Annotated in this window: 51 protein-coding genes and 2 tRNA genes; 32 read left to right on the plus strand and 21 right to left on the minus strand. The window is 64.0% G+C overall.

Annotated elements, in window-relative coordinates; translation table 11 throughout:
• Positions 1–4 precede the first annotated feature (4 nt).
• The 6 genes from ACFX5Q_RS20470 to ACFX5Q_RS20495 all read left to right on the plus strand — a co-directional run bounded on the left by ACFX5Q_RS20470 (position 5) and on the right by ACFX5Q_RS20495 (position 7,080).
• Positions 5–2,125 (plus strand): molybdopterin-dependent oxidoreductase, encoded by a 2,121-nt coding sequence (locus ACFX5Q_RS20470; protein ID WP_404280947.1) that lies wholly within the window; start codon positions 5–7, stop codon positions 2,123–2,125.
• 204 nt (positions 2,126–2,329) lie between these two features.
• Positions 2,330–3,139, plus strand: coding sequence for an agmatinase family protein (locus ACFX5Q_RS20475; RefSeq protein WP_404280949.1), 810 nt, complete (start codon positions 2,330–2,332; stop codon positions 3,137–3,139).
• 62 nt (positions 3,140–3,201) lie between these two features.
• A complete protein-coding gene (gene dapB, locus ACFX5Q_RS20480; protein ID WP_404280951.1) occupies positions 3,202–3,975 on the plus strand; it encodes a 4-hydroxy-tetrahydrodipicolinate reductase in 774 nt (257 codons plus the stop codon).
• 186 nt (positions 3,976–4,161) lie between these two features.
• On the plus strand, positions 4,162–5,175 hold the full coding sequence (locus ACFX5Q_RS20485) for an ABC transporter substrate-binding protein (RefSeq protein ID WP_404280954.1): 1,014 nt from the start codon (positions 4,162–4,164) through the stop codon (positions 5,173–5,175).
• Positions 5,176–5,332: 157 nt separating this feature from the next.
• Positions 5,333–6,187 carry an ABC transporter ATP-binding protein gene (locus tag ACFX5Q_RS20490; RefSeq protein WP_404280957.1) on the plus strand — a complete coding sequence of 285 codons (855 nt, stop codon included), beginning with the start codon at positions 5,333–5,335 and terminating at the stop codon, positions 6,185–6,187.
• A gap of 14 nt (positions 6,188–6,201) precedes the next feature.
• A complete protein-coding gene (locus tag ACFX5Q_RS20495) occupies positions 6,202–7,080 on the plus strand; it encodes an ABC transporter permease (protein WP_404280960.1) in 879 nt (292 codons plus the stop codon).
• Here the strand turns inward: ACFX5Q_RS20495 and ACFX5Q_RS20500 are convergent, their stop codons facing one another.
• Both ACFX5Q_RS20500 and ACFX5Q_RS20505 read right to left on the minus strand, forming a co-directional pair.
• A complete protein-coding gene (locus tag ACFX5Q_RS20500) occupies positions 7,081–8,433 on the minus strand; it encodes a sensor histidine kinase (protein ID WP_404280963.1) in 1,353 nt (450 codons plus the stop codon).
• The gene (locus ACFX5Q_RS20505) at positions 8,423–9,091 is read right to left on the minus strand and encodes a response regulator (RefSeq protein WP_404280966.1); all 669 of its coding nucleotides are present in this window, start codon (positions 9,089–9,091) and stop codon (positions 8,423–8,425) included. Before ACFX5Q_RS20505 ends, ACFX5Q_RS20500 begins: the two co-directional genes overlap by 11 nt.
• 485 nt (positions 9,092–9,576) lie before the next feature.
• Between ACFX5Q_RS20505 and ACFX5Q_RS20510 the strand changes: the two genes are divergently transcribed.
• On the plus strand, positions 9,577–9,810 hold the full coding sequence (locus tag ACFX5Q_RS20510; RefSeq protein ID WP_404280968.1) for a DUF680 domain-containing protein: 234 nt from the start codon (positions 9,577–9,579) through the stop codon (positions 9,808–9,810).
• 248 nt (positions 9,811–10,058) lie between these two features.
• Positions 10,059–10,268: a DUF680 domain-containing protein gene (locus ACFX5Q_RS20515; RefSeq protein WP_404280971.1), complete on the plus strand. Its 210-nt coding sequence runs from the start codon at positions 10,059–10,061 to the stop codon at positions 10,266–10,268.
• Between the two features lie 77 nt (positions 10,269–10,345).
• On the opposite strand, the gene ACFX5Q_RS20520 is transcribed toward ACFX5Q_RS20515, so the two are convergent.
• Genes ACFX5Q_RS20520 through purM form a run of 3 tightly spaced genes read right to left on the minus strand, consistent with a single transcriptional unit; the run spans position 10,346 to position 12,665 of the window.
• Positions 10,346–10,870, minus strand: a complete 525-nt coding sequence (locus ACFX5Q_RS20520) for a SixA phosphatase family protein (protein WP_404280973.1) — start codon at positions 10,868–10,870, stop codon at positions 10,346–10,348.
• Between the two features lie 11 nt (positions 10,871–10,881).
• Positions 10,882–11,589, minus strand: coding sequence for a phosphoribosylglycinamide formyltransferase (gene purN / locus ACFX5Q_RS20525; RefSeq protein ID WP_404280976.1), 708 nt, complete (start codon positions 11,587–11,589; stop codon positions 10,882–10,884).
• Positions 11,586–12,665 carry a phosphoribosylformylglycinamidine cyclo-ligase gene (gene purM, locus ACFX5Q_RS20530; protein ID WP_404280978.1) on the minus strand — a complete coding sequence of 360 codons (1,080 nt, stop codon included), beginning with the start codon at positions 12,663–12,665 and terminating at the stop codon, positions 11,586–11,588. Before purM ends, purN begins: the two co-directional genes overlap by 4 nt.
• Before the next feature lie 214 nt (positions 12,666–12,879).
• On the opposite strand from purM, the gene ACFX5Q_RS20535 reads away from it, so the two are divergent.
• From ACFX5Q_RS20535 to hdaA, 3 genes are read left to right on the plus strand one after another with little or no spacing between them, the layout of a single operon-like run.
• Positions 12,880–13,437 (plus strand): CDP-alcohol phosphatidyltransferase family protein, encoded by a 558-nt coding sequence (locus ACFX5Q_RS20535; RefSeq protein ID WP_404280980.1) that lies wholly within the window; start codon positions 12,880–12,882, stop codon positions 13,435–13,437.
• A complete protein-coding gene (locus ACFX5Q_RS20540) occupies positions 13,409–14,611 on the plus strand; it encodes an AI-2E family transporter (protein WP_404280983.1) in 1,203 nt (400 codons plus the stop codon). The genes ACFX5Q_RS20535 and ACFX5Q_RS20540 overlap by 29 nt, the downstream gene beginning before the upstream one ends.
• A complete protein-coding gene (gene hdaA, locus ACFX5Q_RS20545; RefSeq protein WP_404280985.1) occupies positions 14,611–15,315 on the plus strand; it encodes a DnaA regulatory inactivator HdaA in 705 nt (234 codons plus the stop codon). The genes ACFX5Q_RS20540 and hdaA overlap by 1 nt, the downstream gene beginning before the upstream one ends.
• Before the next feature lie 276 nt (positions 15,316–15,591).
• Here hdaA and ACFX5Q_RS20550 read toward each other — a convergent pair whose 3' ends face one another.
• Positions 15,592–16,602: a GlxA family transcriptional regulator gene (locus ACFX5Q_RS20550; protein ID WP_404280988.1), complete on the minus strand. Its 1,011-nt coding sequence runs from the start codon at positions 16,600–16,602 to the stop codon at positions 15,592–15,594.
• Between the two features lie 118 nt (positions 16,603–16,720).
• Between ACFX5Q_RS20550 and ACFX5Q_RS20555 the strand changes: the two genes are divergently transcribed.
• Entirely contained in the window at positions 16,721–17,545 is an 825-nt protein-coding gene (locus ACFX5Q_RS20555) for an alpha/beta fold hydrolase (RefSeq protein WP_404280991.1), read from the plus strand.
• A 123-nt stretch (positions 17,546–17,668) separates the two neighbouring features.
• Here the strand turns inward: ACFX5Q_RS20555 and ACFX5Q_RS20560 are convergent, their stop codons facing one another.
• The 3 genes from ACFX5Q_RS20560 to ACFX5Q_RS20570 all read right to left on the minus strand — a co-directional run bounded on the left by ACFX5Q_RS20560 (position 17,669) and on the right by ACFX5Q_RS20570 (position 19,455).
• Complete coding sequence (locus ACFX5Q_RS20560; protein ID WP_192181409.1) at positions 17,669–17,866, minus strand: hypothetical protein; 198 nt, start codon at positions 17,864–17,866, stop codon at positions 17,669–17,671.
• Positions 17,867–18,102: 236 nt separating this feature from the next.
• Positions 18,103–18,179, minus strand: a tRNA-Pro gene (locus tag ACFX5Q_RS20565).
• 109 nt (positions 18,180–18,288) lie between these two features.
• Entirely contained in the window at positions 18,289–19,455 is a 1,167-nt protein-coding gene (locus ACFX5Q_RS20570; protein ID WP_404281066.1) for a flavin-containing monooxygenase, read from the minus strand.
• A gap of 321 nt (positions 19,456–19,776) precedes the next feature.
• Here ACFX5Q_RS20570 and ACFX5Q_RS20575 point away from each other — a divergent pair, with 321 nt between their 5' ends.
• On the plus strand, positions 19,777–20,082 hold the full coding sequence (locus ACFX5Q_RS20575) for an ETC complex I subunit (RefSeq protein WP_006201534.1): 306 nt from the start codon (positions 19,777–19,779) through the stop codon (positions 20,080–20,082).
• Positions 20,083–20,138: 56 nt separating this feature from the next.
• Positions 20,139–20,215: transfer RNA gene (locus ACFX5Q_RS20580), tRNA-Arg, on the plus strand.
• 331 nt (positions 20,216–20,546) lie between these two features.
• On the opposite strand, the gene ACFX5Q_RS20585 is transcribed toward ACFX5Q_RS20580, so the two are convergent.
• Entirely contained in the window at positions 20,547–20,864 is a 318-nt protein-coding gene (locus ACFX5Q_RS20585; RefSeq protein WP_404280995.1) for a PilZ domain-containing protein, read from the minus strand.
• Positions 20,865–21,034: 170 nt separating this feature from the next.
• Positions 21,035–21,280, minus strand: coding sequence for a DUF982 domain-containing protein (locus ACFX5Q_RS20590; RefSeq protein ID WP_404280998.1), 246 nt, complete (start codon positions 21,278–21,280; stop codon positions 21,035–21,037).
• Positions 21,281–21,713: 433 nt separating this feature from the next.
• Here ACFX5Q_RS20590 and ACFX5Q_RS20595 point away from each other — a divergent pair, with 433 nt between their 5' ends.
• Positions 21,714–22,073 carry a helix-turn-helix transcriptional regulator gene (locus tag ACFX5Q_RS20595; protein WP_006201529.1) on the plus strand — a complete coding sequence of 120 codons (360 nt, stop codon included), beginning with the start codon at positions 21,714–21,716 and terminating at the stop codon, positions 22,071–22,073.
• 222 nt (positions 22,074–22,295) lie between these two features.
• Here the strand turns inward: ACFX5Q_RS20595 and ACFX5Q_RS20600 are convergent, their stop codons facing one another.
• The 5 genes from ACFX5Q_RS20600 to ACFX5Q_RS20620 form a co-directional block, all read right to left on the minus strand.
• The gene (locus ACFX5Q_RS20600; RefSeq protein ID WP_404281001.1) at positions 22,296–23,102 is read right to left on the minus strand and encodes an ABC transporter permease; all 807 of its coding nucleotides are present in this window, start codon (positions 23,100–23,102) and stop codon (positions 22,296–22,298) included.
• Between the two features lie 2 nt (positions 23,103–23,104).
• Positions 23,105–23,938: an ABC transporter permease gene (locus tag ACFX5Q_RS20605; RefSeq protein WP_404281004.1), complete on the minus strand. Its 834-nt coding sequence runs from the start codon at positions 23,936–23,938 to the stop codon at positions 23,105–23,107.
• Positions 23,939–23,962: 24 nt separating this feature from the next.
• Positions 23,963–25,078 carry an ABC transporter substrate-binding protein gene (locus ACFX5Q_RS20610; protein ID WP_404281006.1) on the minus strand — a complete coding sequence of 372 codons (1,116 nt, stop codon included), beginning with the start codon at positions 25,076–25,078 and terminating at the stop codon, positions 23,963–23,965.
• Between the two features lie 97 nt (positions 25,079–25,175).
• Complete coding sequence (locus ACFX5Q_RS20615; RefSeq protein WP_404281009.1) at positions 25,176–26,270, minus strand: ABC transporter ATP-binding protein; 1,095 nt, start codon at positions 26,268–26,270, stop codon at positions 25,176–25,178.
• A 104-nt stretch (positions 26,271–26,374) separates the two neighbouring features.
• A complete protein-coding gene (locus tag ACFX5Q_RS20620) occupies positions 26,375–27,262 on the minus strand; it encodes a LysR substrate-binding domain-containing protein (protein WP_404281012.1) in 888 nt (295 codons plus the stop codon).
• A gap of 82 nt (positions 27,263–27,344) precedes the next feature.
• Between ACFX5Q_RS20620 and ACFX5Q_RS20625 the strand changes: the two genes are divergently transcribed.
• The 12 genes from ACFX5Q_RS20625 (at position 27,345) to ACFX5Q_RS20680 (ending at position 40,272) form a co-directional block, all read left to right on the plus strand.
• Positions 27,345–28,949 carry an amidohydrolase gene (locus ACFX5Q_RS20625; protein ID WP_404281014.1) on the plus strand — a complete coding sequence of 535 codons (1,605 nt, stop codon included), beginning with the start codon at positions 27,345–27,347 and terminating at the stop codon, positions 28,947–28,949.
• A gap of 21 nt (positions 28,950–28,970) precedes the next feature.
• Complete coding sequence (locus tag ACFX5Q_RS20630; RefSeq protein ID WP_192181417.1) at positions 28,971–29,903, plus strand: dimethylarginine dimethylaminohydrolase family protein; 933 nt, start codon at positions 28,971–28,973, stop codon at positions 29,901–29,903.
• Positions 29,904–30,038: 135 nt separating this feature from the next.
• Complete coding sequence (locus ACFX5Q_RS20635) at positions 30,039–30,653, plus strand: cupin domain-containing protein (RefSeq protein ID WP_404281016.1); 615 nt, start codon at positions 30,039–30,041, stop codon at positions 30,651–30,653.
• 155 nt (positions 30,654–30,808) lie between these two features.
• Entirely contained in the window at positions 30,809–31,750 is a 942-nt protein-coding gene (locus tag ACFX5Q_RS20640) for a substrate-binding domain-containing protein (protein WP_404281019.1), read from the plus strand.
• Between the two features lie 93 nt (positions 31,751–31,843).
• A complete protein-coding gene (locus ACFX5Q_RS20645) occupies positions 31,844–32,644 on the plus strand; it encodes an ATP-binding cassette domain-containing protein (RefSeq protein ID WP_404281022.1) in 801 nt (266 codons plus the stop codon).
• Complete coding sequence (locus tag ACFX5Q_RS20650; RefSeq protein ID WP_404281024.1) at positions 32,641–33,660, plus strand: ABC transporter permease; 1,020 nt, start codon at positions 32,641–32,643, stop codon at positions 33,658–33,660. The genes ACFX5Q_RS20645 and ACFX5Q_RS20650 overlap by 4 nt, the downstream gene beginning before the upstream one ends.
• A 1-nt stretch (position 33,661) precedes the next feature.
• The gene (locus ACFX5Q_RS20655) at positions 33,662–34,750 is read left to right on the plus strand and encodes a phosphotriesterase (RefSeq protein ID WP_404281027.1); all 1,089 of its coding nucleotides are present in this window, start codon (positions 33,662–33,664) and stop codon (positions 34,748–34,750) included.
• A 31-nt stretch (positions 34,751–34,781) separates the two neighbouring features.
• A complete protein-coding gene (locus ACFX5Q_RS20660; protein WP_404281029.1) occupies positions 34,782–35,552 on the plus strand; it encodes a glutamine amidotransferase in 771 nt (256 codons plus the stop codon).
• Positions 35,553–35,554: 2 nt separating this feature from the next.
• Positions 35,555–36,466, plus strand: a complete 912-nt coding sequence (locus ACFX5Q_RS20665) for a ribokinase (RefSeq protein ID WP_404281031.1) — start codon at positions 35,555–35,557, stop codon at positions 36,464–36,466.
• Positions 36,463–37,335, plus strand: a complete 873-nt coding sequence (locus ACFX5Q_RS20670) for a BtpA/SgcQ family protein (RefSeq protein ID WP_404281033.1) — start codon at positions 36,463–36,465, stop codon at positions 37,333–37,335. The genes ACFX5Q_RS20665 and ACFX5Q_RS20670 overlap by 4 nt, the downstream gene beginning before the upstream one ends.
• On the plus strand, positions 37,332–38,606 hold the full coding sequence (locus ACFX5Q_RS20675) for a Zn-dependent hydrolase (protein ID WP_404281036.1): 1,275 nt from the start codon (positions 37,332–37,334) through the stop codon (positions 38,604–38,606). The genes ACFX5Q_RS20670 and ACFX5Q_RS20675 overlap by 4 nt, the downstream gene beginning before the upstream one ends.
• Positions 38,607–38,832: 226 nt before the next feature.
• Positions 38,833–40,272, plus strand: a complete 1,440-nt coding sequence (locus tag ACFX5Q_RS20680) for an FAD-binding oxidoreductase (RefSeq protein WP_404281038.1) — start codon at positions 38,833–38,835, stop codon at positions 40,270–40,272.
• Positions 40,273–40,349: 77 nt separating this feature from the next.
• Here the strand turns inward: ACFX5Q_RS20680 and ACFX5Q_RS20685 are convergent, their stop codons facing one another.
• Complete coding sequence (locus tag ACFX5Q_RS20685) at positions 40,350–40,559, minus strand: hypothetical protein (RefSeq protein WP_006201519.1); 210 nt, start codon at positions 40,557–40,559, stop codon at positions 40,350–40,352.
• The gene (locus tag ACFX5Q_RS20690; RefSeq protein ID WP_404281040.1) at positions 40,556–40,732 is read right to left on the minus strand and encodes a hypothetical protein; all 177 of its coding nucleotides are present in this window, start codon (positions 40,730–40,732) and stop codon (positions 40,556–40,558) included. The genes ACFX5Q_RS20685 and ACFX5Q_RS20690 overlap by 4 nt, the downstream gene beginning before the upstream one ends.
• On the opposite strand from ACFX5Q_RS20690, the gene ACFX5Q_RS20695 reads away from it, so the two are divergent.
• On the plus strand, positions 40,731–41,153 hold the full coding sequence (locus ACFX5Q_RS20695) for a hypothetical protein (RefSeq protein WP_404281043.1): 423 nt from the start codon (positions 40,731–40,733) through the stop codon (positions 41,151–41,153). The two genes, ACFX5Q_RS20690 and ACFX5Q_RS20695, sit on opposite strands and share 2 nt — an antisense overlap.
• Before the next feature lie 55 nt (positions 41,154–41,208).
• Here the strand turns inward: ACFX5Q_RS20695 and ACFX5Q_RS20700 are convergent, their stop codons facing one another.
• On the minus strand, positions 41,209–41,526 hold the full coding sequence (locus ACFX5Q_RS20700) for a hypothetical protein (RefSeq protein WP_404281046.1): 318 nt from the start codon (positions 41,524–41,526) through the stop codon (positions 41,209–41,211).
• A gap of 115 nt (positions 41,527–41,641) precedes the next feature.
• On the opposite strand from ACFX5Q_RS20700, the gene ACFX5Q_RS20705 reads away from it, so the two are divergent.
• Positions 41,642–42,073, plus strand: a complete 432-nt coding sequence (locus ACFX5Q_RS20705; protein WP_404281048.1) for a hypothetical protein — start codon at positions 41,642–41,644, stop codon at positions 42,071–42,073.
• 94 nt (positions 42,074–42,167) lie between these two features.
• Here the strand turns inward: ACFX5Q_RS20705 and ACFX5Q_RS20710 are convergent, their stop codons facing one another.
• Positions 42,168–42,755 (minus strand): TetR/AcrR family transcriptional regulator, encoded by a 588-nt coding sequence (locus ACFX5Q_RS20710; protein ID WP_404281050.1) that lies wholly within the window; start codon positions 42,753–42,755, stop codon positions 42,168–42,170.
• A 107-nt stretch (positions 42,756–42,862) separates the two neighbouring features.
• Here ACFX5Q_RS20710 and ACFX5Q_RS20715 point away from each other — a divergent pair, with 107 nt between their 5' ends.
• Together ACFX5Q_RS20715 and ACFX5Q_RS20720 are read left to right on the plus strand one after the other, a co-directional pair.
• Positions 42,863–43,678, plus strand: coding sequence for an oxidoreductase (locus ACFX5Q_RS20715; protein ID WP_404281052.1), 816 nt, complete (start codon positions 42,863–42,865; stop codon positions 43,676–43,678).
• Positions 43,679–43,830: 152 nt separating this feature from the next.
• Positions 43,831–44,832, plus strand: coding sequence for an NADP-dependent oxidoreductase (locus ACFX5Q_RS20720; RefSeq protein ID WP_404281067.1), 1,002 nt, complete (start codon positions 43,831–43,833; stop codon positions 44,830–44,832).
• Positions 44,833–44,854: 22 nt separating this feature from the next.
• Here ACFX5Q_RS20720 and ACFX5Q_RS20725 read toward each other — a convergent pair whose 3' ends face one another.
• Positions 44,855–45,559, minus strand: a complete 705-nt coding sequence (locus ACFX5Q_RS20725) for an SOS response-associated peptidase (RefSeq protein ID WP_404281055.1) — start codon at positions 45,557–45,559, stop codon at positions 44,855–44,857.
• Positions 45,560–45,912: 353 nt separating this feature from the next.
• On the opposite strand from ACFX5Q_RS20725, the gene ACFX5Q_RS20730 reads away from it, so the two are divergent.
• The gene (locus ACFX5Q_RS20730; RefSeq protein ID WP_404281058.1) at positions 45,913–46,851 is read left to right on the plus strand and encodes an ankyrin repeat domain-containing protein; all 939 of its coding nucleotides are present in this window, start codon (positions 45,913–45,915) and stop codon (positions 46,849–46,851) included.
• Positions 46,852–47,171 lie beyond the last annotated feature (320 nt).

Here is a 47,171-nt window from a genome sequence, read left to right on the forward strand (position 1 = left end):
CCCCATGAACCAGCACGCCAAGCTCCGCATCGGCCATTCGGCCTGCCCACATGATTGCCCGTCGACCTGCGCGCTCGAGGTCGAACTGCTCGACGACAAGCGCATCGGCCGCGTCCATGGCGCTAAGGCCAACAGCTATACGGCTGGCGTCATCTGCGCCAAGGTCGCCCGCTATGCCGACCGCGTCCATCACCCCGACCGCCTGCTGAAACCGCTGGTGCGGGCCGGCGCCAAGGGAGAAGGCGCCTGGAAGGAATCCAGCTGGGAAGCAGCCCTCGATCTCGTCGCCGAGAAGTTCATCGCGGCCGAGGAAAAACACGGCTCGGAGACGGTCTGGCCCTACTACTATGCCGGCACGATGGGGCTGGTGCAGCGCGACGGCATCCACCGGCTACGCTACGCGAAAAAGTATTCCGGCTTCTTCGGCTCGATCTGCACCAACCTGGCCTGGACCGGCTGGATGATGGGGGCGGGCGCGCTGCGCGGGCCTGACCCGCGCGAGATGGCGAAGTCCGACTGCGTGGTGATCTGGGGCACCAATGCCGTGGTCACGCAGGTCAACGTCATGACCCACGCCATCAAGGCGCGCAAGGAGCGTGGCGCCAAGATCGTCGTCATCGACGTCTACGAGAACGCGACGATGAAGCAGGCCGATCTCGGCCTGGTGCTGAAGCCCGGCACCGATGGCGCGCTGGCCTGCGCGGTCATGCATGTGCTGTTCCGGGATGGCATGGCCGACCGCGCCTATCTGGAAAAATACACCGACGATCCGCGTGGGCTGGAAGAGCATCTAAAGGAGCGCACGCCGGAATGGGCGGCTTCGATCACCGGGCTCGACGTGGCCGAGATCGAGACCTTCGCCCACCTCGTCGGCACGACCAAGAAAACCTATTTTCGCCTTGGCTACGGCTTTGCGCGCCAGCGCAACGGCGCGGTCAACATGCATGCGGCGTCCTGCATCGCCGCCGTCACCGGCTGCTGGCAGTATGAAGGCGGCGGCGCCTTCCACTCAAATTCCGGCATCTTCAAGCTGAACCAGGATGTGCTCGAAGGCGCCGCGATGCGCGACCCCAGCGTCCGCCATCTCGACCATTCGCGCATCGGCCCTGTGCTGACCGGAGCGGCGGACGCGCTCTATGGCGGCCCGCCGGTGACGGCGCTGCTGATCCAGAACACGAATCCGGTGAATGTCGCGCCCGAGCAGCGGCTGGTGAAGCAAGGCTTCCTGCGCGACGACCTCTTCTCTTGCGTGCACGAGCAGTTCATGACCGATACGGCAATACTTGCCGATGTCGTGCTGCCGGCGACGATGTTTCTGGAGCATGACGACGTCTACAAGGGCGGCGGCAACCAGCACATCACGCTCGGCCCGAAGCTGATCGACCCGCCGGCAGGGCCTCGCAGCAACCACTTCGTCATCGAGGAACTTGGCAAGCGGCTCGGCGTCGCCGACCGGCCGGGCTTCGGCCTCACCGAAAGGCAGCACATCGACATCATTCTCGGCAAGCGCGGGCTGGGCAGCTTCGACAGCCTGAAAGAGCAAAAATGGGTCGACCTGCAGCCGGACTTCGAGGCCGCGCATTTCGTCAATGGTTTTGGCCATCCGGATGGAAAATTCCGCTTCCACGCCGACTGGACCGGGCAGGCGGCGCCCAACCGGCCGCCGAAAAGTATGGGCCTGTTCGGCCCGGTGGAGCGGCTGCCGGAATTCCCCGATCATGTCGACTTGATCGAGGTGGCGGATGAAGCGCACCCGTTCCGGCTGACGACCTCGCCGGCGCGCAACTTCCTCAACTCGACCTTCGCCGAGACGCCGGTGTCGAAGGCCAAGGAGGGCAGGCCCGAATTACTTTTGCATCCCGACGACGCGGCCGCTCTCGGGCTCGCCGATGGCGCCCGCGTCGAGGTCGGCAACCAGCGCGGCGAAGTGGTGCTGCATGCCAAACTATTCGACGGCATCAAGCGCGGCGTCGTGATCGCCGAAGGCATCTGGCCGAACAGCGCGCATGAGCGCGGCGAAGGCATCAACGTGCTGACCGGCGCCGATGCGCCGGCGCCCTATGGCGGCGCCGCGCTGCACGACAACAAGGTGTGGCTGCGCAAGGCGGAAGAGCTGGGCGCCTAGAAGCAATTCCAGGAAAAGTGCGTAGCGGTTTTCCGTCCGGAATTGCGTCAAAACAAAGAGATAGAGCGGTTCGGCGTTTCCGTGAAACGATGAACCGCATAGCGGTGGCTTCCAGATTTGGCATCTGGCCCAAATGCCTGCCGTCGCGGCTGCCAGCTCCCGCGTCTATAGAGGCTCCCCTCAGCTGAGACGAGGAAGGATGCCATGGCCGGGATTTCGCTTCTGGGAATACCGCATGACGAGAACTCGTCCTATCTGCGCGGCGCGGCGGCAGCGCCGGCACTGATCAGGCGCGAACTGCACAGCGACGCCCACAGCTCGTGGAGCGAAACCGGCTTCGATCTGACGGATCGCTTCGTCGACCATGGCGACATCGACTTCGCAGGCGCCGGCGACCCGTGGGATCAGATCGAAAATGAGGTCGGCCGCGCGTTGGATGCCGGCCATCCGCTGATCAGCCTCGGCGGCGACCATGCCATCGCCTGGCCGGTTCTGCGCGCCGTGCGTCGCCGCCACCCCAGCCTGACGATCGTCCAGATCGACGCCCACCCCGACATCTATCCTGCCTATCAGGGCAATCTGCGCTCGCACACCTCGTCCTTCGCCCGCATCATGGAGGAGCGGTTGGCCGACCGGCTGATCCAGATCGGCCTGCGCACCCTCAATGACGACCTTCGCGACCAGATCAGGCGGTTCGGCGTCGAGGTGGTCGAGGCGCGCCATTTCAGCGAGGGCTTGCGGCTCGACCTCAAGACGCCCGTCTACCTCTCGGTGGATCTCGACGGTCTCGATCCGGCCTTTGCGCCTGGCGTCTCCCATCGCGAGCCCGGTGGGCTGTCGACCCGGCAGGTGATCAGCCTCATCCACGGCATCGACCAACGAATCGTCGCCGCCGATGTCGTCGAATACAATTCAAACCAGGATGTCTCGAACCTGACGGCACTGGTTGCCGCCAAGCTGGTGAAGGAGATCGCCGGCATGATGCTGAAGACCAACGGCGCGACTGCCGCCTGAATCAATTTGGCAAGGCGGCGTGCTAGACGATTGTTCCGACTCGCCTTTCAATAGGACACGCCATGCCACCCCTCAGGATAGCCATCGCCGGCGCGCTTGGCCGCATGGGTCGCCAGATGGTGGAAGCCATCGAGGCTGATCCGCGGCTGGCGCTGGCCGCCCGTTTCCATCGGCCCGGCGTCACCGGCGAAGGGCTGGTCAGTCGAGATGATGCACTGGCCGCTGTCGACGTGGTCATCGACTTCACCACGCCGGCCGCATCCGCTGAACTCGCAGAAGCCTGCGCGGCGCGTGGCGGGCCGGCACTGGTGATCGGCTCGACCGGTTTCAACGACGGGGAACTTGCCGCGATTGCCGCTGCGGCCAAAACCATCGCCATCGTGCGCTCCGGCAGCTACTCGCTCGGGCTCAACTTGCTGGTTGGACTGGTCGAGCAGGCGGCCAGCGCACTCGGTCCCGAGGATTGGGATGTCGAGATATTCGAGGCGCATCATCGCTCCAAAGTCGACGCGCCGTCGGGCACGGCGCTGATGCTGGGCGAGGCCGCTTCCAGGGGACGCGGCATCGAACTCGACGTCGTGGCGCGGCGCGTTCGCGACGGCATCATCGGCCCGCGCCCGCAAGGCGAAATCGGCTTCGCGGTAGTGCGCGGTGGCAGCATCGTCGGCGAGCACAGCGTCAGCTTCTGCACCGAGGGCGAGGTGGTCACCCTGTCGCATTCGGTCGGCGACCGTATCATGTTCGCGCGCGGCGCCATCGCCGCCGCCCTTTGGGTGGCTGGACGCCCGCCCGGCGAATACGACATGCGCGATGTGCTTGGGTTCAACGCCTCGTGATGAGCAATCCCGGCTGATTTCGGTTACTCCCGGCCATCGAACGGCTGAAAGCCAGCTGAAAGCCAGCTGAAAGCTTGGCTATGCCATGACGGTGCCGCGGTGTTCTCCGCGTGACCGGTCCTGGTGGCCGGTGAGGAGGAAATGCGGCGCGGCCTTTTGGTGCGCCGCCCAGGTGGAGGAAGTTTCGTGACAGGTATCATCTCGAAGTGCGCCTTGCGTTCAGCGGCGCTGGCGTTGGCCATCGCCGCAACGGGTGCCTCGGCGGCATCTGCGGCCGACAAGATCACCATCATCGTTGGCGGCATGGAAAAGCAGATCTATCTGCCGGCCGTGCTCGCCCAGCAGCTCGGCTACTTCAAGGACCAGGGGCTCGACGTCGAACTCGTCAATTCGCGCGCCGGCGTCGAGGCCGAGAATGAACTGCTGGCCGGCGCCGTGCAGGGCGTCGTCGGCTTCTACGACCACACCGTCGACCTGCAGTCGAAGGGCAAATACATCCAGTCGATCGTCCAGTTCAGCCAGGCGCCGGGCGAGGTCGAACTGGTCTCCGCCAAGCACCCCGAGATCAAGTCGCCGGCCGACTTCAAGGGCGCCACGCTCGGCGTCACCGGCCTTGGCTCCTCGACCGATTTCCTCAGTCAGTATCTTGCCGTTCGCAACGGGCTGAAGCCCGGCGACTACACGCTGCTGCCGGTCGGTGCCGGCAACACCTTCATCGCCGCAGTCAAGCAGGATCAGATCCAGGCCGGCATGACCACCGAACCGACCATCGCCCAGTTGCTGAAGACCGGCGAGGCCAGCGTCCTCGTCGACATGCGTACCCCTGAAAAGACCAAGGAAGCGCTCGGCGGGCCCTATCCGGCGGCGTCCTTCTACGTCCAATCCGCCTGGCTCGATGACCACAAGGACGAGGCACAGAAGCTCGCCAATGCCTTCGTCAAGACGATGAAATTCATCGCCACCCATTCGGCCGAGGAGATCGCCGACAAGATGCCGAAGGACTATTATGCCGGCAACAGGGATCTCTACGTGCGGGGGCTGGCCGGCGGCAAGGCGATGTTCACGCCCGACGGCCGCATGCCGGCCGACGGCCCGCCGACCGTGCTCAAGGTCCTCTCGACATTCTCCAAGAGCCTGCAGGGCAAGCAGATCGACCTGTCGAAGACCTACACGACTGCGTTCGTCGACGCCGCCAAGTAGCGTCGCACCCACGGGCATCGGTTTCTGTATCGCCCGTTGAAGAACAAGGGTTTGCGCCGTTCGCTTGAACAAACAGGCAGCGCGGCCCTTGCCAGACCACCAGGAGACCCGCGGCTGCGCTGCGGGCTCCCTTGCCCCATTGCGACAGGAGTGTGCCATGCAACTGCAACCCATGGCGGCCGAGAGGCTGTCTCAGGCCGCGCCACCGGCCGATGCGGCGATCGCCATTGACGACGTGACGCTGCGCTTCGTCACGCCCGACGGCCACATGATGACGGCGATCCGCGATTTCACCATGACGGTGGCGCGTGGCGAGTTCGCCTGCGTCGTCGGGCCGACCGGCTGCGGCAAGTCGACGACACTCAACCTCGTCACCGGCCTGCTCAGACCGACCACCGGCAATGTCCGTGTCATGGGCAACCCGGTCACCGACATCAGTCGCGACATCGGCTTCGTCTTCCAGGCCGATGCGCTGTTTCCGTGGCGCAGCGTCATCGACAATGTCGCCGCCGGCCCGCTCTATCGCGGCACGCCGAAGGCGCAGGCCTATGAGCGGGCGCGTGACTGGATCGGCCGCGTCGGCCTCGGCCGCTTTGAAAAGCATTATCCCCACCAGCTCTCCGGCGGCATGCGCAAGCGCGTCGCGCTCGCCCAGACCTTCATCAACCAGCCCAAGATCCTGCTGATGGACGAGCCGTTCAGCGCACTCGACATGCAGACCCGCACGGCCATGCAGGACGAGTTGCTGGGTCTGTGGTCGGAGCAGAAATCCTCCGTCGTCTTCGTCACCCACGACCTCGAGGAGGCGGTGGCGCTGGCCGACAAGGTCTATGTGCTGACGGCGGGGCCGGGCACGGTCAAGAGCGTCTACCGCATCGACCTGCCGCGCCCGCGCGTCATGGCCGACATCCGCTACGACCCGAAATTCGTCGAGATCGCCAAGGTGATCTGGAACGATCTGCGCGAGGAAGTGCAGCTCGGCCAGAGCCGCACTTTGCAGACCGGCCATTGAGAGGAGACACCGCCATGACCGCCATCTCTCCCACCGCCGACCATGCTGCCGTCCGCGACGCCTCGATCGCCGTTGCCGAAAGCATGGCGAAGGCGCGGCTGCGCCTTCGCCATGCGCTGGTCATCGGCTTGCGCCTGGCTATCCTCGTCGTCTTCCTCGGCCTGTGGGAACTCGGTGCCGATTACAATTTCATCGACCCGTTCTTCTTCGCCAGCCCCTCCGGCATCTGGCAGCAGATCTGGTCGTGGATCACCGAAGGCACTTCGCAAGGCCCGCTCTGGCTGCAGATCTATGTGACGCTGGAGGAAACCTTCCTCGGCTTCGTCATCGGCGCCCTTGGCGGCATCGCCGCCGGCATCATCCTTGGCCGCAACCGGCTGCTCGCCGACGTGTTTTCGATCTACATCAAGATCGCCAATTCCGTGCCGCGCGTCGTGCTTGGCTCGGTGTTCATCATCGCGCTTGGCCTCGGCATGGCTTCCAAGGTGGCGCTGGCGGTGGTGATGGTGTTCTTCGTCGTCTTCGCCAATGCCTTCCAGGGCGTGCGTGAAGCCGACCGGGCGATGATCGCCAACGCCCAGATTCTTGGCGCCTCGCCGTTCCAGATCACCCGCTCCGTCATCATCCCGTCGGCGATGAGCTGGATCCTGGCGAGTCTCCATGTCAGTTTCGGCTTCGCGCTGGTCGGCGCCGTGGTCGGCGAATTCCTCGGCGCCAAGCAAGGCATGGGCCTGCTGATCTCGACGGCGCAGGGCGCCTTCAATGCCAACGGCGTCTTCGCCGCCATGGTCATCCTGGCGGTGATGGCGCTTGTGGTGGAATTCATCATCACCCGCTTCGAGAACTATGTCGTCAAATGGCGCCCGGCTCCGTTCAACGAGCAGGGGGCCTGATCAGGCCAAAGGCAGCCGCACCTCGACCACCAGGCCGCCGGCCGCGCCATCCGCAAGGGTGACGCGGCCGCCGGCATTTTCGACCACCTCGCGCACGATTGCCAAGCCAAGCCCGCTGCCTTCCTCGGTCGCGCCGGCCAGGCGGTAGAAGCGCTCGAAGACATGCTCGCGCTCGTCCGCCGGGATGCCCGGCCCGTCGTCGGCGACCGTCAGGACCGCTTCGCCATTGATGGCGGCCAGCTTGACGGTGACGGTGCCGCCGGCCGGCGTGTAGCGCAACGCATTGTCGACAAGGTTGACGATTAGCTCGCGCAGCATGGTGCCGTCACCGACCACCGCCACCGGCCCGGTTTCGTCAAGACCGAGATCGATGTTGCGCGCGAGAGCCGCAGGCGCCTGCGTCTCCAGCACATGGCGGGCGGCCTCGGTCAGGTCGACACGGTCGGCGCGCGGCCGCCGGCTGCCGGGCTCGGCCCGCGACAGGGTGAGCAGCTGTTCAGCCAGCCGCGCCAGCCGGCCGGAACTGGCCTGCAGCGCCACCAGCGCCTCCTGGCGCGCCTCGGCGGCACCTTCGCGCAGCGCGTAGCTCGCCTGCGTCGACAGCAGCGCCAGCGGCGTGCGCAACTGATGCGCGGCATTGGCGATGAAGCGGCGCTGCGCCGCCATCTGCGCTCGCACGCGTTCCATATAGACGTTGAGCGCATCGATTAGCGGCCGGATCTCGCTCTGCGCGCCGGTGACTTCGATCGGATCGAGGTCGCTGCGGCTTGGCGAGCGCACGGCGTCGCGCAGCCGGATCAGCGGCGCCAGGCCGCGGCGCAGGCCGAGCAGCACGAAGATGCCGGCAATCGCCACCAACGCCAGTTGCTGGGCAAAGGCGCTGAACCACAAATGCCGCACCATGGCGTCATGTCCGGCCAGCGTGACGCCGACGGTGACGGAGATCGGCGAGTCCACGCCGGCGCCGACCACGGCGTGGCTGTATGTCAGCAGCCGCAGTTCGTGGTCGCGATAGACATTTTTCATGGTTGGGCGCCCCGGCGCCACCGGCAGGTCGGGATAGCCGGTCAGCAGCCGCCCGCCGGCGGTCTCGACACGATAGTAGACGCTGTCGCGGTCGCCGGTGTCGAACATCTCGATCGCCGCCGGCGGCACCGTGGCGTCGAGCACGCCGTCGACGATGGCGACCTGCTCGGCGATCGCGCGCGCCGACCCCACCAGCATGCGATCCGTGACCAGGTCCGCAGTCGCCAGCGCGCTGCGGTGGCTGGTCCACAGATTGATTGTGGCGAGCCCGGCGAGTGGCAGCACCACCCAGGCCAGCAGCTGCAGGCGGAGGCTTCTAACTTGCATCGCGCAGGAGATAGCCGAGGCCACGCAAGGTGGCGATCTGGACCCGCGATCCCTCGAGCTTCTTGCGCAGCCGGTGGACATAGATCTCGATGGCGCTGGGGTCGGCGTCTGTCTCGAAATCGAAGATCGCCGACGACAGCGCCGCCTTGCTCACCGTGCGCCCCGCCTTGACCATCAATTGCTCCAGCACCGCATGCTCACGCGGCGTCAGCGCCAGCGCGTCACCGGCCACCGAAAACAGCCGCGTGTTGGTGTCGAAGACGAGATCGCCGCAGGCGACGACGGGCGCGGTCCGGTCGTTAACGCGCCGCAGTTGGACGCGGATTCGCGCCTCCAGTTCCTCGATCTGGAACGGCTTGGCCAGATAGTCGTCGGCGCCTTCGTTGAGGCCCTTGACGCGACCGTCGAGGCTCGCGTTGGCGGTCAGTACGATGACCGGCACCCGGTTGCCACGCGCCCTGAGCATGCGCAACACCTCCATCCCGCCCATGCGTGGCAGCGCCAGGTCGAGGATAACCAGCGCATGGTCGCCGGCGGCCAAGGCATGCTCGACATCCTCGCCGTCATGCACGACGTCGACGACATAGTTCGCCTGGCGCAAGGTCTTGCCCAGCCAATCGGCCAGTTCGCGATTGTCTTCGACAAGCAGCAGCCGCATTTTCTATCGCTGTTCAGGAATGCTGCCTGCCGGGTCTCATCGGTGTTTCCGACGAACGCGGCCAGCAGCGTCCGATTGGATGCCCGTGACAACGGATAATATCGATCCGCGCGCAAGGCAAACTCCAAGCTGGCGAACATTATCGCTGGCCTTTGGATGGCGAAACTCCCGTCAATCGCATAAAACCGAACCGTTCGGTTCGATTTCCGTTGACGAACCGTGCACGACGGCGTGAACGCCGGCTCGGAAAATCTTGTCGCCGGAACGAGGTGTATTCACCTAACCACATGAAATCGCTCGGAAAGATTATGGCGCAGGAAACCACCAGCCGGATTTCAAGCGCCATTTCAGAGGTTTTCGGGCACATCTTCGTGACTGGAAATGGCAGTACCACAGACCCATCTCGGGGTGGTCCGAGCGACGCGAATTCCTCCCAAGGGCACGCCACTTGACGGACAGAACAGTGAACTACTGGAGTACCTGAAATGACCAAGATCGCTCTTACCGCCGCCGCCATTCTCGTTGCCACGGGCAGCGCTTTCGCTGGCAGCGACCACTATGGTTCGAACAACGTCAACCAGCCGGCCGTTCCCGCGCCTGCCGAAAATTTGGACCACAGCTTCACGGCTTCGATCCGCAAGCCGGTCGAGCACAACGGCTTCAAGTTGACGCCCGATTCGGTCCAGCCGGAATCCGGCCAGGGCATCTGGGGCCGCTAATCTGTTCGGCAATCGCTGATCGGTTCGGTCCTCGAAAGACCTCAAAGCGGCGGGCTAGTCCCGCCGCTCTGTTTTTGTGCCGCCGGCTATCGAGTCCATCTTCGGCTGGGGAAGGTCGGATCAACTGGCCATTACGAAGCGGTGATGGCTGTAACGACGCTCCAGGTGGCGGCGAAAGGGAAGCACAAGGGCCGATGACCGGTACTTGAGCCTAATTACCCCACAACCCGAAACCAGGAGTATTTGACATGAAAAAGATCGCTCTTACCGCCGCCGCCATCCTCGTTGCCACCGGCGCCGCTTTCGCTGGCAGCGAAAACTACGGCTCGAACAACGCCAACCAGCCGACGACTGCTGTGGTAGACAGCACCATGACGGCTTCGATCAGGACGACGGACGCGCCAGTCCAGAAGCCGCTGGTCCAGGGCGCCGACCGCAACCTGTTCGGCAATCGCTGATCGGCTCGATCCGAGAAGGCCTCAAGGCGGCGGGCTCGTCCCGCCGCTCTCTGCCGCTCTTCTGCAACGAAGGGCGGCTAGCTCAATTCCTTCGGCCTGATGCAATGCGTCAGCAGGCCACTGCCGAAGGTGAGGTCAGTCCAGTCGCCGTCGACGTCAAAACGGGCCAGCGCCGCGGTCGGGAATTTCTCTCCGAGCTTCTTCAGCGCCCCGGCATCCGATCCGTCGCCGGCAAGCCGGCGTGCGAACTCTTCCAGCCCCGGATTGTGGCCAAGCACCAGCAGGCTGCCCGCCTTCGCCTTTGCCTGCCGCACCTTCGCCAGAATGTCCGCCGCGGTGGCTTCGTAGAGCGCCAAGGCAAAATCCGCAGGCACTTTTTTTTGCAGTTCCGCCGAGACCAGCCGCCAGGTGTCGCGGGTGCGCAGCGCCGACGAGACCAGCGCCAGATCCGGCAACCAGCCGCGCCTCGCCAGCTCGCGCCCCATCAGCGGCGCCGTCTTCAACCCGCGGGGGCCGAGTGGCCGGTCGAAATCGACGAGCTTCGGGTCGTCCCAGCTCGACTTGGCGTGGCGTAGTACAAGCAGTTGCCTGGTTGTCGCCATGCCAGCCTCTCTTACGGCGTGATCCGCGCCAGTTGCTCGAGATCGCGCTCCTCGCGCAGCGGGTCCGGCGCCATCACCACCGAGGTGCCGTTCTCCGCATCGTCGGCGAAATGCGCGAGCACGGTGTGGCCCTTCTCCATGCGCGCCTTGCCTTCGGCGACCAGTCCGAGCGCCAGCGGATAGAGCCGGTGCTCGGCCTTGAGCACCCGCGCGGCCAGCGTATCCTCATTGTCGCCGACCATCACCGGCACCGCCGCCTGGGCGATGATCGGGCCGTCATCCATATCCAGCGTGACGAAATGCACCGTGCAGCCATGGATGCGCATGCCGGCACGGAGCGCCCGGGCATGGGTGTCCAGCCCCTTGAAGGCGGGCAGCAGGGCAGGGTGGATGTTGACCATCCGCCCCAGCCACTGCTCGACAAAGCGCGCACCGAGGATGCGCATATAGCCGGCGAGCGCCACGATCTCGGCGCCGAATCCGATAAGCGCGGCGTCGATCGCCCCGTCATGGGCTTCCTTGCTGGCATAGTCGGCGCGCACGATGACCTTCGTCGGGATGCCCCGCGCCTGCGCGATGGCAAGGCCGGCGGCATTGGCCCGGTCGGAGATGACGCCGACGATCTCGGCCGGATAGGCCGGGTCGCTGGCCGCGGCAATCAGCGCCGTCATGTTGGAGCCGCGTCCCGAAATCAGCACCACGGTGCGTTTCTTGCTCATAAGCCGATCGAGCCCCGATAGATCACGCCGGCGTCGCGACGCGGCACGATGCGGCCGATCGGCGTCACCGTCTCGCCGGCCTCCTGAAGCACGGCCGCGACCTGCGCCGCCTGACCGGAGGCGACGGCCAGGATCATGCCGATGCCGCAATTGAAGGTGCGCATCATCTCTTCCGGCGCGACGCCGCCGGTCTTGGCCAGCCACGAGAACACCGCCGGCACCTCGATGGCCTCGAGGTCGAGTTCGGCGGAGAAATCCTTCGGCAGCACGCGCGGAATGTTTTCCGGGAAGCCGCCGCCGGTGATGTGCGCCAGCGCCTTGATGCCATGCGTGTTGCGGATCGCCTTGAGGATCGACTTGACGTAGATGCGCGTCGGCTCGAGCAGCGCCTCGGCCAGCGTCGACTCGTCGTTGAACGGCGCCGGGTCGCTCCAGGCAAGGCCGCTGACGCCGACGATGCGCCGCACCAGCGAAAAGCCGTTGGAGTGGAGCCCCGAGGAGGCGAGGCCCAGCAGCACATCGCCCTCGACGATGTCGTCGGTCGGCAAGAGCTGGCCGCGTTCGGCGGCACCCACGGCAAAGCCGGCAAGGTCATAGTCGTTGCCGTGATACATGCCGGGCATCTCGGCCGTCTCGCCGCCGATCAGCGCGCAGCCGGCCTGGCGGCAGCCCTCGGCGATGCCGCCGACGATCGCCGCCCCCTGGTCGGGGTCGAGCTTGCCGGTGGCGAAATAATCGAGGAAGAACAGCGGTTCCGCGCCCTGCACGACGATGTCGTTGACGCACATGGCGACAAGGTCGATGCCGATCGTGTCGCGTTTTCCCGCATCGATGGCGATCTTCAGCTTGGTGCCGACGCCGTCATTGGCGGCGACCAGCACCGGATCGGTGAAGCCGGCGGCCTTGAGGTCGAACAGGCCGCCAAAGCCGCCGATCTCGCCATCGGCGCCCGGCCGGCGCGTCGCCCGCACCAGCGGCTTGATCTTCTCGACCATGAGATTGCCGGCATCGATGTCGACGCCCGCCTCGGCATAGGTGAGCCCGTTCTTGCGCTTGGATGTATCGCGCTTCGTCATATCTGGCTCGTCGCTGTTTCCACTCTGCTTGCGGGCTCTTCGCATGAACGGTTTCGGTCCGCAAGGATAACGCGCCGGCGCGGGAGTTTTGCCCCCGACAAAAGCGGCGTTCGGGTGAGCCGATCGCCAAAGTCGGAGAATGAGGAGCTTAGTTCTTGCACCCACTCCACATCTCCATCATCTATCAACAAAACAAAAGCGACGGGGTACACTGTTGACCATCCCCAACATGATCACGATCATGCGCTTCGTGCTGGTGCCCGCCGTGGTGTTGGCCATGTTGCAAGCGCACTGGGGCTGGGCTTTTGCCGGCTTCCTTGTCGCCGGCATTTCCGACGGCGTCGACGGTTTCATCGCCCGCCGCTACAACCAGCATTCCGAGCTCGGCGCCTATCTCGACCCGATGGCCGACAAGGTGCTGCTGGTTTCGGTGTTCGTGGTCATGGGCTTCATCGGCGAGCTGCCGCTATGGCTGGTCGTCACCATGGTGTCGCGCGACGCGCTGATCATCTGCGCCGTGCTGCTGTCGACCGTGATGGCGCATCCGGTCGAGATGAAGCCGCTCTTCGTGTCGAAGGCCAACACCGCCATCCAGATCGTGCTGGCGGCGGTGGTGCTGGGCGAGCTTGCCTTCGACATCCATCTCGACCCGCTGCGGCCAGCGCTCATATTGCTGTCCGGGGTCTTGACCGTGGCTTCGGCCGCGGCCTATCTCGTGGGCTGGCTGAGGCATATGAGCGGCTATGGCGAAGGCTCCAAACCGGGCACCTGATCGAGGATCCATCGAAGCGGCCGCCGAGGCGGCGGCGGCCGGCGAAGTTGCGTCGCTGGCGTTCCGCCGCCAGATCTTCTTCTGGCTGGCCACCGCCGTGCTGCTGGCGCTGTTCCTCTATGTCTTCTCCAGCATACTTTTGCCGTTCGTCGCCGGCATGGTGCTTGCCTATTTCCTCGATCCGGTCGCCGACCGGCTGCAGCGGCTCGGCCTCTCCCGGCTGATGGCGACGGTGGTCATCCTGATTGCCTTCATCGTCACTCTGGTGCTGGCCTTCGTCATCCTAGTTCCGGTTCTGGCCACGCAGATGGCCGATTTCGCGGGCAAGCTGCCGGAGTATCTGACCCGGCTGCAGAGCCTGATCACCAGCTACGATCCGAAATGGCTGGAGCAGAAATTCGGCGTCAACGCCAATAGCCTGCGCGACGGGCTGAACTCGCTGCTGACCTCCGGCTTCGGCCTGTTGACCACGGTGTTCACCTCGATCTGGAGCTCGGGCGTGGCGCTGGTCTCGGTGGTCAGCCTGTTCGTGGTCACGCCGGTCGTCGCCTTCTACATGCTGCTCGACTGGGACCGCATGGTGGCGATCGTCGACAGCTGGGTGCCGCGCGACTATGTCCAGACGGTCAGGGCGATCGCCAGGGACATCAACACCGCCACCGCCGGCTTCGTGCGCGGGCAGGGCACGCTCTGCCTGGTGCTGGGCGCCATGTACGCGACCGGCCTGACGCTGACCGGGCTCAATTTCGGCATCCTGATCGGCCTGTTTTCCGGGCTGATCTCCTTCATCCCCTATGTCGGCTCGCTGACCGGTCTGGTGCTGGCCGTCGGAGTTGCCTTCGTTCAGTTCTGGCCCGACTGGATCATGGTTGTGGCGGTGGCCGCCGTGTTCTTCGTCGGCCAGTTCATCGAGGGCAACATCCTGCAGCCGCGGCTGGTCGGCAAAAGTGTCGGCCTGCATCCTGTGTGGCTGATGTTCGCCCTGTTTGCCTTCGGCGCGCTGTTCGGCTTCGTCGGCCTGCTGATCGCCGTGCCGGCCTCTGCGGCCGTTGCCGTGCTGGTGCGCTTTGCCATTGCCCGCTATCTCGAATCGCCGCTTTACAAGGGCCATGCCACCGAACCTGTCCCGCCGCTGCCGGCCAACCGCCGCAAGGGACCGCGTGGCCAAGCCTGATGGCTGACCAGAAAACCGACCCGCCGCGCCAGCTGCCGCTCGATCTCGGCCACGGCACCGGCTATTCGCGCGACGAGCTCGTCGTTTCCGGCACCAACAGCCAGGCCGCAGCACTTGTCGACCGCTGGCCGGATTGGCCTTCGCCGGTGGTGGTGCTGGCCGGCCCGGCTGGTTCGGGCAAGACGCATCTGGCCTCGATTTGGCACGCGCGGGCCAACGCAGTGGCGATCGAGGCAAACCGCATCGAAGACTGCATCGCCGGCCTCGGCGAAAGGCCGGCGCTGATCGACGATGTCGACAAGGCACGGATCGACGAGGCCGGCCTGTTCCACCTCATCAACGCCGTGCGCAGCGCCGGCTCGACTCTGCTGTTGACAGCGCGGCGTTTTCCCCTGGCCTGGGGTGTGGCGCTGCCTGACCTCGTCTCGCGGCTGAAGGCGGCGGCAACCGTCGAGATCCACGAGCCCGACGACCTCCTGCTCGCCGGCGTCATCACCAAACTGTTCGCCGACCGCCAGGTCGAGGTCGAGCCGCATGTCGTGCAATATCTGGTTCGGCGCATCGAGCGCTCGCTGGCGACCGCCATGCGCGTCGTGGAGCGGCTCGACCGCATAGCCCTGGAACGCAAGACCCCGATCACCCGCGCGCTCGCCGCCGAGACCGTCAGCGCCATGGACCAAGGGCAGGGCGAGTTCGAGATTTAGGTGGTTGACGGAAGGCTTCCCCTTCTCAGGGGGAGGAGAAGGCCATCGCCGCTGTCCCATTTCGGGATGCTATTGTTGGCATCCATCTTGCAATACCAGTTTGCCGGCTTAACCCCCGGTCCTGATTGCGTTCCAAATCAGGTTGTAGGCTCGCCAGGAGTTGTGGCGGTTGGGGTCCTCGCCCGGCGAGCTTGCCTTCTTGTGTCATCCGAATGGGCGTATCGATCCCGCCTCGGATGCTCAGGACGAGCCGGCCGACCAGGTCGCTGCCATACCTCAGCCCTCCTCCCCGGGCTGGCCCGCCCGCTCCACGCCATAGCGCCTGCGGTAGTCGCCCGGCACCAGCCCCGTTATCCTGGCGAACACCTTGCGGAAGGAGCCGGGGTCGTCATAGCCGACTTGCCACGCGATCTGGTCGACGGATCGCGTCGTCATTTCCAGCATGTCGCGCGCCTTGCCGACGCGCAGGTGCTGGCAATATTCGGTCGGCTTGAGGCCGGTGGCGTTGCGGAAGCGGCGCAGGAAGGTCCGTTCCTCCAGGCCGGCCTGCTCAGCCATCGAGCCGAGCGCGACATCGCGCGCGCCTCTTGCCTGCAGCCAGTGCTGCACCTTGAGGATCGCCTCGTCGCCATGGTTCAGTCGCGGCGCGAAGGGGCTGTAGAAACGCTGCTCGCGTCCCGGCGGATCGACCAGCATGAAGCGCGCCGTCGCCATCATGACCGCCGGACCAAGCACTCGGTCGACCAGCTTGAGGCCGAGATCGGTCCAGGCCATGTAGCCGCCGGCGGTGATGATGTCGCCATCGTCGATGACCAACCTGTCGGCGTCGAGCAGGATATCGGGAAAACGCTTCGCCAGCGCCTCGCTGTAGGCCCAGTGCGTCGTCGCCGCGCGGCTGGACAGCAGGCCGGTTTCGGCAAGCACGAAGGCGCCGGCGCAGACCGAGCCCAGCGTCGCACCCGCCGCGTGGCGCGCCCTCAGCCACTCGGCATAGGGCGCTGCCGCCTCGCGCGCTATCGGCTGGCCGAAGGTCGGCGGCAGGATGGCCATGGCCGGCCCGTTGTCGGCTGCGGGTCCACTGCCAGCCGGCTCGCTGTCGAAGCTGCGGATGACGGCATCCTCCTGCAATTGCCAGTGGCTGATGCGAAGCCGCGGCGCCTGTGTCGAGCGCGCCTGCGCCATCTGGTCGGCAAGCATGAAAAGATCGGTGAGCCCAAGCACGGCCGCCTGCTGCACGCCGGGATAGATCACGAGCCCGATTTCGATCGGATCACGCACAGCGGCCATCTGTCAGTTTTGCCTCGTTCGATGTCTGTTTTGCCAATCCTCACCATGGCCGAGCTTCTCTAGCTTGTCCACAGAAGGAGCGAACCTTCCCCGACAAACCAACTTCAGGAGCAGAACGATGAGCATATTCACCACCAGCGACGGCACTGAGATCTTCTACAAGGATTGGGGCGCGGGCCAACCGATCGTTTTCCATCACGGCTGGCCGCTCAGTTCCGACGACTGGGACAACCAGATGCTGTTCTTCCTCGGCAAGGGTTTTCGCGTCATCGCTCATGACCGGCGCGGCCATGGCCGCTCCTCGCAGACCGCGACCGGCAACGAGATGGACACCTATGCCGCCGACGTTGCGGCACTTGCCGAACATCTCGATCTCAGCAATGCCGTCCATATCGGCCATTCGACCGGCGGTGGCGAGGTGGCGCGCTACGTTGCCCGCCACGGCGGCGGCCGCGTCGCCAAGGCGGTGCTGATCGGTGCGGTGCCGCCCATCATGGTCAAGTCCGAGAGCAACCCGGGCGGCCTACCGCTAGAGGTCTTCGACGGCTTTCGCGCGGCCCTTGTCGCCAACCGGGCCCAGTTCTTCCGGGATGTTCCGGCGGGTCCGTTCTACGGCTTCAACCGCGACGGCGCCAAGGTTTCGCAAGGGGTCATCGACAATTGGTGGCGCCAAGGCATGATGGGCGGCGCCAAGGCCCACTACGACTGCATCAAGGCCTTTTCGGAAACCGACTTCACCGACGATCTGCGGAAGCTCGACGTGCCCGTCCTGATCATGCATGGCGGCGACGACCAGATCGTGCCGATCGAAGATTCCGCCCTGCTTGCGGCAAAGCTGGTCAAGCGCGGCACGCTGAAGGTCTATGAGGGCCTGTCGCACGGCATGTGCACCACCCATCCGGAGATCATCAACCCGGACCTGCTGACCTTCATCCGGAGCTGACGCGGCAGTGCTGATGCAGGCGTGGCGGCCACGACGCGGCCGCCTTTGGAGACAAATGGCCGCTTTGGCGGTCATGCGCGGCGAGAAAGACCTTCGCCGCGCTTCACCATCGAATCATGGAAGCTAGCGTCCCGATTGTTTTCTGGCGGCAATCGCGCAGAGGAAAGCCAGTGCGGCGGCGTCACATGCCGTGCGAGACGGACCTTTGGCGAAAAGAACCGCGTCCGCGGCTGGGATCGTCAGGCCATATTTTTTGGCGAAAGAGGTAACTTCGTATGGTTGATCGTCAGCTTGACTGCGTCTCTCGAACTCATATTCCATGCACTGTCTCCTCCCGTTCTACGACCCTGTCCCCTCCTTGGTCAGACGCAAAAATTTAACCACCGACGGCCGGCGCAAGTCCAGCAATTGGGAATTGTGCTAAAACGATACATTCTCAAATCGCGCTCCAACGGCGGTTGCAGGAAACCGCGCGGGATCGAAACGGTAGGCATGGCAGCCGAGGCGACGGACCTGTCGTCATCGCCGGGATCGTATCGTTCGTTCGTGTAGGGAAATGGTCGGAGTGGAGAGATTCGAACTCCCGACCCTCTGGTCCCAAACCAGATGCGCTACCAGGCTGCGCTACACTCCGAGGCCTTGCGGCGTATAAGGTTCCGAGCCTTGCCGCGCAACCCCTAAAACGCAACCGCAACAAACGGCTGCGGCGTGACGGGTGCAAGCACGCCGGGGTCGCCCGCCGCCTAGCGCTTCTGCCGGGCGATCCTGCGGGCGAGCGCGTCGCCCTGGATGCGGGCATTGGAAAAACAGCCGCGGATGCTCGGCCGCATGCCGGTGAACCACAGGCCGGGCAGTTTCGGATCGCTGTCGGAACCGTTGAACAGCGGCACCCCCTTGCCGTCGAGCACGCCGAGCTTGCCGACCATCGTCTCCAGCCCGGTGCGGTAGCCGGTGGCGGCAATGACGACGTCGGGCGCGATCGTCTGGCCATTGTCGAGAATGACGCCGTCCGACGTGAACTCGCGCAGCTGCGGCACGACGATGATCCTGCCTGCCTTGATGGCGGCGGCGGCGCCGTCGTCGGCGGCGATCGCTGTGTAGTCGCCGGCCAGGCGACTGGCGCCGCCCGAAGGCGACGCAGGCAGGCCAAATTTGGTGAGGTCACCGAGGGCGAGCCGCTGCGTGGCCGCGATCACGGCGTCGGCGAGCCACACCGGCAGGCGCGCCAGCACCGGCGAAAACCGGTGCACGGCGATCTTGCGGCCAATGCGCTTGGGCAGGAGCGCCGGGCCGCTGCGCGCCGACAGCCACATCTGACCGGGGTTCGCCCCGGCGAGGTGATTGAGCGCGTCGAAGCCCGAATTGCCGGCGCCGACCACCAGTACCGTCTTGCCGTCATAATCCCTGGCCGAGCCGAAATCCGCCGAATGGACAATCCGTCCGGCAAAGCCCTCCATGCCTTTCCACTGCGGAATGAAAGGCTGGCGGTCGCGCCCGGTGGCCACGACGACATGGTGCGCGCGCCGTGGGCCGGTGCTGGTTCGCACGATCCAGTGATCGCCGCCGGATACGATCTCGTCCACGGCGACGCCGAACGTGACCGGCAGCCGGTGTGTCTCGGCGAATTCGTTGAGGTGGCGGATGACGGCAGTTCGGTGCGGAAAGCCGGGCGTGCCGGTGGGGTAGGTGACACCCGGCAGCGCGGAAAGGTCGCGATGCGTGTTGAGATGCAGGTTCTTGTGCCGCCGGTGCCAGGGCTCGGCCAACCGGTTCTCGCGCTCCAGCACCTGCACCGCCACGCCGGCCTTGACCAGCGCGTGCGCGGCAGCGAGCCCGGCGGCGCCGCCACCGATCACGATCGCGCCGTCGAAGATCGCCGGTTCGCCGGTCCGCAAGGTTTCCGCCACCATGTCCGTCATTGTCATAACCGTGATTGCCACGCCAGTGTATCCGACATATGCCGCATGCGGCGCCGCGCCAACTCGACGCGGTCGAAAGACCGTCGTCTAGACGCGGCTGGAACCGTCGCGCGGGTCGAAGAGCCGTCGTCCGACGTGATCGCCAAACCGTCATTCGACGCGGCTGCAGGACCTGTCGGCCTTGCCGCCGGCGCCATTGCACAGTAATGACGGGTTGGCGCACGACCCCGAGACCCTGAATCGGGTTTTTCGAGGGCAGGCGCCGGTTCAGGAGTGCCTGGAGCGTCCGCCCCAGGGAGCAACGAGGTGGTCATGTCCGCGCGCATTTTCAGCCCAGCCAAAACCGCGATGCAATCCGGCAAGGCCAAGACCGGACATTGGGTGCTGGAATTCGATCCGGCGCAGCGCAAGAAGATCGACCCGCTGATGGGCTACACCACCTCGGGCGACATGCTGAGCCAGATCAGGCTGACCTTCGACACCAGGGAAGAGGCGGTAGCCTATGCCGAGAAGGAAGGCCTCGCCTTCCGCGTCGAGGAACCGAAGGAACCCAAGCGCCGGCAGATTTCCTATGCGGAGAATTTCCGCTATGACCGCAGGACGCCCTGGACGCACTGACCGGCATTGCCGGGCAACGCCCGGGCGTGAATTATCAGCCGGCACGGCCGGCCAGCGGTCCCGTAGCTCAGCTGGATAGAGCACCGGCCTTCTAAGCCGATGGTCACAGGTTCGAATCCTGTCGGGATCGCCAATATTTCAATGATTTAGCGTTTGTGCGGCGAGCGTGTTTCAACTCGGCCGGCGCAGAACTGGAAGCGGTTAGCCGGGAAGTTCACCTGGCCAAGGTGTGTTGAGATTCAGGTCAGGCCGGCATCACCTGAATCTCAACACCCCTTAATGCAGATAGCCCAGAAGCCACAGGATGATGATGACCGGTATCGGAATCCCGATGAGCCAAAGTAGCGCTCCTCGTAGCATGATGTCCTCCTTAGCTTGCAGGAGGGAACGCGCCCCGACTGGCTTGGTTCCGCGAGCGTTATCGGCCCGCTTTGGCCGGTGAGGCAGCAGGGGCGCGTGATGGGTCAAACGTCCGGAGAGCCACCATAGAGCTGCACCCCAAGTCGCTCGCTTCTCCTCCACCGGACGACGGCGCGATAGGTGGCGCCGTCAGCTTGTATGTGAAGCACAAAGCGATCCGGTATTTTCACGCCGGCAGCGACGCGCAATTCGGCTCCATTTTCGTGCTGATTTCTAACGGAGCAGCCTATCTCGGCGTCCTCCGTTGTGATGGTCGCTTCCTTCAGCACAATCTCTCGTGCATGAAGGCGCCGCTCTTTGCGGGGTCCGGACGGGTCCATTCGATACCTCACTTCTGCAGCGTGGCAGGCATGCTCACGCATCGGACCTCATGCAACTTGAATTTCAATTAATATCGTAGAGCTGTTTCCATTCCGTTAGCGGTCGCTAAAACGTTTGCGGAAACCTTCCGGCCCTGGCCGCCGTTCTGGTCGGCAGGCAGAACCAACGACAGCGTGCGACGGGGCTGAACGCGGCAGGCGGGTTACTCGGCCTACTCGACCAGCACATGCGCCTCACGGGCTGCGCCGACAAACGCATCCATGGCCGCATCGGCAGGAAGATCACCACTCATGGCACGGCGGCAGGCGCGCAGCGCCGAGCCGTGTTGCGCACTCCCGGCGTCACGCCATTGGCCTGTCAGCAATGCGACTGCCTGCTGTGCATTGGAAATGTGCCGGATCGAGCCCGCGATGCCCACCGAAACCGCAACCGGCCTCGAAAACCATCCCTGGGTCATGGGTAAAACCCTTGCTGTTATGATCCAACAAAACGCACCATGCGGCACTAGGTTTCATCGCCGCGTCTCAACTGGCCGTGAACTGCCCGTTGCCGCTGATTTCTCCCTTGTGGCTGTCGCGAAACATGCGGCGCACTGTAAATGCGGCTCGAAGAACTCGTTATATTCTTGCTGAAAGAGCGCGGCGCTGGTACTTGTTGGCGGCGCAGATTCAAAAAGATCGAATCTGCGCCGGCTTGCGTAACGGAAAAAATCGCGCATGCTGTCCCGGCCATGATCCCGAATGGTGGCAACCTGTTTCGAGAAGGATCATGGTCAAACGAGAAGCAGAGCCCCGTCCCGTAAAATGGGATGGTTAGCTCAGGCAATGCTCTGGATGTCTGATGCCATTGCCCCCATGGCGTTCGGAAGAGCAAGGCATATGGGGAAATAAATGGTCTCGAAGCAACTTACTTCCAACGCCGAAACAGCGGCCGCCTTCCTGTCCGTAATGGGCAACGGCAAGCGGCTTTTGATTATGAACTATCTGGCCGAGGGCGAATTGTCGGTCGGCGTTCTCGCCGATAAAGTCGAGCTCAGCCAGTCCGCGCTCTCGCAGCATCTTGCCAAGTTGCGGAGGTTCGGCATCGTCGAAACCCGCCGCGACCGGCAGATGGTCTACTATTCCTGCAAGTCGGCCGCCGCGCGCGAACTGCTCGCTTTGCTGGACGGCTTGCTGGCAAAGGAGAGGCCGCTCGCGGGCCGCCATCAGCAGTACGTCACCGAAAGGCAGCGCCGGCCGCAGGCAGCCTGAGGGCGGGACGCCGGTATCCGCCGGGCACAGGCCTGTGCCCGGCGACGCGGTCTTAAGGCCTGTAGCTGGTGGTCAAGGCGGACGGCGTTGGGTCGGGAACGCCACCGCTGTTGAGGTGTTGTCGGCGCTGCGGAGATGATCGGGATCATCGACAGCGCGGCGGTCGCCGGGTCGATGTGTCGCGTGGCACGACATGCGACGCGCTTTGGAGCAGTTCCAGGACTAATGCCCGCCGCGTTGCCTGGCCACGACGCTTCGCACCGCCAGCACCAGCACGGTGATGATGATCAGGATCACCGAGAGTGCTGCGATCGCCGGGTCGATGTTGTCGCGCAGGCCCATCCACATCAGCCGTGGCAGCGTAATCGCGTTGACCGACGTGATGAACAGGGTGACCCCGATCTCTTCCCAGGACAGCACGAAGGAGAGCAGCGCGGCGGTGACGATGCCGAACTTGATGTTGGGCATGATGATGCGCGTGGCGCGCTCCCACACGCTGGCGCCAAGGCCACGCGCGGCAAGGTCGACGCGCCGGTCGAGCTGGCTGAGCGAGACCAGGATCAGCACGGTGGCGAAGGGCACCGTCATCACTGAATGCGCCATGGCAACGCCGAGCCATGTGTCGTAGCCAAAGAACGAGCTGAAGCCTGAGATGGAGGTGAGCAGGAAGTAGAGCGTGATCGCCGAAACCACCGGCGGCACCACCATCGGCAGCAGAACGAAGCCGACAAGTGCGGCGGTGAAGCGCGGCTGGAACATCCAGACGCCGAGGCTGAAGCAGAGCGCCAGCACCGTCGAGATGGCGCTGCTGACGATGCCGATGCGGATCGAGAGCAGGATGGCGTCGATCCAGCGCGGATCCTCGATCAGCGCCCGGTAGTGGCGCAGCGACAATTCGCCCGTCGGCATCGCCAGCATGCGGCTCGGCGTCAGCGACACCGGAATGACGGCCAGCAGCGGCAACAGCAGGAACAGCGCCACCAGCACGGCGAGGATCAGTGAAGCGGGTCCGGGGCGATAGGTCGGCATGGCTACACCAGCTGCTTCGGCCGCACGTAGCGGAACAGCAGCGCCATCAGCGCGCCGACGAACAGCACCAGCACGACGCTGATCGCCGCACCCAGGCCCCAGTCAGGGCTCTGGAAGATGCGCAGATAGATCAGCTCGGCGATCATCACGCTGCGGCCGCCGCCGAGGATCGCCGGGGTGACGAAGAAGCCCAGCGAAAAGACGAAGACGATCAGCGCCGAGCCGATGATGCCGGAGCGCGTCATCGGCACGAACACTGACCAGAAGGTGCGCATGCGGCTGGAGCCAAGCCCGCGCGCCGCCAAAAGCACGCGGTCGTCCAAGCTGCGCATGGCAGACGCCAGCGGAAACACTGCGAAGGGAATGAGGAAATGCGTCATGCCGACGATGACGCCGAATTCATTGCGCACCAGCCCCAGCGGCTCGGAGATGAAGCCGATCGATTGCAGCCACGTATTGATCAGGCCGCGATTGGACAGCAGCGCCACCCAGCCGAAGGCGCGCGTCAGCACCGAGATCCAGAAGGGAACGAGAATGCAGAACTCGGCGACGACGCGCTGCACTGGGCTGCCGCGCACCCAGACGACGGTGATGGCATAGGCCGCCGCCACCGACACCAAAGTGACGATCAAGGCGATGCGCAGCGTGCGGATGAACACCGACTGCACCAGCGGGTCGGTGGCCAGAGCGCCATACTGCCCGAGCCCCGGCGTCGGCAGCGTGACGCTCCATTTGACCACGCCAAGGAACGGCCAGGCGTAGGCCAGCACGAGAAACAGGAGCAGCGGCGCCATCAACAGCGCCGCGCCCATCCTGTCGGAGAGGATGCCTCTCATGTCGATCCGATGATCACGGCCCGGTCAGGCCGAGATGATCTTGGTGTATTCGTCGAGCGCCGGCCCGTAGTTCTTGGCGTACCAGTCCATGTCGAGCGCGATCTGCTTCTTCATGTTCTCGGGGTCGACGGGATTGATGCGCTTCTTGTCGGCCGGGATCAGTGCGTCGGCGGCCGGATTGGCCGGGCCCTGTCCGAGCTTGTCGAACATGACGAGCTGCTTTGCCGGATCCTGGGCGCTGGCGATGAACTTCATCGCCGCTTCCTTGCCGCCGGGATTGCCCTTGAGCACGGCGAGCGCGCCGGGCGAGATCAGGCCCTGGTCCCAGATGAACTTGATCTTGCCGCCCGAGTCCTGCTCGATCAGCGAGGCGCGTGTCGACCAGACGATGGCCATCGAGGCTTCGCCGTTGAGCAGCACGCTCTGGCTCTCGGCGCCGCCGCCCCAATAGGCGACGACGTTCTCCTTGAAGGCAGCGATCTTGTCATGAGCGCGCTTCAAGTCGAGCGGGTAGAGCGAGGCCGGGGCGATACCGTCGGCGAGAAGGGCTGCTTCCCAGCTCGACACACCCCATTTGTAGAGCGAGCGCTTGCCGGGGAATTTCTTGACGTCGAAGAAATCGGCCATGCCGGTCGGCGCGTTGCTGCCGTACTTTTCCGAGTCGTAAGCGATCACATAGGAGAAGAAGTAGGTCGAGGCGGCATATTCCCAGCCAAAACCCTCGCGCATCTTCTTCTTGTCGACGATGGCATAATCGATCGGCTCGAGAGCGCCCTGGGCGCCGAGCGTGATGGCCGAGAACGGGTCGACGTCGACCAGATCCCAGGTCGGCGCGCCGCTCTTGAACTGCGCGGCGATCGCGCCTTCGGTCGGGCCCGAGCCATCCATCTTGACGGTGATGCCGGTCTCCTTGGTGAAGGCCTGGCCATAGGCCGCATCATAGGCGGTGATGGCGTCGCCGCCCCAGTTCACCAGCACCAATTCCTTGGCCTGCGCAAAGGCACCGGTCGAGCGCAGCAGCATCGGCGTGCCTGCGAGAACAAGTGCGGCGAGCTGCGTGAATTGCCGGCGCGAGATCTCGCCGCGCACTGCCCTGGCGGACAGCGCCTCGATGGAGTGTTTCTTGGTTTCGTTTGTCATGTCAGTTCCCCTTTTTTCGTTGGTCGTGTCGGTAGTTAGTGCGAATCCCGGAATCATGACTCGAAGCTCATCGCTCAAGGATCCGCCACTCAAGTCGTCATTGTCCTCCGTCTGGAAGGAGGAAACCTTTTTCCGCCGGCCACGTCAGCCAGACGGAATTGCCCTTGCTGAGCGCGGCGGCGGCAACCTCGTTCGGCACCGAGACCGTCACCTTGGCGCCTTGCTTCGTCGTCAGGTCGAGCCGTGTCGCAGCACCGAGATAGGTCGAGGCGATGGCGGTCGCGGCAATGCCGTTCTCGCCTATCGCCGCCTCGCGCGCGATCGACATGTATTCGGGACGGATCGCCAGGATGGCGTCGCCACGGACTTTCTCGGCCTTGCAGTGCATGCTGACCGCGCGGTCTTCGCAAAGGCCCGTCGAGCCATTGTCGGCTGGGCGTACGCCCTTCAGCGGCAGCATGTTGATCTCGCCGAGGAATTCGGCGACGAAGCGGTTGTCCGGCCGGTCATAGACCTCGTCCGGCGCGCCGACCTGCAGCAGTTTGCCATGGTTGAAGATGGCGACGCGCGAGGACAGCGCCAGCGCCTCGCTCTGGTCGTGGGTGACGAAGACGAAGGTGGTGCCGGTCTCCTGGTGCAGCCGCTTCATCTCGGCCTGCATCTGGCCGCGCAGCCCCTTGTCCAGCGCCGAGAACGGTTCGTCGAGCAAAAGTACGCCCGGTTCGAACACCAAAGCGCGGGCAAGTGCTACGCGTTGCTGCTGGCCGCCGGAAAGCTGCGCCGGCAGTTTCTTTTCGTGGCCGTTCAGCCCGACGCGTTCGATCATCTCGCCGACGCGGCGCTTGATCTCAGCCGCCGGTTTCTTGCGCACCTTGAGCGGGAAGGCGATGTTGGCCTCGACCGACATATGCGGGAACAGCGCATAGCCCTGGAACACCATGCCGGCGGCACGCTGTTCGGCCGGCCGGTCGGTGATATCGACGCCATCGCTGTAGAGGCGGCCATCGCTCGGTTGCACGAAGCCGGCAAGGATCATCAGGAAGGTGGTCTTGCCCGAGCCGGAGGGCCCAAGCAGCGTCAGAAACTCGCCGCGGCCGATATGGAGCGTCAGATTGTCCAGCGCACGGAACGAGCCGAAGCTCTTGCCGATCCCGATTGCCTTGATCTCTGCGGCTCGGCCGGGTTGCTGCATCCTGCCTTCGTCCTCACTCCAGCCTTGAGCGTAGGGCAGGGCGCGGCCTCACCGCAACCGAATAGTTTTCGCCTGATCGGCAAATTTGATTCATCTGTCGTGGGTTAGAGTCGGTTCTCCGACAGCTTCGACCTCAGCCACCCCCCAAACGCCTCCAGCACCGGATGGCTCGCCTTGGCATGTTCGGACACCAAAAAATACGAGCGCGGCGATTTGATCGCGATGTCGAAGGGGCGCACCAGGCGGCCTTCGCTGAGTGCCCGGCGGCTGGTCAGTTCGTCGCCCATGGCGATGCCCTGGCCGGCGATCGCTGCCGAGAAGACCAGGTTCATGTCGGAGAAGAAGATGCCGCTTTCAGTGTCGGGGTTCTCGACTTTCGACAGCGCCAGCCAGCGCGCCCAGTCCTCCGTGTCGCCGAGATGGAGCAGATTGGCGCGCAGCACGTCGGCCGGCTTGGAAAAACCGCCAACCTTGTTGAGCAGCGTCGGGCTGCACAGCGGCGTGAACGAGATCTCGCACAGCAGCTCGGCCGCCCGGTTCGGCCAGTTGCCGACGCCAAAGGCGATAAAGGCGTCGGCGTCCGGATTGCTGACGTCGTCGAGACGCCGCGGCGTAAGGATGTGCAGCGCGACGTCCGGATACATCTGCCGGAACTCGCCGATGTGGGTGCATAGGAACAGCGAGGCGAAGCCCGGCGTGCAGGAGACGCTGAACGAACCGCCGACGCCGGTGCCGGCATGGCGCGTCACCGCGTCGCCGAGCACGGTGAGCGCCTTGCGCACGTCGCTGGCATAGCGCTGGCCGCGCGGCGTCAGCGCCACGCCCTTGCCGATGCGTTCCAAAAGGTCGAAGCCGAGGTCGCGTTCGAGCAGCCGCAACTGGTGGCTGACGGCGCTGCGGGTCAAGTGCAATTCGTCGGCCGCACGCCACACGCTGCCGTGGCGGGCGAAACTGTCGAGGGCGCGCAGCGCCTGGGTGGAGGGTATTCTCAAGAAGCCTCAGGTGAACCGAATTTGCATGAGCCGGGAAAACATATCACTTTTTGGAAAGCCGCTTCACTGCTTTCTTTGACGGATGGAGAAACCGGTGACGACCTCGGCGCAAGCAACCGCGCTTGCCTGCATCGACGGCATCCAGCCGCTGCTGTCGGTGTGGACGCGCACCATCTTCGACTTCGGCGAGACCGCCTGGCGCGAATACCAGTCGGCCGCCTGGTATGTCGATCGGCTGAAGCGCGAGGGCTTTTCTGTCGAGGAAGGCTCGGGCGGCATGCCGACCGCGTTTTGTGCCCATTGGACGAACGGTGCGGGCCCGACCATCGGCATGTATGCCGAGTATGACGCGGTGCCCGGCAACTGCCAGGACGCGGCGACGGTGCAGCGTCCGCGCCCGGGCCTCGGCCGCGAGGCCGGCGGCCACACCGATCCGCATTCGGGGCTGGGCATTGCCAGTCTTGGCGGCTTGCTCGCCACCAAGGCGGCGATGCAGCAGCACGACATTCCAGGCACGCTGCGCTTCACCGGCGAGCCTGCGGAAAAGGTGAGGGGATCGAAGCCGATCCATGCGGCGAAAGGCTATTATGACGGCCTCGCCGGCATGATCTCTTTCCACCCTTTCTACATGCTGCCGCTCTGCAACACGGCGCGCTGGGACACGCATTGCGGTGCCGCTTACGCGATGATCTACCGTTTCATCTGCGACCGGCCGGAGCGCTGGGCGAAGCGGGCCGGCGGCGCGGCCCCCATCCCGCAGTCGCATTCCGCGATCAGGGCGCCCGGCGCCAACGACGCGCTGATGATGATGTACATGGCCTCGAAGGCGCTGCGCGATTCCATGCTGCCGCACCAGGGCGGCTGGTCGATCAGCGAGGCGATCCTGACCGCCGGGCAGGCAACCGCCGACAATCTGCCGGCGGGGCTCTCCGAGATCCAGTACATGATCCGCGTGCCGACGCTCGAGATGGCCGAGCAGGTCACCGCCGTGCTCGACCGCAACGCCGAAGCTGCCGCGACGATGAGCGGCTGCCGCTACGAGCGGCATTTTGTGTCGAAGTCGCGGCCGGGGCTCGCCAACCACGCCATGGCCGGCATTGCCTATGAGGCGCTGTCGGCGGTCGGTCCGCCCCGCTGGGACGAAGATGCCAAGGCGGTCGCCCGCGAGATCCAGGTCAATGCCGGGCGTATGGGAAGCGACGAGCCGTTCATCGACGAGCTGGAGCGGCTGATCGAGCCGCAGGCGGCGGAAGCCATCCTGCGCCGCGACCTGCCGCCTTCGCAGGTGAATTCGACCTCCGATGACTACACCGACATGTCGTGGCACGCGCCGACGGCGCGTTTCTATGTCGCCCGCCCGGCGCTGCGCTCGGAGACCGGCTATCCCTATCCGTCCTGGGTGATGAATGCGCTGGGCGGCATCCCCGCCACCATCGACCCGATGGTCATCTGTGCGGCGAAGACGATCGCGCTATCGGCCCTTCGTCTGCTCGAAGACAAGGCCGCCCGCGACGCGGCGATGGATGAATTCTTCGCCCGCACCGGCGGCGGCATTGGCGGCACGAACTGGATCGCGCCGCTCTGCGACTACGAACCGCCGATCAACTTCCGCTGGCCGGAATATGTCACCACGCCGCGCGGGCGCGACTGGTGGATACCGAGCGGCCAACCCAACCAAACCGCATGATCAAAGCACGAGGAGAACCCCATGACCGTTCATGACCGCATCGTCGCCGAACCGTTCTCGCTGCAGCGCCGCAACCCGGCCGGCGGCACCAAGCCGCTGACCGCCTGGGGCTTCGCCAACGAGACCGACGTCCTGACCGACGTGCTGCTCGGCTCGCCCAATTTCCTGCGCCATCTGTCGACCAGCTCGCTGTCGCGCAAGCATCTGCGCGAGGCGCCCTGCAACGTCCAGATTGCGCAGGCGCAGCACAAGGACCTCGTCGCCGCCTATGAGCATTTCGGCGTCAACATCCACTGGCACGAACCGACGCCGGAACTGCCGATGCAGGTCTATTCGCGCGATTCCAGCGTCATGACGCCTTACGGGGCCTTCATCACCGCCATGGCCAACTGGTGGCGGCGCGGCGAGAACTATGCCGCCATCCGCACCTATGAAAAGCTCGGCATCCCGATCTACGACATGGTCACCGCCGGCACCTTCGAGGGCGGCGATTTCAACGTCATCGAGGAGGGCGTCGTGCTGATCGGCTGCGGCGGCGCCCGCACCCAGGAAGAGGGCGCCCGCCAGGTGCAGGCCTGGTTCGACAAGGAAGGCTGGGAAACCCGCATCGCCTTCATCGACGAATACTACGTTCATATTGACCTGATGGTGGTGCCGATCGCCGAGAAGCTGACCGCCGTTTGCCTCGCCTGCACCGAGCCCGGCATCGTCGACTGGCTGAAGGGCAAGGGCCACGAGATTATCGACGTGCCCTTCCAGGACACGATGGCGCTCGGCTGCAACTTCATGTCGCTCGGCAAGGACAGGGTGATTGCGCCGACCTCGAGCCAGACGCTGATCGGCCAGCTCAGGGCGCGCGGCTTCGAGGTGGCGGCGATCGACATGAGCGAGATCTCCAAGACCGGCGGCGGCATCCACTGCATGGCGCAGGCGCTGAAGCGCGAGCCGGCCTGAAGGGGCAGACGCTCTCGCTTGCCTGCCGGGGCTGTGCTTCTGGTCCGACGCGTTGTTCCATTTTTCACAAGATGGACAACGCGTTTGATCGGTCTTACGCTTTCAGCCGAACCAGTGGAGACGTTCGCGGCCCCTATGAACAAGGTTGATATCAGCAGCAAGGGCAGCGACGAGCGCTCGACGGCCACCAGCCTTTTGCGGCTCGGCACACGATTAAAGCTCTCCCGGCAGACGCGTGGCCTGACCTTGAAGGCGCTGGCCGCCGCCGCCAACTGCTCCGAAAGCCTGCTGTCCAAGGTCGAGAACGGCAAGGTCTCGCCCTCGCTTCCCATGCTTCACCGGCTTGTCGAGGTGCTCGGCACCAATATCGGCTGGATGTTCGAGGAGGCCGACGGCGAGGAGGGCATCGTCTTCAGGGCCGGAGCGCGGCCGTTGATCGCGCTCGATCCTTTGCGGCGCGGCGAGGGCATTTCGCTCGAGCGCGTCATTCCCTATTCGCCGGGCCATCTCCTCCAGTGCAACATCCACCATATCGAGGCCGGCGGTGAAAGTGCGGGACCGATCCAGCATGCCGGCGAGGAAGTCGGCTATGTGCTCGAAGGCTCCATAGAACTGATGGTCGGCGAAAAGACATTTCGCCTGTCCGCCGGCGATTCCTTCGTTTTCGATTCCGAACTGCCCCACTGGTACCGCAATGTCGGCGATGAACGCGCCAGCATTTTCTGGGTGAACACGCCGGCGACATTCTGACGAGCGACATTCTGGTTTGGCGAGCCCCATTTCCCTTCGCTGATGCTAATTCAAGTCACTTGACAAGAAATCAAGTATCTTGAATTATGCGATTGCGCTCAGGCGCCAGGTGAGCCCGATCAAGGGCCTTTTCCGCAAAACCAAGGGGAACCGGAATGCGTCTTACCAAGATCCTTTCAGGCTGCGCCGCAGCCGTCGCCATGACCCTCGCCCTCGGCTCCGCCTCTGCCATGGCCGAGACCTATGCGCTTGTCACCATCAACCAGCAGGCGCTGTTCTTCAACCAGATCAATGACGGTGCAACGGCCGCGGCCAAGGCTGCCGGCGTCGACCTGGTCATCTTCAACGCCAACAATGTGCCGAGCGCGCAGAACGACGCGATCGAGAACTACATCACCCAGAAGGTCGACGGCATCATTCTCGTCGCCATCGATGTCAACGGTGTGAAGCCGGCGATCACCGCGGCCAAGGCCGCCGGCATTCCGGTCATCGCCATCGACGCGCAGATCCCGGAAGGCGACAATGTCGCCTTCGTCGGTGTCGACAACACCAAGGCCGGCGAGGACATCGGCAAGTTCTACGCCGAATACGTCAAGACCAAGCTGAACGGCACCGCCAAGATCGGCGTCGTCGGCGCGCTCAACTCGTTCATCCAGAACCAGCGCCTCGACGGCTTCAAGAAGGCCGTCGCCGACAGCGGCCAGAAGGTCACGTTCCTCGACACGGTCGACGGCCAGAACGTGCAGGACGTCGCATTGTCTGCCTCCGAAAACCTGATGACCGCCAATCCCGACATGACGACGCTCTACGCGACCGGCGAGCCGGCTCTGCTCGGTGCGGTTTCCGCCGTCACCAGCCAGGCCCGCACAGGCGACGTCAAGGTGTTCGGCTGGGACCTGACCAAGTCGGCGGTGCAGGGTCTCGAAGAGGGCTGGGTGGTCGCCGTCGTCCAGCAGGATCCGGCCGGTGAAGGCAAGGCTGCCATCGAAGCTTTCGTCAAGCTCAAGAAGGGTGAGAAGATCGACCCGATCATCAATGTTCCGATCACCATCGTGACCAAGGAAAATGTTGGCCAGTTCAAGGACATGTTCAAGTAAGATCTCCCAAGACCGCCGGGCTGCGCATTGACCTGAGTGTCGCCCGCGCGGCCCGGCGACCGATTGAACTTTGTCGCCCAGAGAACTGGAACCATGATGAGCGATGGCGAGACCTACCGCGTCAGGATGACCGGTATTTCCAAACGGTACGGCCCTATCCAGACGCTGGACGATGTTTCGCTGAACCTGAAGCCTGGCGAAGTGCTCGGCCTGGTCGGCGACAATGGCGCCGGCAAATCCACCCTGAGCAAGGTGCTGTCCGGTGCGGTCATTCCGGATTCCGGCGCCATCGAGATCGATGGCAAGGCCGTGACCTTTTCCTCACCGGCCGATGCCCGCGCCGCACGGGTGGAGATGGTCTACCAGGACCTTTCGCTCTGCGACACGGTCGATGTGGCAGGCAATCTCTTCCTCGGCCGCGAGCCGCGCCGCCACGTTCTCGGCATTCCCTTTCTCGACAACAGACGCATGCATGACGCGACGCGCGACATGCTCGACCGGCTTGGCATCGTCATCGCCGATACAAAACTCAAGGTCGAAAACCTCTCCGGCGGCCAGCGTCAGTCGATCGCCATCGGCCGCGCCGCCTCCTTCGATCCGTCCGTGCTGATCATGGACGAACCGACGGCCGCACTTGCGGTGGCGGAAGTCGAGGCGGTGCTGGAACTCATCCGCGCCGTCAGCGCCCGTGGCGTCAGTGTCATCCTCATCACCCATCGCCTTCAGGACCTTTTCCTGGTCTGCGACCGCATCCAGGTCATGTATGAAGGCCGCAACGTCGCCGAACGCAAGATCGGCGACACCAGCATCGAAGAAGTCGTCAACCTGATCGTCGGTCGCAAATTCACGGCGCGTTCTGCGCGCGCCAGCCGTGATGAGGGGACACAGCCATGAACGCTACCTCACCGTCGGCAGGCGTGGGCGCTTCGTTGCCCAAACGCGCCCACAACAGCACGTGGAAGGATGTGGCGATAGCCAATGGCAGCGTCGTCTCGATTGCGCTGTTCTTCCTCGTCGTCTGCGTGGTCTTTTCGCTGATCACCGGCTCCTTCCTGACGACGCCCAATCTGCTCAACATCGTGCGCCAGTCGGCGCCACTACTGATTGTTGCGGCGGCCATGACCTTCGTCATCACCACCGGCGGCATCGATCTCTCGGTCGGGTCCGTGCTGGCATTGACGGCGACGCTGTCGGCCGTCTTGCTGCAGGCTGGCCTGCCATGGCCGCTCGTCGTCGTCGCCATGCTGGTGCTCGGCGCGGCGATCGGCGCCCTGCAAGGCTTCTTCATCGCCTATGAGCGGATACCGGCTTTCATCGTTACGCTTGCCGGGCTCTCCGTCATCCGCGGGGTGGCGCTGCTGATCACCGGCGGCTATTCGATCCCGGTCGAGCCGACGAGCTTTTTCGTCAACATCGGCAGGGCCTGGTTTCTCGGTGTTCCGGTGCCGGCGCTGCTCGCCCTTGTCGTGCTGATCGTCGCCTATCTCGCTTTCAACCAGACGCCGTTCGGCCGCTATGTGACCGGCATCGGCGCCAATGCCGAGGCGGTACGCCGGGCCGGTGTCGATACGCGCTTCATAACGCTCTTCGTCTATATCCTTTCGGGCATGGCGGCGGCATCGGCGGGCATCATTCTCGCCGCTCGACTCGGCTCCGGCTCGTCCAATGCCGGCCAGGGTTTCGAACTCGATGTCATCGCCGCCGTGGTGCTCGGCGGTACCAGCCTGTTCGGCGGGCGTGGCACGATCATCGGCACGGTGCTCGGCGCGTTGACCGTCGCTGTCATCGGCAACGGCCTGATCCTCGCGCATATGTCGCCGTTCCTGACGCCGATCGTCACCGGTACCATCATCCTCGTGGCCATCTGGCTGAATTTCCGCCTGTTCAAGGGCGCGACGCGGGGCCGCTGACATGGATCATCTGTTCGACGACAAGCCAGGGGAACGGGCGCCGATCGGCGTCCGCTCCGGCACGGTGATGACCGTGACCGGCCCGGTTGCGATTGCCGATATGGGCGTGACGCTGATGCACGAGCATATCCTGCTCGATGGCGCGACATCCTGGAAATGCCCCTGTCATCCCGAGGAAAGGAAGATCGCCGAGCAGCCGGTCAGCATGGAGATCATCGGCGAGTTGCGGATGAACCCCTACATGAACCGCGACAACATCTCGCTCGACGACAGCGACCTGGCGCTTTCGGAACTGGCGAAGTACCGGGCGCTCGGCGGCCATACCGTGGTCGATGCGACCAATATCGGCATCGGCCGCGATCCGGTGAAGCTGGCTCGCATCGCCCGCGCCTCTGGACTGCGCATCGTCATGGGCACCGGCTTCTATCTGCAGCACACTCATCCCGACTGGCTGAAAGCGATGGACGTCGACGACGTCACCGAATTCCTGGTCAACGATGTCGGCGGCGGGACGACGCAGCCCGATATCATGGCCGGCATCATCGGCGAGGTCGGCATCAGCAAGGATTTCACCGACGAGGAGCGCAAGTCGCTGCGGGCTTCGGCCCGCGCCGCCAAGATCACCGGCGTGCCGCTGACCATCCATCTGCCCGGCTGGGAGCGGCTGGCGCATGAGGTGCTCGACGTGGTGGAGGCGGAAGGCGCCGATCTTCGGCATACTGTGCTTTGCCACATGAACCCGAGCCACAACGATCTCGCCTACCAGAAAAGCCTCGCCGCGCGCGGCGCCTTCCTGGAATACGACATGATCGGCATGGATTTCTATTATGCCGACCAGGACGCGCAATCGCCGTCAGACGAGCAGAACGCGCAGGCGATCCGCTCGCTGATCGACATGGGCCTGGTTGACCGGATTCTGCTGTCGCAGGACGTCTTTCTCAAGATCATGCTGACGCGCTTCGGCGGCTTCGGCTACGGCTTCATCCTCAAGCATTTCGTGCCGCGGCTGAAACGCCATGGCGTCGAGCAGGCGGCGATCGACCGTATGCTCGTCGACAATCCAAAGACCGTGTTCGCCGCGAGTCTCTAGGCTGCGGATCAATTCGACATAGGGAGTAAACATGTCCAGGAAGAAGGTTCTTCTCGCAGGCGAATCCTGGGTCTCGACCGCGACCCACATCAAAGGCTTCGACCAGTTTCCGACGGTGACTTATCACACCGGTGCCGACGAGCTTTTGGCCGCGCTGAAGGACAGTCCGTTCGACGTCACATTCATGCCGGCGCATGAGGCGCAGCGGAATTTTCCCCAGACCATGGAAGCGCTTTCGGCCTATGACGCGGTCGTGCTTTCCGATCTCGGCGCCAACACGCTGCTGCTGCACCCCGACACCTGGATCCATTCCAAACCGACGCCGAACCGGCTTCGCCTGCTGCGCGACTATGTCGGCAAGGGCGGCGGCCTGCTGATGTTCGGCGGCTATTACAGTTTCCAGGGCATCAATGGCGGCGCGCGCTATCACAAGACGCCGGTCGAGGAGGTTTTGCCCGTCTCCTGCCTGCCGGTTGACGACCGCGTCGAGGTTCCGGAGGGCTATGCGCCGGTCGTCGTCGGCCCGCAAAACCATCCGATCCTCGCGGGCCTTGGCAAGGACTGGCCGATCCTGCTTGGCTTCAACGAGGTCACGCTCAAGGACGGTGCGGAAGTTCTCGCCACCGTGTCTTCCGACTACCGTTCCCTGCCGCTGCTGGTGACCGGCAAATATGGCAAGGGCCGCACCGTCGCCTGGACCTCGGATGTCGGCCCGCACTGGCTGCCGCCGGGCTTCATCGCCTGGAGCGGCTACAAGACCTTGTTCGAACAGATGCTGGGCTGGGTAACAGCCAGGGACTAGCCATGCGCGTCCATGTCATCGGCAATGTCTGCGTCGACACGACGTTTCGGCTGGACCGGTTTCCGCAGCCAGGCGAGACGCTGAACGCATCCGGCCATGCCGATGGACTTGGCGGCAAGGGTGCGAACCAGGCCGTCGCCGCGGCGCGCACCGGAGCCGATGTCCGCTTTCATGCGGCGATCGGTAATGATGACGCCGGAGCGTGGATCAGGCAGCAACTGAGCCGCGATCTTGACGCCGGTCGTCTGACGACGTTGCCGCTGCCCAGCGACCGTTCGACCATCATGGTCGATGCGCAGGGCGAGAACCTCATCGTCACCGGCGCCAGTTGCGCCGCCGCCTTCGATCCACTCGCCGACAGTGGTTTTGCGCCGTCGATCGAACGCGACGACATCGTGGTGATGCAGGGCAATCTTCGCGCCGATGTGACGACCGCCTGCCTGCTTGCGGCGCGCGATGCGGGAGCCATGACGATCTTCAACCCGAGCCCGCTCGCGGCCGGCCACGCGCCGCCATTGGGCGCCGTCAGCCTCGTTGTCGTGAATGCGGGCGAGGCGGCGCAACTGACCGGAGCCGGCGATCCTGCCCTGGCGGCCCGCGAATTGATCCGCCAAGGCGCCGGCACCGCGATCGTGACGCTTGGCGCGCAGGGCTGCCTGGTCGCCGATGGCGAAGGGCGGATCGAACGGATCGCGGCGTCCAAAGTGGCTGTGGTCGATACCAGTGGCGCGGGCGATGTCTTCTGCGGCTGCCTCGCCGGCTGCCTTGCGGCCGGCATGGACTTCGCCGCGGCAGCGCGGATCGCAGTCCGCGCCGCGGCCATCTCGGTCGGCCGCGCCGGCACGCTCGAGTCCTGCCCCGACAGGCGTGAGATGAAACTGCTCATGGAAACGAGGCAAGCGGAAACCGCATGACAAAATCCCCCAAAACCATCGGCTCCAAGCCAACAGGTTCCAAACCAGTTGGCCAGGTCACGAACGACGCGCTGCAGTCGATCTTCGGCAGAAGCAAGGTGGTGATCGGCGTCGTTCACCTCGCACCTCTGCCGGGCGCGCCGCGCTACGATGGCGAGGCGGTGGAAGCCATCTATCAGCGCGGCCTCGACGACGCCAAAGCCTATCTCAATGGCGGTTGCGACAGCGTCATCGTCGAGAACCATGGCGACGTGCCGTTTGCCAAGCCGGATGATATCGGGCCTGAAACCTCCGCCTACATGTCCGTCGTTTCCGACCGCATCCGCCGCGAGCTCGGCCGGCCGATCGGCATCAATGTGCTCGCCAATGCCTCCATTCCGGCGCTGTCGATCGCCAGCGCCTCCGGGGCTGCCTTCGTCCGCGTCAATCAATGGGCCAACGCCTATGTCGCCAATGAAGGTCTGATCGAAGGCGAGGCGGCGCGCGCCATGCGCTTTCGCGCCAGGCTTCGGGCCAATGGCATCCGCATCTTCGCCGATGCCCACGTCAAGCATGGCGCCCATGCCATCGTCGGCGACCGGCCGGTCGAGGAACAGGTCAAGGACCTGGTATTCTTCGACGCCGATGCGGTGATCGCCACCGGCCAGCGCACCGGCCACGCCGCTGACCTCGGCTACATTAGGATGATCAAGGACGCAGCCGGGTTGCCGACGCTTGTCGGCAGCGGCGTGACGCCCGACAACGTCAACGACATTCTCGACATCGTCGACGGCGTCATCGTCGCCAGCTCGTTGAAGCATGATGGCGTCTGGTGGAACCAGGTCGATCCGCAACGGGTGAAAGCCTTCATCCGCGGCCTCAAGCGGTGACCTTGGTGCCGGAGATCGACGGCAAAAGGCTGCTCGGACGGCTCGACGCGTTCGCCCGGATCGGCGCGACGCCGGCCGGGGGCGTCAATCGTCAGGCATTCAGCGTCGAAGATCGCAACGCCCGGCGCCTGCTGGCTGAACTGGCGCTCGAGCGCGGCTTCCAGGTTTTTCAGGACGGCATGGCGAACCTCTTCATCCGCCGCGAGGGCTCGGACGCTACGCTGCCGCCGCTCCTGATCGGCAGCCACCTCGACAGCCAGCCGACCGGCGGGCGCTTCGATGGCGCGCTCGGCACGCTCTCCGCCTTCGAGGCGCTCGAAGCCCTGGAGGACGCGAAGGCCAAGACCCGAATACCGATCGAGGTCGTTGCCTGGGCCAATGAAGAGGGCAGCCGCTTCGCGCCGGGCGTCATGGGTTCCATGGCCTTCACCGGTGCGGATATTTCCGCATGGAAATCCACGATCGGCAGCGACGGGGCGTCGCTGGCAAAGGAGATCGAGGCGACGATCGCCGCCCTGCCCGAGGCGACGCTTCGTCCGATCGGCTTGCCGATATCGGGCTATATCGAGCTCCATATCGAACAGGGGCCGTCCCTGGAGAGGGAGCGGATACCGATCGGCGTCGTCACCGCCGTGCAGGGCACTCGCTGGCTGGAAGTCTCCTTTCAAGGTGCCGCGGGTCACGCCGGTACGACCGGTCTTGCCTACCGTAGGGATCCGATGGTCGCCGCCGTTGCCGCGATGCACAGCCTGCAGGCGACGATCATGCCGCTCGACACCAGTGCACGGCTGACGGTCGGGCGCATCACGGCTCAGCCGGGATCGATCAACGCCATACCGCAATCCGTGATGTTCTCCGTCGACCTCAGGCATCCGCAGCCGGAGCGGCTCGACGCGATCGAGGCCGAGCTGCGCCGGGTTTGTGCGGCGGAGGCCGCGGCGCAGCATTGCACGGCAACGATCAGGCGATCCTTCGATATGCCCGGGGCGGCATTTTCGCCCGAGATGGTCAAAGTCGTCGAGGAGGCCGTCACCTCGCTGCAACTGCCGCACAAGCAGATGGTTTCGGGCGCATTCCATGACGCACTCTTCATCGCCCGAGTGGCGCCGGCTGCGATGATCTTCGTGCCGTGCCGCGACGGGCTGAGCCACAACGAGGCGGAACATGTCGAGCCTGCCGACGCGATCACCGGGGCGCGGGTGCTGCTGCAGGCGGCGATCGTAGCGGCCAGCTCAAGGCGCACGGCCTCGAGGTTGCCGCCGTCGACATGAACGAAATCTCCCCGACCGGCGGCATTCACTGCGTGACGCAGATGCTGAAGTTCGAACCGGCCTGACGGCAAAGCTTCAGCCGACAATCTGCAGGTGAGTTCAGTCAGCGGCGCAATCGCTGACGTTGCACCAGAACGCGAATGGCGGGTCTCGTTTCCGGTCACAACTTGCTTGCCCGCTAACATAAGAGCACACTGAAGAATTCAGCAAATATTGGGAGGAAACCATGAGCGCCATGAGCTTCACCACCCTTGAACGCGGCAAGACGACAATCGATGCCGCGGCCCTCGAAGCACTTTCGGCACAGATACGCGGCACGGTGCTGCGGGAAGGCGACGCCGCCTACGATGACGCACGCAGCATCTGGAATGCGATGGTCGACCGGCGGCCAGGCCTGATCGTCTGTTGCGTCGGCGCCTCCGACGTCGTCGCCGCCGTGAATTTTGCCAGGGAAAACGGACTTCTCGTCTCCGTGCGCGGCGGCGGCCACAACATCGCCGGCAGCGCCGTCTGCGATGGCGGCCTGATGATCGATCTGTCCATGATGAAGTCGGTGCGGGTCGATGTCGCGGCGCGGCGGGCCTGGGTCGGACCCGGCGCCACGCTTGCCGATGTCGACAGGGAAACGCAGGCTTTCGGACTGGCGGTGCCGACCGGCATCAACTCGACCACTGGCATTGCGGGCCTGACGCTGGGTGGCGGCTTCGGCTGGATCACCCGCAAATTCGGGCTGACCATCGACAATCTCGTCTCCGCCGACGTGGTCACCGCCGACGGCAAGCTGCTGCGCGCCAGCCACAGCGAAAATCCCGACCTGTTCTGGGCACTGCGCGGTGGTGGCGGCAATTTCGGCGTCGTCACGGCGTTCGAGTTCCAACTCCACCAGTTCGGGCCGCAAGTGCTGTCGGGGCTTGTCGTCCATCCGTTCGCCGATGCCGACAAGGTGCTGCGCGAATATCGCAAGGCGCTCGAAACCGCGCCCGACGAACTGACCTGCTGGGTGGTCATGCGGCAGGCGCCGCCGCTGCCCTTCCTGCCGGAGGAATGGCACGGCAAGGAGGTGCTGGTGCTGGCCATGTGCTATTGCGGCGACATCCAGACCGGCGAAAAGGCGACGCAGACGCTTCGCGCCATCGGTACGCCGATCGCCGACGTCGTCGGCCCCAATCCGTTCACCGGCTGGCAGCAGGCCTTCGACCCGCTGCTTGCGCCCGGCGCCCGCAACTACTGGAAGAGCCATGACTTCACGGAGCTTTCCGACAGTGCGATCGCGGTCACCACGGCGGCTGTATCCCAGCTTCCGGGTCCCGAATGCGAAATATTCTTCGGCCATGTCGGCGGGGCGGCGGGCCGCGTCAGGGCAGATGAAACGGCGTTCCCGCAGCGCAGCTCGCATTTCGTCATGAACGTCCACGCCCGCTGGCGCGAGCCGGCAATGGACAAGGCCTGCATCGACTGGGCCCGCGGTATCTATGAAGCAGCACGGCCCTATGCCGCCGGCACGGCCTATGTGAACTTCATGCCGGAGGACGAGATCGACCGGGTCGAAGCGGCCTATGGCGACAACTATCGCCGGCTGCTGGAGATCAAGCAGCGCTACGACCCGCAGAACCTGTTCCGCATGAACCAGAACCTGCGTCCGAAGGAAGGTCTGCGCGCCGCCTGAGACCGGCATCCGTCCGGGACGGCGCGGGCAGCCGCGCCGTCCCGCCAATGGATTGCATGGTGGCGGCGCGGCAGCCGTCAGCCCAGGACCGGCGGCGTGTCGTCATAGCTCAGCGTCACCAGTTCGGGGTGGCGGTGGGCAAGCGCGACGATCTGCGTCTCCAGCTCGCAATTATAGGCCATCAGCGCCTTCACCGTTTCGAGTGGGCTGGCGTAGCGGGCGATCAGCTTTTCCGCCTCGGCGTGAAGCTCCGCCTCGGCGTCGGGATCGAGATGCAGGATGCTCATTGCCGCCGCCTCGGCGCCTGGAGCGCATCGAGGCGCTGCTGCAAGTGTCCGTTGAGCACGATCATTTCCTTCAGGGCTTTCACCGCATCGCCCTTGTAGTGCGCGATGAAATTTTCGGCGGTTGCCTGCAATGCCGCCTCCTGGCGGCTGTCCAATGTCACGATCTGGTCCATGTCAAACACCTCCTTGAACCTGGTGCCGACGGTGAACAAAAAGGGAACAAAATGTCAAGGTCGAATTGACTTTGTCAGGAATGAGTTCCTATTTTTAGCAATGCCTGATACAGACGGAAGACGAAAGCGCGGCAATGCCTGGACGCTCGGCAAATCGCACGAGAGAGGCGATCTCATCCTCATCCGCTGCGGTCACTGCAACATCAAGCGCTGGTACGAGCCGTCCGATCTGATCAGGCTGTTCGGCGATGTCGACATCGAGCTGATCGACGGCCACATGCTTTGCGAACAGTGCCGCAACAAGGAATTCGTCCGTGCCGAAGCCCGCCACCTCACCGCGCGGGAGCGCGTCGGCATCCGGGTGCGGCGTCTGGCCGAGATAAGGGTGGTGCGCCGGGTGGTGTGGAAGGATGAAGAATGAGGAGGGCGGGTAACGACCCGGTATTGTCATGCACAACCGGGCTCGGCAAAAGCCGCTAAAGTTCAGCGTATCGCCTGAGGCCCATTCCGGCAAACAGCAAGACCATCAGGATCGTGAATACGATGATCATGCCACAGCGAAAGACATTCGCGAGCGGCGAGATTTTGGTATTTGACAGTTGATTGAACGGCACGCCACGCGGTTTTGTCGCCGCCAGCCCAAGCCAGCAGACGCAGGTCGCGGCAAATAGCAAACCGATATAAAAATCCATCCAGTCCGGCACTCTCACAAAGCCGAAATTGAACGCGAATGCACGGTTCACGGACAGAAGCAGCAGGGAGGACATAGCGCAGATAAATATCAGGCGTTTCATTCTATTTCGCCTCCGCCGTTTGCAGCGTTGTCTCCTGTTAGCGTATAAGTTGCATTGATTGAAGAAGCGTTATGTCGACTTGGCGCACGCTGTCCGTTGAAGTTGGGGTGAAGGCATGAAGTATGACGACGCGTCCTGGCACTCCGGAGGTAATTTTCCGAAGGACCTTCCCGACGAAGCAGGAGCAACCCACATTGCGATGTTTGTTGCATGGGCAGTCCTGAATGACTTGGCCGGCGAAATGCACACGGAGGAGTTCCCGGACGAGCGGGAGCGCCTAAAAGCCAGAAGCCTTACACCCCGGGAGTGGTTTCTCGAAGTCTGCGACGGCAAGTTCACGGATGACGATCTAAACGACGCCGGAAATCTATTCGCGGCAAGATACTATGATGCCGCCGATACGGACCCGGTTTCCTACATGGCAGACTACAGTGAGGCGTTTCCTGACGGTGAGACCCTCTATTCCGTGCCGGACGGGTGGGACACCTATTCAACGATCCAACCCATGATCGACCGTCGCTATCAGGCCTGGCTCAGCACGAGATAGCTCGCACTTGTTGTCCTGGCTGCAGCAGTGCCCCTTTCGCGGGATGGCTGCGTCGGAAACTTAGGCCAGTGGACGCCGCGCAACCACCAAACCTCTAGACTCCCTCTTCATCCTCAGGTGGCTGCATCAGCGTCCGCGCCGCGTCCGCTCCGGCCGCAAGGATACGATCCGACAAGTCCGTCCCCTCCACGGCACGGGCCAGCTGAAGCGCGCCGATGAGGGTCGCAAAGATACCGAACGCAACGCTCTCCGGATCAGCGGTCCGCGGCGGCAAATCCGCTGACACCTGGCGCACCAGGGTCAGCAAACGCTCGGTATAGAGTTGACGCGTTTCGGCTGGCTCGCGCGAGATTTCCGGCAGCAACGCGGCAGAGGCGCAGCCCTTGCCGGGATTGTCCCGGTGCGCCGCCGACAAATATGTGTCTATGGCCATTGTCAGACCGCCGGAGGCCAATGCTTCCCGTATCTGGTCGGATTGATCCTCCAGGGCCGCCGCCACGGTTTCACGGACAAGCGCCGCCTTGGATTGAAAGTGGGGATAGAAGGCCCCGTTCGTCAGCCCGGCGTCGCTCATGATTTTTGCGAGTCCCGACGCCGCGATGCCGTCACACCGAAAACGCTCAGTGGCGACCTCCATGATCCGGCCGCGCGATGCGTCCTTTCGACCCTTTTCGTAACGCATGGTTTCTCCTTCCGGATTTGCTATTGCATTATGATCGTAATCTGATATTACAACCATAATCCAATCGACAGAAATAAGCTAGAGCTCGTGAGCTTGGAGTATCAGAAATGAATGCGAATTCTGGAAAAACCGCGATCGTGACCGGAGCCTCCTCGGGCATCGGTCGCGCCAGCGCCGAGGCACTGGCGCGGGCAGGGTTCACCGTCTTCGGAACAAGTCGCCGCGCGGCCAGCATTGGCCCGAATGGGGTGACCATGCTGGCTTGCGACGTGACTGACGATGGCGCCGTCAATACGCTCGTCTCGAACGTGCTCTCGCGGACCGGCCGGATCGACCTCCTGGTCAACAATGCCGGTGTCGGCCTGCTTGGTGGCGCCGAGGAATCCTCGGTCGCCCAGGTACAGGCCCTGTTCGACGTCAATCTGTTCGGCGTCATCCGCATGACCAATGCGGTGTTGCCGTCGATGCGGCGGCGCGGCCAAGGGCGTATCGTCAACATCGGCTCGGTGCTGGGCCTCGTACCGGCGCCGTATTCAGCGCACTATTCGGCGGTCAAGCACGCGCTCGAGGGTTATTCGGAATCGCTCGACCACGAGGTTCGTGCCTTCAATGTCCGCGTCTCGGTCATCGAGCCGGCATTCGTGCGTACCGTCTTCGACCAGAACGGCATCGAGCCGGATTCGCTGTTGAAGGAATACGATCGGGCTCGGGCCGGGTTCAAGGCGCTGCTGAGCGAGGTGATGCCGACAGCCGATCGGCCGGAGGTGGTGGCGAAGGTGGTCGTCAAGGCGGCGACCGATGCCCGTCCGCGACGGCGCTACACGGCTGGCAAGGCCGCGCTGCAGGTCAGCCTCCTGCGCCGCTTTGCCCCCGCAGGCATTTTCGACAAGAGCTTGCGCAAGCAGTTCCGGTTACCGGCCTGAACCACAGCGAGGCGAAGGATTTCACGCACGTGAGACTGGCAACCACAACACAACTGGCAACCACAACACAATTGGTCAGGCGCCACAGCCCGGAGATGTCGAACATGACACATGCATTCGATCAATCGCCTCACTTTCAGAAAGTCCCTGCCATGAAGGCATTCGTCGTCGACAAGTATAACAAGAAGGGCATTCTGCGGCTGGCCGAGATGCCGGTGCCGGAGGTCGGGGACAACGATGTCCTGGTCGAGGTCCATGCCGCGGGGGTGAACCTTCTGGATTCTAAGGTCAGAACCGGAGAGTTCAAGCTCATCCTGCCCTATCGCAAGCCCTTCATTCTGGGTCACGATGTGGCTGGGGCGGTTGTCAGGGTGGGAGCAAAGGTCCGCAAATTCAAACCCGGCGACGAAGTCTACGCGCGGCCGCGCGATGGCCGGATCGGGACATTCGCCGAGTTCATCGCCATGGATGAGGCCGACGTGGCTTTGAAGCCGAAAAACCTCAGCATGGAAGAGGCGGCCTCGATCCCGCTGGTCGGTCTGACCGCCTGGCAGGCGCTTGTCGAAAGGGCGAACCTGAAGAAGGGACAGAAGGCCTTCATTCAGGCGGGCTCCGGCGGCGTGGGGACATTCGCCATCCAACTGGCAAAGCACCTCTGCGCGAACGTCGCGACAACAGCGAGCGCCGCGAGTGCCGATCTGGTCAAGGATCTCGGCGCCGACGTTGTCATTGACTACAAGAAGGATGACTTCGAGAAAATCCTGTCTGGTTACGACGTCGTCTTGAACAGCCAGGACGCCAAAACGCTTGAAAAATCACTGAGCGTGCTGAAACCGGGTGGGAAGCTTATCTCCATCTCCGGTCCGCCGGATCCCGAATTTGCCGAGAAACAGGGACTGAACGTGGTGCTGAGGCTGGTACTGCGCCTGTTGAGCCGGGCTATTCGGGCCAAGGCCAAGCGCCGTGGCGTGAAGTTTTCTTTCCTTTTCATGTGGGCGCAGGGTGATCAGCTGAGCAAAATCACGTCCCTCATCGAATCCGGAGTGATCCGCCCGGTAGTCGATAGGGTCTTTCCGTTTGAAGCGACCAATGAGGCTCTGGCCTACGTCGAAACAGGACGCGCCAAGGGCAAGGTCGTCGTCAGGGTCAGGTAGCGAGCCTGTTTGTTCGATTCGTCTAGAACAGCGAACCTTGCGCACTGGCTCCGGCCGGAAACTTGATCTGCGTCGCTGGCTTCTCGACGATCACCAGCGCGTCGTCAGGCGCCGTGCGCTGCAGCTTTCTCGCTTCGGACCACGGCGCACTGAGCCACGTCTCCGTCTCCTCCGGCGTGGTCAGGATCACCGGCATCGCCTTCTCGTGGATCGGCGCGATCAGCGCATTCGGCTTGGTGGTCAGGAAACCGTAGAGCTCGTGCTCGCCCGGACCTTCCTTGACCTTGCGCACGCCCTGCCAGGGCGTCCATAGGCCGGCGAAGAAGAACAGGGGGCACTCTTCGCCGAGCGCGAACCAGTAGTTCTTCTGGACGCCTGTCTCCGGGTCTTTTTGACCGGGCGTGGGGCTCGGTTCGGCAAAGCTGGTCACCGGCACGACGCAGCGGTTCTCGACGCCGAGAAAGGGCTGCCAGTGGCCATATTGCGGGTTGCGGATGTTGGTCGTGCCGGAATCGGCATTGCCGCGCATGCGCTCGGGCGGCGTCGGCATGCCCCAGCGCAGATTGGCAAGCTCGCGCGCTCCGTCGGCCGTGTTGCGCACCACCGGCGCGAACTGGTTGGGATAGATGTCGACCGAGGGCTCGAGGTTGCCGGCGATGTCGCGCAGTGCGCGGGTCCACTGGCGGATGGCTTCCTGGCTGGTGGTAATGTTGTAGAGGTTGCACATATGAGCAGAATTGCGGAATTGGCCCGGCTCCGCAACGGGGGCGTGGGTCGGGCCGGCGCTCTTTCAGAGATCCGCACGGGCGAGGTCGGTGGCCCGGCTGCCGGGGGGGGGGATGTATGGGTTGGCCGCCGGGCCTGACCGGCTTCTGCGACCTCGCCGGCTGACATGAACATGCGCTGAAGCTAATGTAAGGGCAATATCGACCAACGGCCCTGGTAGCCTAGGACCCAATGCCCATCAGGTCGTGGCTTCACAAACCCGAAGCAACATGCGCTTATGACCCGGATGCCACCATTCATTGAGCCATCGATGGGCGTTCTCACGATCAGGGATTTTGAGGTGGACTTGCAGTCTTGAAATCGTGCCGCGTCCTTCGGCTTGCCTGGGAGATGCTAAATGCGCGGGTTCTTGCTTTTCATTCGCTGCTGCTTGTACACATCCCGATTGTATCTCACGCCGCCGCCATTCACGACGCCGCGAAAGAGGGCGATGTCGCGGCGATTACTGCAGCGCTCGACGCGGGTGCCGGCGTCGATGAGAGCGACGGGCGCGCGACACCACTCTATCTTGCGGTCAGGGGCGGGCATTTTGCGGCGGCAAAACTGCTCATGGAACGCGGTGCCGACGTCAACGCCGCCCCGACGCCGCTTATGGGTCCTGCCCTCATGCCGGCTTTGGCAAAACGCAGGATCGACTTGATCAATCTGTTGCTGGACGGGGGCGCAAATCCAAATTCGCGCCGCAACCGCGAAAACGCCCTCCACATCGCCGTCAATCTCGATTGCCTCGATTGCGTGAAGGCACTGGTCGAGGCCGGCGCGGACGTGAATGCGAAGACAAAGGACGGCAAGACACCGCTCCATCTGGCAAAATTCAAGGGGCAACGCGAAGTCGCTGACTATCTCTTGTCGCACGGCGTCGTTTTGCCAACACCTGCTCCGATATCGATGAAGTTGGCTACTGCCGAGGTTGAGAAAGGCCGAACCTACTTCACCAGCGTGTGTGCCGGTTGCCACAATGCCGCGCCACAGGGAGGGAGCAAAGCAGGACCCAACTTGTGGAGCGTCGTCGGCCGCGACAAAGCATCTGTGGCAAATATGCGTTACTCCGACACGTTGCTGGGCTGGGAGGGTGTATGGACGTACGAGGACCTGAACAGATATCTCTTCGGGCCCATGCTCACCACGCCGGGCGTCAAGATGGAGACTCCTGGTGTCCCGGACGAGACCGAACGGGTCAACCTGATCGCCTACTTGCGCACGCTCAGTGACAAGCCGATCCCGCTGCCCTGAACCGATGAGCTCTTGGCGCAAACTACTGCTACGGCCCTGCGTCTTATGCCCAAAACGTTCATCGACTGGCCGTCGTTTATGAGTACACGCCCCAAAGCAATTCCAGGAAAAGTGCGTAGCGGTTTTCCGTCCGGAATTGCGTCAGAACAATGAGATAGAGCGGTTCTGCGTTCCCGTGAAACGGTGAACCGCTCTAGGACCAATCGACATTCAGGATTCAAAATTGCGTTGATGCATGATTCATAGGCTTCCAGATTCGATCTGGAGGACAATGGATGGTGTCGCGCTACGAACTGAGCCAGCGGCAATGGCAGCGCATC

The organism is Mesorhizobium sp. IMUNJ 23033 (assembly GCF_044778005.1).
Taxonomy (GTDB): Bacteria; Pseudomonadota; Alphaproteobacteria; order Rhizobiales; family Rhizobiaceae; genus Mesorhizobium; species Mesorhizobium amorphae_A.

Coding starts and splice junctions, on each gene's coding strand:
- ACFX5Q_RS20470 (WP_404280947.1), top strand. CDS start 5: ATGAACCAGCACGCCAAGCTCCGCATCGGCCATTCGGCCTGCCCACAT.
- ACFX5Q_RS20475 (WP_404280949.1), top strand. CDS start 2,330: ATGGCCGGGATTTCGCTTCTGGGAATACCGCATGACGAGAACTCGTCC.
- dapB (WP_404280951.1), top strand. CDS start 3,202: ATGCCACCCCTCAGGATAGCCATCGCCGGCGCGCTTGGCCGCATGGGT.
- ACFX5Q_RS20490 (WP_404280957.1), top strand. CDS start 5,333: ATGCAACTGCAACCCATGGCGGCCGAGAGGCTGTCTCAGGCCGCGCCA.
- ACFX5Q_RS20495 (WP_404280960.1), top strand. CDS start 6,202: ATGACCGCCATCTCTCCCACCGCCGACCATGCTGCCGTCCGCGACGCC.
- ACFX5Q_RS20500 (WP_404280963.1), bottom strand. CDS start 8,433: ATGCAAGTTAGAAGCCTCCGCCTGCAGCTGCTGGCCTGGGTGGTGCTG.
- ACFX5Q_RS20505 (WP_404280966.1), bottom strand. CDS start 9,091: ATGCGGCTGCTGCTTGTCGAAGACAATCGCGAACTGGCCGATTGGCTG.
- ACFX5Q_RS20510 (WP_404280968.1), top strand. CDS start 9,577: ATGACCAAGATCGCTCTTACCGCCGCCGCCATTCTCGTTGCCACGGGC.
- ACFX5Q_RS20515 (WP_404280971.1), top strand. CDS start 10,059: ATGAAAAAGATCGCTCTTACCGCCGCCGCCATCCTCGTTGCCACCGGC.
- ACFX5Q_RS20520 (WP_404280973.1), bottom strand. CDS start 10,870: ATGGCGACAACCAGGCAACTGCTTGTACTACGCCACGCCAAGTCGAGC.
- purN (WP_404280976.1), bottom strand. CDS start 11,589: ATGAGCAAGAAACGCACCGTGGTGCTGATTTCGGGACGCGGCTCCAAC.
- purM (WP_404280978.1), bottom strand. CDS start 12,665: ATGACGAAGCGCGATACATCCAAGCGCAAGAACGGGCTCACCTATGCC.
- ACFX5Q_RS20540 (WP_404280983.1), top strand. CDS start 13,409: ATGGCGAAGGCTCCAAACCGGGCACCTGATCGAGGATCCATCGAAGCG.
- hdaA (WP_404280985.1), top strand. CDS start 14,611: ATGGCTGACCAGAAAACCGACCCGCCGCGCCAGCTGCCGCTCGATCTC.
- ACFX5Q_RS20550 (WP_404280988.1), bottom strand. CDS start 16,602: ATGGCCGCTGTGCGTGATCCGATCGAAATCGGGCTCGTGATCTATCCC.
- ACFX5Q_RS20555 (WP_404280991.1), top strand. CDS start 16,721: ATGAGCATATTCACCACCAGCGACGGCACTGAGATCTTCTACAAGGAT.
- ACFX5Q_RS20560 (WP_192181409.1), bottom strand. CDS start 17,866: ATGGAATATGAGTTCGAGAGACGCAGTCAAGCTGACGATCAACCATAC.
- ACFX5Q_RS20570 (WP_404281066.1), bottom strand. CDS start 19,455: ATGGTGGCGGAAACCTTGCGGACCGGCGAACCGGCGATCTTCGACGGC.
- ACFX5Q_RS20575 (WP_006201534.1), top strand. CDS start 19,777: ATGTCCGCGCGCATTTTCAGCCCAGCCAAAACCGCGATGCAATCCGGC.
- ACFX5Q_RS20585 (WP_404280995.1), bottom strand. CDS start 20,864: ATGCGTGAGCATGCCTGCCACGCTGCAGAAGTGAGGTATCGAATGGAC.
- ACFX5Q_RS20590 (WP_404280998.1), bottom strand. CDS start 21,280: ATGACCCAGGGATGGTTTTCGAGGCCGGTTGCGGTTTCGGTGGGCATC.
- ACFX5Q_RS20595 (WP_006201529.1), top strand. CDS start 21,714: ATGGTCTCGAAGCAACTTACTTCCAACGCCGAAACAGCGGCCGCCTTC.
- ACFX5Q_RS20600 (WP_404281001.1), bottom strand. CDS start 23,102: ATGCCGACCTATCGCCCCGGACCCGCTTCACTGATCCTCGCCGTGCTG.
- ACFX5Q_RS20605 (WP_404281004.1), bottom strand. CDS start 23,938: ATGAGAGGCATCCTCTCCGACAGGATGGGCGCGGCGCTGTTGATGGCG.
- ACFX5Q_RS20610 (WP_404281006.1), bottom strand. CDS start 25,078: ATGACAAACGAAACCAAGAAACACTCCATCGAGGCGCTGTCCGCCAGG.
- ACFX5Q_RS20615 (WP_404281009.1), bottom strand. CDS start 26,270: ATGCAGCAACCCGGCCGAGCCGCAGAGATCAAGGCAATCGGGATCGGC.
- ACFX5Q_RS20625 (WP_404281014.1), top strand. CDS start 27,345: ATGGAGAAACCGGTGACGACCTCGGCGCAAGCAACCGCGCTTGCCTGC.
- ACFX5Q_RS20630 (WP_192181417.1), top strand. CDS start 28,971: ATGACCGTTCATGACCGCATCGTCGCCGAACCGTTCTCGCTGCAGCGC.
- ACFX5Q_RS20635 (WP_404281016.1), top strand. CDS start 30,039: ATGAACAAGGTTGATATCAGCAGCAAGGGCAGCGACGAGCGCTCGACG.
- ACFX5Q_RS20640 (WP_404281019.1), top strand. CDS start 30,809: ATGCGTCTTACCAAGATCCTTTCAGGCTGCGCCGCAGCCGTCGCCATG.
- ACFX5Q_RS20645 (WP_404281022.1), top strand. CDS start 31,844: ATGATGAGCGATGGCGAGACCTACCGCGTCAGGATGACCGGTATTTCC.
- ACFX5Q_RS20650 (WP_404281024.1), top strand. CDS start 32,641: ATGAACGCTACCTCACCGTCGGCAGGCGTGGGCGCTTCGTTGCCCAAA.
- ACFX5Q_RS20655 (WP_404281027.1), top strand. CDS start 33,662: ATGGATCATCTGTTCGACGACAAGCCAGGGGAACGGGCGCCGATCGGC.
- ACFX5Q_RS20660 (WP_404281029.1), top strand. CDS start 34,782: ATGTCCAGGAAGAAGGTTCTTCTCGCAGGCGAATCCTGGGTCTCGACC.
- ACFX5Q_RS20665 (WP_404281031.1), top strand. CDS start 35,555: ATGCGCGTCCATGTCATCGGCAATGTCTGCGTCGACACGACGTTTCGG.
- ACFX5Q_RS20670 (WP_404281033.1), top strand. CDS start 36,463: ATGACAAAATCCCCCAAAACCATCGGCTCCAAGCCAACAGGTTCCAAA.
- ACFX5Q_RS20680 (WP_404281038.1), top strand. CDS start 38,833: ATGAGCGCCATGAGCTTCACCACCCTTGAACGCGGCAAGACGACAATC.
- ACFX5Q_RS20685 (WP_006201519.1), bottom strand. CDS start 40,559: ATGAGCATCCTGCATCTCGATCCCGACGCCGAGGCGGAGCTTCACGCC.
- ACFX5Q_RS20695 (WP_404281043.1), top strand. CDS start 40,731: ATGTCAAACACCTCCTTGAACCTGGTGCCGACGGTGAACAAAAAGGGA.
- ACFX5Q_RS20690 (WP_404281040.1), bottom strand. CDS start 40,732: ATGGACCAGATCGTGACATTGGACAGCCGCCAGGAGGCGGCATTGCAG.
- ACFX5Q_RS20700 (WP_404281046.1), bottom strand. CDS start 41,526: ATGAAACGCCTGATATTTATCTGCGCTATGTCCTCCCTGCTGCTTCTG.
- ACFX5Q_RS20705 (WP_404281048.1), top strand. CDS start 41,642: ATGAAGTATGACGACGCGTCCTGGCACTCCGGAGGTAATTTTCCGAAG.
- ACFX5Q_RS20710 (WP_404281050.1), bottom strand. CDS start 42,755: ATGCGTTACGAAAAGGGTCGAAAGGACGCATCGCGCGGCCGGATCATG.
- ACFX5Q_RS20715 (WP_404281052.1), top strand. CDS start 42,863: ATGAATGCGAATTCTGGAAAAACCGCGATCGTGACCGGAGCCTCCTCG.
- ACFX5Q_RS20720 (WP_404281067.1), top strand. CDS start 43,831: ATGAAGGCATTCGTCGTCGACAAGTATAACAAGAAGGGCATTCTGCGG.
- ACFX5Q_RS20725 (WP_404281055.1), bottom strand. CDS start 45,559: ATGTGCAACCTCTACAACATTACCACCAGCCAGGAAGCCATCCGCCAG.